Origin of the sequence: Streptomyces sp. NPDC089424 (assembly GCF_044749345.1) — a bacterium.
Lineage (GTDB): Bacteria > Actinomycetota > Actinomycetes > Streptomycetales > Streptomycetaceae > Streptomyces.
On sequence record NZ_JBIVHU010000008.1, the window covers coordinates 115,344 to 171,350 of the forward strand.

General features: G+C 72.2%; 52 protein-coding genes and 1 pseudogene (1 of these 53 cut by a window edge). 40 read left to right on the forward strand and 13 right to left on the reverse strand.

Annotation, left to right across the window (positions count from 1 at the left end; genetic code table 11):
* Positions 1 to 115 precede the first annotated feature (115 nt).
* On the forward strand, positions 116 to 811 hold the full coding sequence (locus ACIP2X_RS29645) for a GntR family transcriptional regulator (protein ID WP_401678543.1): 696 nt from the start codon (positions 116 to 118) through the stop codon (positions 809 to 811).
* A gap of 179 nt (positions 812 to 990) precedes the next feature.
* Here the strand turns inward: ACIP2X_RS29645 and ACIP2X_RS29650 are convergent, their stop codons facing one another.
* On the reverse strand, positions 991 to 1,272 hold the full coding sequence (locus ACIP2X_RS29650) for an HPr family phosphocarrier protein (RefSeq protein WP_055697115.1): 282 nt from the start codon (positions 1,270 to 1,272) through the stop codon (positions 991 to 993).
* A 178-nt stretch (positions 1,273 to 1,450) separates the two neighbouring features.
* Between ACIP2X_RS29650 and ACIP2X_RS29655 the strand changes: the two genes are divergently transcribed.
* From ACIP2X_RS29655 to ACIP2X_RS29670, 4 genes are read left to right on the forward strand one after another with little or no spacing between them, the layout of a single operon-like run.
* Complete coding sequence (locus ACIP2X_RS29655; protein ID WP_401678546.1) at positions 1,451 to 4,387, forward strand: GNAT family N-acetyltransferase; 2,937 nt, start codon at positions 1,451 to 1,453, stop codon at positions 4,385 to 4,387.
* Positions 4,388 to 4,441: 54 nt separating this feature from the next.
* The gene (locus ACIP2X_RS29660; protein ID WP_401679231.1) at positions 4,442 to 5,038 is read left to right on the forward strand and encodes a DUF5998 family protein; all 597 of its coding nucleotides are present in this window, start codon (positions 4,442 to 4,444) and stop codon (positions 5,036 to 5,038) included.
* A complete protein-coding gene (locus ACIP2X_RS29665; protein ID WP_401678549.1) occupies positions 5,038 to 6,228 on the forward strand; it encodes an alkaline phosphatase family protein in 1,191 nt (396 codons plus the stop codon). The genes ACIP2X_RS29660 and ACIP2X_RS29665 overlap by 1 nt, the downstream gene beginning before the upstream one ends.
* Before the next feature lie 43 nt (positions 6,229 to 6,271).
* Positions 6,272 to 6,919, forward strand: a complete 648-nt coding sequence (locus tag ACIP2X_RS29670) for a thymidine kinase (RefSeq protein ID WP_401678552.1) — start codon at positions 6,272 to 6,274, stop codon at positions 6,917 to 6,919.
* On the opposite strand, the gene ACIP2X_RS29675 is transcribed toward ACIP2X_RS29670, so the two are convergent.
* On the reverse strand, positions 6,908 to 7,720 hold the full coding sequence (locus ACIP2X_RS29675) for a VOC family protein (protein WP_401678555.1): 813 nt from the start codon (positions 7,718 to 7,720) through the stop codon (positions 6,908 to 6,910). The genes ACIP2X_RS29670 and ACIP2X_RS29675 overlap by 12 nt on opposite strands.
* Positions 7,721 to 8,018: 298 nt before the next feature.
* On the opposite strand from ACIP2X_RS29675, the gene ACIP2X_RS29680 reads away from it, so the two are divergent.
* Complete coding sequence (locus ACIP2X_RS29680; protein ID WP_401678558.1) at positions 8,019 to 8,870, forward strand: sulfurtransferase; 852 nt, start codon at positions 8,019 to 8,021, stop codon at positions 8,868 to 8,870.
* Positions 8,871 to 8,973: 103 nt separating this feature from the next.
* Here the strand turns inward: ACIP2X_RS29680 and sepH are convergent, their stop codons facing one another.
* The gene (sepH, locus tag ACIP2X_RS29685; protein WP_401678561.1) at positions 8,974 to 10,014 is read right to left on the reverse strand and encodes a septation protein SepH; all 1,041 of its coding nucleotides are present in this window, start codon (positions 10,012 to 10,014) and stop codon (positions 8,974 to 8,976) included.
* Positions 10,015 to 10,484: 470 nt separating this feature from the next.
* Here sepH and ACIP2X_RS29690 point away from each other — a divergent pair, with 470 nt between their 5' ends.
* Positions 10,485 to 11,312 (forward strand): hypothetical protein, encoded by an 828-nt coding sequence (locus tag ACIP2X_RS29690; protein WP_401678564.1) that lies wholly within the window; start codon positions 10,485 to 10,487, stop codon positions 11,310 to 11,312.
* On the opposite strand, the gene ACIP2X_RS29695 is transcribed toward ACIP2X_RS29690, so the two are convergent.
* Entirely contained in the window at positions 11,236 to 12,564 is a 1,329-nt protein-coding gene (locus tag ACIP2X_RS29695; RefSeq protein WP_401678567.1) for a D-arabinono-1,4-lactone oxidase, read from the reverse strand. The two genes, ACIP2X_RS29690 and ACIP2X_RS29695, sit on opposite strands and share 77 nt — an antisense overlap.
* Positions 12,524 to 13,762 (reverse strand): MFS transporter, encoded by a 1,239-nt coding sequence (locus ACIP2X_RS29700; RefSeq protein WP_401678570.1) that lies wholly within the window; start codon positions 13,760 to 13,762, stop codon positions 12,524 to 12,526. The genes ACIP2X_RS29695 and ACIP2X_RS29700 overlap by 41 nt, the downstream gene beginning before the upstream one ends.
* A gap of 207 nt (positions 13,763 to 13,969) precedes the next feature.
* Between ACIP2X_RS29700 and ACIP2X_RS29705 the strand changes: the two genes are divergently transcribed.
* Both ACIP2X_RS29705 and ACIP2X_RS29710 read left to right on the forward strand, forming a co-directional pair.
* A complete protein-coding gene (locus ACIP2X_RS29705; RefSeq protein ID WP_401678572.1) occupies positions 13,970 to 15,097 on the forward strand; it encodes a ferrochelatase in 1,128 nt (375 codons plus the stop codon).
* Positions 15,098 to 15,105: 8 nt separating this feature from the next.
* Positions 15,106 to 15,921, forward strand: coding sequence for an inositol monophosphatase family protein (locus ACIP2X_RS29710; RefSeq protein WP_401678575.1), 816 nt, complete (start codon positions 15,106 to 15,108; stop codon positions 15,919 to 15,921).
* An 87-nt stretch (positions 15,922 to 16,008) separates the two neighbouring features.
* Here the strand turns inward: ACIP2X_RS29710 and ACIP2X_RS29715 are convergent, their stop codons facing one another.
* Complete coding sequence (locus ACIP2X_RS29715; RefSeq protein WP_365460207.1) at positions 16,009 to 16,182, reverse strand: hypothetical protein; 174 nt, start codon at positions 16,180 to 16,182, stop codon at positions 16,009 to 16,011.
* A 417-nt stretch (positions 16,183 to 16,599) separates the two neighbouring features.
* On the opposite strand from ACIP2X_RS29715, the gene ACIP2X_RS29720 reads away from it, so the two are divergent.
* From ACIP2X_RS29720 to ACIP2X_RS29735, 4 genes are all read left to right on the forward strand, one after another.
* Entirely contained in the window at positions 16,600 to 17,253 is a 654-nt protein-coding gene (locus ACIP2X_RS29720; protein ID WP_007385219.1) for a response regulator transcription factor, read from the forward strand.
* A gap of 6 nt (positions 17,254 to 17,259) precedes the next feature.
* Positions 17,260 to 18,492, forward strand: coding sequence for a sensor histidine kinase (locus tag ACIP2X_RS29725; protein ID WP_401678579.1), 1,233 nt, complete (start codon positions 17,260 to 17,262; stop codon positions 18,490 to 18,492).
* A gap of 390 nt (positions 18,493 to 18,882) precedes the next feature.
* On the forward strand, positions 18,883 to 19,179 hold the full coding sequence (locus ACIP2X_RS29730) for a DUF4193 domain-containing protein (RefSeq protein ID WP_003993510.1): 297 nt from the start codon (positions 18,883 to 18,885) through the stop codon (positions 19,177 to 19,179).
* A gap of 13 nt (positions 19,180 to 19,192) precedes the next feature.
* Positions 19,193 to 20,131 (forward strand): hypothetical protein, encoded by a 939-nt coding sequence (locus tag ACIP2X_RS29735; protein WP_401678582.1) that lies wholly within the window; start codon positions 19,193 to 19,195, stop codon positions 20,129 to 20,131.
* Between the two features lie 29 nt (positions 20,132 to 20,160).
* Here ACIP2X_RS29735 and ACIP2X_RS29740 read toward each other — a convergent pair whose 3' ends face one another.
* Positions 20,161 to 20,631, reverse strand: a complete 471-nt coding sequence (locus ACIP2X_RS29740; protein WP_401678585.1) for a DUF3093 domain-containing protein — start codon at positions 20,629 to 20,631, stop codon at positions 20,161 to 20,163.
* 58 nt (positions 20,632 to 20,689) lie between these two features.
* On the opposite strand from ACIP2X_RS29740, the gene ACIP2X_RS29745 reads away from it, so the two are divergent.
* The 7 genes from ACIP2X_RS29745 to ACIP2X_RS29775 all read left to right on the forward strand — a co-directional run bounded on the left by ACIP2X_RS29745 (position 20,690) and on the right by ACIP2X_RS29775 (position 27,286).
* Positions 20,690 to 21,274: a PaaI family thioesterase gene (locus tag ACIP2X_RS29745; RefSeq protein WP_401678588.1), complete on the forward strand. Its 585-nt coding sequence runs from the start codon at positions 20,690 to 20,692 to the stop codon at positions 21,272 to 21,274.
* Positions 21,271 to 21,822: a dUTP diphosphatase gene (dut, locus tag ACIP2X_RS29750; protein WP_401678591.1), complete on the forward strand. Its 552-nt coding sequence runs from the start codon at positions 21,271 to 21,273 to the stop codon at positions 21,820 to 21,822. The genes ACIP2X_RS29745 and dut overlap by 4 nt, the downstream gene beginning before the upstream one ends.
* Before the next feature lies 1 nt (position 21,823).
* Positions 21,824 to 22,588: a DUF3710 domain-containing protein gene (locus tag ACIP2X_RS29755; protein WP_401678594.1), complete on the forward strand. Its 765-nt coding sequence runs from the start codon at positions 21,824 to 21,826 to the stop codon at positions 22,586 to 22,588.
* A 184-nt stretch (positions 22,589 to 22,772) separates the two neighbouring features.
* Positions 22,773 to 25,313 (forward strand): ATP-binding protein, encoded by a 2,541-nt coding sequence (locus ACIP2X_RS29760; protein ID WP_401678597.1) that lies wholly within the window; start codon positions 22,773 to 22,775, stop codon positions 25,311 to 25,313.
* A complete protein-coding gene (locus ACIP2X_RS29765) occupies positions 25,307 to 26,020 on the forward strand; it encodes a response regulator (protein WP_401678600.1) in 714 nt (237 codons plus the stop codon). The genes ACIP2X_RS29760 and ACIP2X_RS29765 overlap by 7 nt, the downstream gene beginning before the upstream one ends.
* Before the next feature lie 123 nt (positions 26,021 to 26,143).
* Complete coding sequence (locus tag ACIP2X_RS29770) at positions 26,144 to 26,542, forward strand: OB-fold nucleic acid binding domain-containing protein (protein ID WP_365457928.1); 399 nt, start codon at positions 26,144 to 26,146, stop codon at positions 26,540 to 26,542.
* A 3-nt stretch (positions 26,543 to 26,545) separates the two neighbouring features.
* Positions 26,546 to 27,286: a DUF3159 domain-containing protein gene (locus tag ACIP2X_RS29775; RefSeq protein WP_401678603.1), complete on the forward strand. Its 741-nt coding sequence runs from the start codon at positions 26,546 to 26,548 to the stop codon at positions 27,284 to 27,286.
* 84 nt (positions 27,287 to 27,370) lie between these two features.
* Here ACIP2X_RS29775 and ACIP2X_RS29780 read toward each other — a convergent pair whose 3' ends face one another.
* Positions 27,371 to 28,048 (reverse strand): potassium channel family protein, encoded by a 678-nt coding sequence (locus tag ACIP2X_RS29780; protein ID WP_401678605.1) that lies wholly within the window; start codon positions 28,046 to 28,048, stop codon positions 27,371 to 27,373.
* Positions 28,048 to 28,719, reverse strand: a complete 672-nt coding sequence (locus ACIP2X_RS29785; protein ID WP_401678608.1) for an NAD-binding protein — start codon at positions 28,717 to 28,719, stop codon at positions 28,048 to 28,050. Before ACIP2X_RS29785 ends, ACIP2X_RS29780 begins: the two co-directional genes overlap by 1 nt.
* Positions 28,720 to 29,172: 453 nt before the next feature.
* Here ACIP2X_RS29785 and ACIP2X_RS29790 point away from each other — a divergent pair, with 453 nt between their 5' ends.
* From ACIP2X_RS29790 to ACIP2X_RS29805, 4 genes are all read left to right on the forward strand, one after another.
* Positions 29,173 to 31,233: an APC family permease gene (locus ACIP2X_RS29790; RefSeq protein ID WP_401678611.1), complete on the forward strand. Its 2,061-nt coding sequence runs from the start codon at positions 29,173 to 29,175 to the stop codon at positions 31,231 to 31,233.
* A gap of 179 nt (positions 31,234 to 31,412) precedes the next feature.
* Positions 31,413 to 32,753 (forward strand): class I SAM-dependent RNA methyltransferase, encoded by a 1,341-nt coding sequence (locus tag ACIP2X_RS29795; RefSeq protein ID WP_401678614.1) that lies wholly within the window; start codon positions 31,413 to 31,415, stop codon positions 32,751 to 32,753.
* 211 nt (positions 32,754 to 32,964) lie between these two features.
* Positions 32,965 to 33,804 carry an AraC family transcriptional regulator gene (locus tag ACIP2X_RS29800; protein ID WP_401678618.1) on the forward strand — a complete coding sequence of 280 codons (840 nt, stop codon included), beginning with the start codon at positions 32,965 to 32,967 and terminating at the stop codon, positions 33,802 to 33,804.
* 65 nt (positions 33,805 to 33,869) lie between these two features.
* Positions 33,870 to 34,451 (forward strand): dihydrofolate reductase family protein, encoded by a 582-nt coding sequence (locus ACIP2X_RS29805; protein ID WP_401678621.1) that lies wholly within the window; start codon positions 33,870 to 33,872, stop codon positions 34,449 to 34,451.
* 110 nt (positions 34,452 to 34,561) lie between these two features.
* On the opposite strand, the pseudogene ACIP2X_RS29810 reads toward ACIP2X_RS29805, so the two are convergent.
* Positions 34,562 to 34,958 (reverse strand): annotated as a pseudogene (locus ACIP2X_RS29810) (hypothetical protein).
* A gap of 138 nt (positions 34,959 to 35,096) precedes the next feature.
* Here ACIP2X_RS29810 and ACIP2X_RS29815 point away from each other — a divergent pair.
* Positions 35,097 to 36,011: an acetoacetate decarboxylase family protein gene (locus ACIP2X_RS29815; protein ID WP_401678624.1), complete on the forward strand. Its 915-nt coding sequence runs from the start codon at positions 35,097 to 35,099 to the stop codon at positions 36,009 to 36,011.
* 13 nt (positions 36,012 to 36,024) lie between these two features.
* Positions 36,025 to 37,629 carry a succinic semialdehyde dehydrogenase gene (locus tag ACIP2X_RS29820; RefSeq protein ID WP_401678627.1) on the forward strand — a complete coding sequence of 535 codons (1,605 nt, stop codon included), beginning with the start codon at positions 36,025 to 36,027 and terminating at the stop codon, positions 37,627 to 37,629.
* 1,042 nt (positions 37,630 to 38,671) lie between these two features.
* On the opposite strand, the gene ACIP2X_RS29825 is transcribed toward ACIP2X_RS29820, so the two are convergent.
* Positions 38,672 to 39,916, reverse strand: a complete 1,245-nt coding sequence (locus ACIP2X_RS29825; RefSeq protein WP_401678630.1) for an NADH:flavin oxidoreductase/NADH oxidase family protein — start codon at positions 39,914 to 39,916, stop codon at positions 38,672 to 38,674.
* Between the two features lie 95 nt (positions 39,917 to 40,011).
* Here ACIP2X_RS29825 and ACIP2X_RS29830 point away from each other — a divergent pair, with 95 nt between their 5' ends.
* Complete coding sequence (locus ACIP2X_RS29830) at positions 40,012 to 40,638, forward strand: TetR/AcrR family transcriptional regulator (protein ID WP_401678633.1); 627 nt, start codon at positions 40,012 to 40,014, stop codon at positions 40,636 to 40,638.
* A gap of 33 nt (positions 40,639 to 40,671) precedes the next feature.
* Here ACIP2X_RS29830 and ACIP2X_RS29835 read toward each other — a convergent pair whose 3' ends face one another.
* The gene (locus ACIP2X_RS29835) at positions 40,672 to 41,622 is read right to left on the reverse strand and encodes a LysR family transcriptional regulator (RefSeq protein ID WP_401678636.1); all 951 of its coding nucleotides are present in this window, start codon (positions 41,620 to 41,622) and stop codon (positions 40,672 to 40,674) included.
* Positions 41,623 to 41,773: 151 nt separating this feature from the next.
* On the opposite strand from ACIP2X_RS29835, the gene ACIP2X_RS29840 reads away from it, so the two are divergent.
* The 7 genes from ACIP2X_RS29840 (at position 41,774) to ACIP2X_RS29870 (ending at position 49,233) form a co-directional block, all read left to right on the forward strand.
* Positions 41,774 to 42,901, forward strand: a complete 1,128-nt coding sequence (locus ACIP2X_RS29840) for a tartrate dehydrogenase (RefSeq protein WP_401678639.1) — start codon at positions 41,774 to 41,776, stop codon at positions 42,899 to 42,901.
* Positions 42,902 to 43,290: 389 nt separating this feature from the next.
* Entirely contained in the window at positions 43,291 to 44,562 is a 1,272-nt protein-coding gene (locus ACIP2X_RS29845; RefSeq protein WP_401678642.1) for an MFS transporter, read from the forward strand.
* A 40-nt stretch (positions 44,563 to 44,602) separates the two neighbouring features.
* The gene (locus ACIP2X_RS29850) at positions 44,603 to 45,580 is read left to right on the forward strand and encodes a phosphoglycerate dehydrogenase (RefSeq protein WP_401678645.1); all 978 of its coding nucleotides are present in this window, start codon (positions 44,603 to 44,605) and stop codon (positions 45,578 to 45,580) included.
* 118 nt (positions 45,581 to 45,698) lie between these two features.
* Positions 45,699 to 47,084, forward strand: a complete 1,386-nt coding sequence (locus ACIP2X_RS29855; protein WP_401678648.1) for an acyclic terpene utilization AtuA family protein — start codon at positions 45,699 to 45,701, stop codon at positions 47,082 to 47,084.
* Positions 47,081 to 47,413: a DUF4387 family protein gene (locus tag ACIP2X_RS29860; protein ID WP_401678652.1), complete on the forward strand. Its 333-nt coding sequence runs from the start codon at positions 47,081 to 47,083 to the stop codon at positions 47,411 to 47,413. Before ACIP2X_RS29855 ends, ACIP2X_RS29860 begins: the two co-directional genes overlap by 4 nt.
* A gap of 28 nt (positions 47,414 to 47,441) precedes the next feature.
* Entirely contained in the window at positions 47,442 to 47,765 is a 324-nt protein-coding gene (locus tag ACIP2X_RS29865; protein ID WP_401678655.1) for a hypothetical protein, read from the forward strand.
* A gap of 193 nt (positions 47,766 to 47,958) precedes the next feature.
* Positions 47,959 to 49,233, forward strand: a complete 1,275-nt coding sequence (locus ACIP2X_RS29870) for an APC family permease (protein WP_401678658.1) — start codon at positions 47,959 to 47,961, stop codon at positions 49,231 to 49,233.
* 293 nt (positions 49,234 to 49,526) lie between these two features.
* Here ACIP2X_RS29870 and ACIP2X_RS29875 read toward each other — a convergent pair whose 3' ends face one another.
* A complete protein-coding gene (locus ACIP2X_RS29875) occupies positions 49,527 to 50,018 on the reverse strand; it encodes a MarR family transcriptional regulator (RefSeq protein ID WP_401678661.1) in 492 nt (163 codons plus the stop codon).
* 150 nt (positions 50,019 to 50,168) lie between these two features.
* On the opposite strand from ACIP2X_RS29875, the gene ACIP2X_RS29880 reads away from it, so the two are divergent.
* From ACIP2X_RS29880 to ACIP2X_RS29905, 6 genes are all read left to right on the forward strand, one after another.
* Positions 50,169 to 51,329 (forward strand): PP2C family protein-serine/threonine phosphatase, encoded by a 1,161-nt coding sequence (locus tag ACIP2X_RS29880; protein WP_401679234.1) that lies wholly within the window; start codon positions 50,169 to 50,171, stop codon positions 51,327 to 51,329.
* Positions 51,330 to 51,474: 145 nt separating this feature from the next.
* Positions 51,475 to 52,374: an STAS domain-containing protein gene (locus ACIP2X_RS29885; protein ID WP_401679237.1), complete on the forward strand. Its 900-nt coding sequence runs from the start codon at positions 51,475 to 51,477 to the stop codon at positions 52,372 to 52,374.
* On the forward strand, positions 52,371 to 52,760 hold the full coding sequence (locus ACIP2X_RS29890; RefSeq protein WP_401678664.1) for an STAS domain-containing protein: 390 nt from the start codon (positions 52,371 to 52,373) through the stop codon (positions 52,758 to 52,760). Before ACIP2X_RS29885 ends, ACIP2X_RS29890 begins: the two co-directional genes overlap by 4 nt.
* Positions 52,757 to 53,206 (forward strand): ATP-binding protein, encoded by a 450-nt coding sequence (locus ACIP2X_RS29895; protein WP_401678667.1) that lies wholly within the window; start codon positions 52,757 to 52,759, stop codon positions 53,204 to 53,206. The genes ACIP2X_RS29890 and ACIP2X_RS29895 overlap by 4 nt, the downstream gene beginning before the upstream one ends.
* Positions 53,203 to 54,270, forward strand: coding sequence for a SpoIIE family protein phosphatase (locus ACIP2X_RS29900; protein WP_401678670.1), 1,068 nt, complete (start codon positions 53,203 to 53,205; stop codon positions 54,268 to 54,270). The genes ACIP2X_RS29895 and ACIP2X_RS29900 overlap by 4 nt, the downstream gene beginning before the upstream one ends.
* Positions 54,254 to 56,007, forward strand: the 5' portion of a protein-coding gene (locus tag ACIP2X_RS29905; RefSeq protein WP_401678673.1) for a SpoIIE family protein phosphatase. The gene runs 79 nt beyond the window's last position; the window shows 1,754 of its 1,833 coding nt (coding positions 1-1,754); it begins with the start codon at positions 54,254 to 54,256; its stop codon lies off the right edge, out of view. Before ACIP2X_RS29900 ends, ACIP2X_RS29905 begins: the two co-directional genes overlap by 17 nt.

Consider the following 56,007-nt stretch of genomic DNA (forward strand, 5'->3'; position numbering starts at 1 on the left):
CCAAAAAATATGCATGGATTCCGGCCCGCCATCGGAAATTCCGGCTCATTGCAATAGAGTCGCGGAACACACGTCAGTCGTCGGCGTTTCACGGGGATTAAGGCGGAGGTCGGTCATGCGTGTTCCGGCGCATTCGGTGTGCACGGCCATCCGGGACGACATCGTCGCGGGTGTCTACGAGCGTGGCGGCCGGCTCACCGAGGAACTCCTCGCGCGCCGCTACGGGGTCTCGCGCGTCCCCGTCCGCGAGGCCCTGCGCACGCTGGAGGCCGAGGGCTTCGTGGTGACCCGGCGGCACGCGGGCGCGTGCGTGGCGGAGCCCACCGAGCAGGAGGCCGCCGACCTGCTGGAGATGCGCCTGCTGCTGGAGCCGCTCGGTGCCGCGCGGGCCGCGCAGCGGCGTACCGAGGCCCATCTGAAGGTGTTGCGTGGCCTGGTCCGGCTGGGCCAGGACCGGGCCAGGCGGGGCGGCAGCGAGGATCTGCGCTCCCTGGGCGGCTGGTTCCACGAGACGCTCGCCCAGGCCTCCGGCAGCCCCGCGCTGATCGCGATGCTGACCCAGCTAAGGCACAAGATCGCCTGGATGTACTCCGTGGAGGCGCCGCTCAGCCCCGTCGAGTCCTGGTCGGAGCACGGCGCGATCGTGGACGCGGTGGCGCGCGGCGACGGTGAACGGGCGCGCGCGGTCACGGCGCTGCACGCCGAGCGCGCGACCGGCGCGCACCGGCTCCGATTTCCTGGCGTCGGAGACCGCGGGGACCGTGTGAGGACTTCGCAACATGCCGTAAACATGTCGGGCCTGCGGCATTAACACGAGCGCCGTATACAAAGAAGTGATATTCGGCGGCGGTGCAATTTCCGCTGTCCTTTTCGGCATGCCCTGAATTCGGGCGATCCGTGGTGCGAAAAACCGACCGGGTGCGCCGGAGAACGGCGAAGCCGCGCCGCCCGGAAAGAGGCGACGCGGCTTCGGAAATGCCGTGGGCGGGCTCAGACGGTCTCGGGGAGTTCCTCGAGGCCCTCCGCGACCAGCTTGGCCAGGCGGTCGAGCGCGGCGTCCGCGCCCTCGGCGTCGGAGGCCAGGACGACCTCCTCGCCACCCTGGGCGCCCAGACCCAGGACCGCCAGCATGGAGGCCGCGTTGACGGGGTTGCCGTCCGCCTTGGCGATCGTCACCGGGACGCCTGCGGCCGTGGCGGCTCGGACGAAGATGGATGCGGGGCGGGCGTGGAGACCCTCGGCCCAGCCGACGTTGACGCGGCGCTCAGCCATGTGATGCTGCCCTTCAGGTGTTCAGGGTTGTCTAGACCAGTTTCCCATATCGTGGAGCATGCCCCGACGGGCCCTGCGTCCCGCCCCGGGCGGCGCCGGAACGCGGCCTCGCTCCGGCTCGTGTCCCTCCACAGACTGCCTCGCGCCGTTGTCGTACGCGAGCCGTACTCTGGGCCCCATGCAGAGCCCGTCGGACCGGCACGAGTACCCCGCCCACTGGGAGGCCGACGTGGTGCTGCGCGACGGCGGCACCGCACGCATCCGGCCCATCACCGTCGACGACGCCGAGCGTCTGGTCAGCTTCTACGAGCAGGTCTCGGACGAGTCGAAGTACTACCGCTTCTTCGCGCCCTACCCGCGGCTGTCCGCGAAGGACGTCCACCGCTTCACGCACCACGACTTCGTGGACAGGGTGGGACTCGCGGCGACCATCGGCGGCGAGTTCATCGCCACCGTACGCTACGACCGCATCGGCGCCGACGGCATGGCCGCGTCCGCGCCCGCCGACGAGGCCGAGGTCGCCTTCCTGGTGCAGGACGCCCACCAGGGGCGCGGCGTCGCCTCCACCCTGCTGGAGCACATCGGCGCCGTCGCCCGCGAGCGCGGCATCCGGCGCTTCGCCGCCGAGGTGCTGCCCGCCAACAACAAGATGATCAAGGTGTTCACGGATGCCGGGTACACCCAGAAGCGCAGCTTCGAGGACGGCGTCGTACGCCTGGAGTTCGACCTCGAACCCACCGACCGCTCGCTCGCGGTGCAGCGCGCGCGGGAGCAGCGCGCCGAGGGGCGGTCGGTACGGCGGCTGCTGACGCCCGGTTCGATCGCCGTCGTCGGCGCCGGGCGCACGCCCGGGGGAGTGGGCCGCAGCGTGCTCGGCAACCTCCGGGCGGCCGGGTTCACCGGCCGCCTGTACGCCGTGAACAGGGCGCTGCCCGACGGGTGGAAGGAACTCGACGGGGTGCCGGCCCACCGGTCGGTGCGGGACATCGAGGAGACCGTCGACCTCGCGGTGGTGGCGGTGCCGGCGGAGCACGTCCCGGACGTGGTCGCGGAGTGCGGCGAGCACGGCGTGCAGGGGCTCGTCGTGATCTCCGCCGGGTACGCCGAGAGCGGGCCTGACGGACGCGAGCGCCAGCGTGAACTCGTGCGGCAGGCACGCGCGTACGGCATGCGGATCATCGGCCCGAACACCTTCGGGATCATCAACACCTCCCCGGCGGTGCGGCTCAACGCCTCGCTGGCCCCCGAGATGCCGCGGCCCGGGCGGATCGGGCTGTTCGCACAGTCCGGGGCGATCGGCATCGCCCTGCTGTCCCGGCTGCACCGGCGCGGTGGCGGGGTCACCGGGGACACGGGCGTGTCGACCTTCCTGTCCTCCGGCAACCGTGCCGACGTGTCCGGCAACGACGCCCTCCAGTACTGGTACGACGATCCGGACACCGACGTCGTCCTCATGTACCTGGAGTCCATCGGCAACCCGCGCAAGTTCACCCGGCTCGCGCGGCGGACCGCGGCGGCGAAACCGCTGGTCGTGGTCCAGGGCGCGCGGCACGGGGGCGCGGCGCCGCAGGGACACGCGGTACGGGCCACCCGGCTGCCGCACGCCACGGTGTCCGCGCTGCTGCGGCAGGCCGGGGTGATCCGGGTGGACACGATCACCGAACTGGTGGACGCCGGGCTGCTCCTCGCGCGCCAGCCGCTGCCGGCGGGGCCACGGGTGGCGATCCTCGGGAACTCCGAGTCGCTGGGGCTGCTGACGTACGACGCCTGCCTGGCCGAGGGGCTGCGACCGCAGGCGCCGCGTGACCTCACGACCGCCGCCTCGCCCGAGGACTTCCGGGCGGGGCTCGCGCGGGCGCTGGCCGACGAGACGTGCGACGCCGTCGTGGTGACCGCGATACCGATGGTGGGGGAGGGCAGGGCAGGGGACGCGGCGCTGGCCGAGGCCCTGCGCTCGGGCGCCGCGGCGGTGCCCTCCAAGCCGGTGCTGGTCGTCCACGTGGAGCTGGGCGGTCTCGCGGACGCGCTGTCGGCGGCGGCGAGCACGGCACCGCAGGCGGCACCGGCGAGCGAGGACACCGGCGCCGGCACGAGCCGGCCGGACGCCCTGGAGGAAGGCCCCGCCCGGTCACGGACACCGTGGCCCCCGCGCGCGGCTACGCCTCCGGAGCCCCCGAGGCCCCCGGGGCGACGAACGGCGCAGACCCCCGACGGCCAGGAGGCCGCGACCCCCACCCCCCTCCCCGTCGGCTCCCACCTCATCCCCGCCTACCCCGCCGCCGAGCGGGCCGTCCGCGCCCTCGCCCAGGCCGTCCAGTACGGGCAGTGGCGACGCGAGGCCGCCGACCCCGGGAAGGTGCCGGAGTACGACGACATCGACGAGAAGGGCGCGGCGGAGCTGATCGGAGGGCTGCTCGCGCGCGGGCAGGGCCTCACGCTCGGCATGGAGGAAACCTGCGAGCTGCTGCGCCGGTACGGCATCCATGTGCACCGCGCCCGCCCCGCCCCGACCCCGGACGACGCCGCCCAGGCCGCCCGCGCCCTCGGCTACCCCGTCGCGCTCAAGGCCACCGCCCCGCACCTGCGCCACCGCGCCGACCTCGGCGGTGTCCGGCTCGACCTCGCGGACGAGGAGCAACTGCGGCGGGCGTACACAGAGTTGGCAGAGCTGTTCGGGAAGCCGGAGGAGCTGCGGCCGGTCGTGCAGCGGATGGCGCCACGCGGAGTGGACACCGTCGTACGCGCCGTGATCGACCCGGCCGCCGGCGCCGTGCTCTCCTTCGGGCTCGCCGGGGCCGCCTCCCAGCTGCTCGGCGACACCGCGCACCGGCTGGTCCCGGTCACCGACCGTGAGGCGACCTCGCTGATCCGCTCGATCCGGACCGCCCCGCTCCTCTTCGGCTGGCGCGGCTCCACCCCCGTCGACACCCCCGCCCTCGAACAGCTGCTCCTGCGGGTGTCCCGCCTGGTCGACGACCACCCGGAGGTGGTGGCGGTCACCCTCGAACCGGTCGTCGTCGCCCCCCACGGCCTCAGCGTCCTCAGCGCCTCGGTCCGCCTGGCCCCACCCCCCGTCCGCGACGACCTGGGCCCGCGAACCCTGCCCACCTACTGAGCCCGGGGCCCGCACCACCCGAGCGGTGCCTCGCAGTCAGTGGGCCCCCGTAGGATGGACGGCATGGCCAAGACCAGTACGACGACCCAGGGGCTGCGAGCGGCGATCGAGCGCAGCGGCTACTACCCGGCTCTCGTGGCCGAGGCGGTGGAGGCCGCCGTGGGCGGCGAGCCCATCCGGTCGTACCTGGTCCACCAGGAGACGACGTTCGACCAGAACGAGGTGCGCCGGCACGTCACCGTGCTCGTCCTGACCGACCACCGCTTCGTCGTCAGCCACACCGACGAGCAGGCCGCCGACAGCACCTCGCCGACGCCCTACGCCACGACGTCCACGGAGTCGGTCAAGCTCGACCGGATCTCCTCGGTCGTGGTCAGCCGCGTCGTCGCGAACCCCGAGTCGTACACCCCGGGCACCCTCCCGCGCGAGGTGGTGCTCACCATCGGCTGGGGCGCCGTCGCCCGCATCGACCTGGAGCCCGCCGCCTGCGGCGACCCCAACTGCGAGGCCGACCACGGCTACACGGGCAGCTCGACGGCGGACGACCTCAGCCTGCGCGTCAGTGAGGCCGGGGACGGCCCGGAGACGGTCCGCCAGGCCCTCGTCTTCGCGCAGGCCGTCTCCGAGGCGACCGCGGACCCCACACGCTGATGGCACAGCCCGCCGCCTGGGACCACCCCGAGCCCCTCGCCGTCGACTCCGCCCCGCGCCCCGAGTACGGCACGGGCTCGCTCGCCGACCTGCTGCCCACCCTGGCCGCCGGCATGGGCGTACCCGACATGACCGCGGCGATCACCGAGCTCACCCCCGTCGACCGGGCCTGCGTGTTCCTGATCGACGGGCTCGGCTGGGAGCAGGTGAAGGCGCACCCGCAGGAGGCGCCCTTCCTGACCTCGCTCCTTCCCTCCTCGCGCGGCGGTACGGGCCGCCCCCTCACCGCCGGCTATCCGGCGACGACCGCGACCTCGCTGGCCTCGGTCGGCACCGGACTCCCGCCCGGCGCGCACGGCCTGCCCGGGTACACGGCGCGCAACCCGGACACCGGCGAGCTGATGAACCAGCTGCGCTGGCACCCCTGGACACCGCCGGCCGCCTGGCAGCCCTACCCCACCGTCTTCGAGCTCGCGGACCGCGCCGGAGTGCACGCCGCGCAGGTCTCGTCGCCCGCCTTCCAGAACACCCCGCTGACCAAGGTCGCGCTCAGCGGCGGAACGTTCCACGGGCGGCTGACCGGCGAGGAGCGCATGGACCTCGCCGCCGAGCAACTCGCGGCCGGCGACCGCAGCCTGGTCTACACGTACTACGCCGAACTCGACGGAGCAGGCCACCGCTACGGCGTCGCCTCGGACACCTGGGTCGGCCAGCTCATGTACGTCGACCGCCTCGTCCAGCGCCTGGCCGAGCAACTGCCCCCGCGCAGCGCGCTCTACGTCACCGCCGACCACGGCATGGTCGACGTGCCCTTCGACGAGCGGCACCGCATCGACTTTGACGAGGACTGGGAGCTGAGCGCGGGCGTCGCCCTGCTCGGCGGCGAGGGCCGCGCCCGCCACGTCTACGCGGTCCCGGGCGCCGCGAACGACGTACTGACCTGCTGGCGCGAGGTGCTCGGCGAGCAGTTCTGGGTGGCCTCACGGGACGAGGCGATCGCGGCCGGCTGGTTCGGGCCGCACATCGACGAGCGGGTGTACGCGCGCATCGGCGACGTGATCGCGGCCGCGCGCGACGACGTCCTGCTCATCGCCTCCCAGCGGGAGCCCAAGGAGTCCCTGATGGTGGGCAACCACGGCTCGATGACCCCCGCCGAGCAGCTGGTGCCGCTGCTCGAAGTGCGTTCCTGACCCCCACCCCGCCGACCTCCCGCCGAAAGGTGCTCAACTTCCCATGCCCGAGCTGGTGTTCTTCTCCGGAACGATGGACTGCGGGAAGTCGACGCTGGCTCTCCAGATCGAGCACAACCGTTCCGCGCGGGGCCTGCAGGGCGTGATCTTCACCCGCGACGACCGCGCCGGCGAGGGCAAGCTGTCCTCCCGGCTCGGCCTGGTCACGGACGCGGTCGAGGTCGCCGACGGCATGGACCTGTACGCGTACCTCGTCGACCAGCTCTCGCAGGGCGGTCGCGCGGACTACGTCATCGCGGACGAGGCGCAGTTCCTGGCGCCGGAGCAGATCGACCAACTCGCGCGCGTGGTCGACGACCTGGGCCTGGACGTCTACGCCTTCGGGATCACGACCGACTTCCGCACCAAGCTCTTCCCCGGCTCGCAGCGGCTCGTGGAGCTGGCCGACCGGGTCGAGGTGCTCCAGGTCGAGGCGCTGTGCTGGTGCGGGGCGCGCGCCACGCACAATGCCCGCACGGTCGGCGGCCAGATGGTCGTCGAGGGCGCCCAGGTGGTCGTCGGCGACGTCAACCAGGCGGACACCGTCGGCTACGAGGTGCTGTGCCGCCGGCACCACCGGCGCCGTATGACGGCGGCCTCCGCGCACGCGGCGGCGCTGTCGCCGGACGTGCTGCCGGTGTCACCCGCCTGAGGGCCCGCTCTGGATCAGCGCGAACCGCGCGCCCTCCGGATCGGCCACCGTGGCCACGCGCCCGTGGGCGCTCTCACGCGCCGGTCCGAGGACGTGCCCGCCCAGTCCGGCGACATGGTGCAGCGCCTCGTCCGTGTCGTCGACCTCGAAGTACGTCAGCCAGTGCGGGCCCCGGTCACGGGGCACCGACATGCCCAGTCCATGCACGCCGGCGACCGGGCGCCCGTCGAGCCGCAGGGTGAGGTAGTCGACGTCGGCGGAGACCACCGGCTCCTGCACATGGCCGAAGACGCTGCCGTAGAACTTGGCGACCCGCTCCGACTCGAACGTCAGCAACTCGTGCCAGGCCGGTGTCCCCGGCAACCCCGCGACGCCGGTGCCCTGATGGGCCGCCGCCTGCCAGACACCGAAGACGGCGCCCGAGGGGTCCGCGCAGATGGCGAGCCGCCCGGCGTCCTCCGCGTCGAGGGGGCCCACGCCGACCGTGCCACCGCACAGGCGAATCGTCTCGGCGGTCCGGTCGACGTCGTCGGAGGCCAGGTACGGCGTCCAGGCGACGGGGAGATGCCGGTCCGGCGGCAGTCTGCCGATGCCCGCCACCTCACGGCCGTCGAGCAGGGCCCGCACATAGGGGCCGAGCTGCTGGGGCCCGGGCCGGAACTCCCAGCCGAACAAGGTGCCGTAGAACTCCTCGGTCGCCGCCAGGCCGTGCACCATCAGGCTCACCCAGCAAGGTGCTCCGGGCCTGTACCGGGCGTGCTCCCCGCCCGCGCGGTCGGCCGGCCCCCGTGCCTCGGTCATCGTCACTCTCCCCTCGGCCCCCTCGCGGTGGCCGTGTCGCTTCCGCCCTCGGACCCCCGTGCCCGATGCTCGCACCGCCGTCGTCGTCCCGCTCTCCGGGCGCGCCGCCGCATTCCGCTGCCCGCCCGGCAGTTGCCCGGTGCGCGGTTGCTTGTTCGGTTCCGCCGGATTGCTCTCGGATGTCGCTCGGCTCTACGGGTTGTGCCCGATCCCGTACGCCTGGTGATCGAGCGTGCCCGGCCGAGCACAGTAGCCGTAGCTGGACGATGCGGCCACCCTGTGCGCAAGGATGGTGACCATGAACGCCATCATCACCGCATCCGAACTCGCCGGCGACCTGGCGGGTGGCCACCCGCCCGTCCTGCTCGACGTCCGCTGGCAGCTCAGCGTGGCCAAGGCGGCCGGTGAGCCGCCGTTCGACGGCCGCGCCGAGTACGCCGCCGGGCACATTCCGGGCGCCGTCTACGTCGACTTGGACCGTGAGCTGGCCTCCGCGGCCGGCGCGCACGGGCGTCATCCGCTGCCGGACCTCGCGGAGTTCGGCGCCGCGATGCGCCGCGCGGGAGTGTCCGCCGGTCGCCGGGTCGTCGTGTACGACGGCGGCCAGGGCTGGGCCGCGGCCCGCGCCTGGTGGCTGTTGCGCTGGACGGGCCACCCGGACGTCCGAGTCCTCGACGGGGGGTTGCCGGCGTGGGAGGGCGCGCTCTCGCGGGAGGAGCCGGTGCCGGCGGAGGGCGACTTCCGTCCCGAGCCCGGCGCGCGGGGGCACCTCGACGCGGACGGGGCGGCGGCATTGGCCCGTTCGGGTGTACTGCTCGACGCGCGGGCGGCGGAGCGGTACCGGGGCGACGTGGAGCCGATCGACCGGGTGGGCGGGCACATCCCCGGGGCGGTGTCGGCGCCCACGAACGAGAACGTGGGGGCGGACGGCCGCTTCCTGCCCGCCGGGGAACTCCGGGCGCGCTTCGAGGCGCTGGGGGCGCACGACGGGGAGCAGGTCGGCGTGTACTGCGGCTCCGGCGTCTCCGGAGCGCATGAGGTGCTGGCGCTGGCCGTGGCGGGGATCCCGGCCGCGCTGTACGTGGGCTCGTGGTCGGAGTGGTCGTCGGACCCGTCGCGACCGGTGGCGGTCGGTCCGGATCCCCAGTGACCCGGGCCCGGGCGGGGCGCGCCGCTCTCCCGAGCAGGCAGAGGGCCCGCCCCTGATCGATCAGGGGCGGGCCCTCGTGGCGACGACGGCCGTGCCGCCGGTACTACTCCTGCTTCTTGCGTCGCGTCCCGAACACGATCTCGTCCCAGCTCGGGACCGCCGCTCTGCGCCCGGGGCGGACGCCGTCCGCCTCAGCCTGCCGGTCGGTGGCGCCGACCAGGCGGTCACGGTGGCTGCCCACGGAGCGTGGCATGAGGACGTCCGCGTAGGCGGAACCGGCCGAGGCCGCGGGCGCCGGGGGCTCCTCCGCCTCGGGTTCGGGGGCGGGCTCCTCCACCGGTTCGGGCGCGGGACGCTCCGGGACCACCAGGTCGCCCCGGAAGCTCGGCACCGCCTCCAGGAGGCTGGTCAGCGAGTCCCGCTCGGCCACGCCCTCCTCGACCGGATCGACCGCGGGCGGCGGCAGGCTCGGCCGCTCCCGCTCCCGCTCCAGGGGACGGTCCACCGTCCGCTCGCGCGGCAGCCGTGCGATGCGCGGCACGAAGGGAAAGCTGGGCTCGGGCGTGCCGAGGTCGTCGGCCTCGCCGATCAGAGAACGGGCCTCGTCGTCGACGGCCTGGACGAGCCGCCGGGGCGGGTCGTACGTCCAGCTCGCCGAGTGCGGTTCGCCCGCGACGACATAGACCAGCAGCACTTCCCAGGTGCCGTCGTCACGGCGCCAGGAGTCCCACTGCACGGTGTCCTTCTCGGCGCCGCGCAGCACCAACCGCTCCTGCACGGCCTCGCCGAGCAAGGGACCGGAGTTCTCGCCGGGGCGTCGGACCGGGGTCTTGCGGGCCCGCTCGGCCATGAACGCGCGCTCGGCCAGCACGGGGCCCTCGAAGCGACGTACGCGATCGACGGGGATGCCCGCCATCTGGGCGACCTCTTCCGCGGTCGCGCCCGCACGTATCCGCGCCTGGATGTCTCGGGGGCGGAGATGGCTCTCCACCTCGATCTCGATCTGGCCGAGGCGGGGACGGTCGCCGCGCACGGCGGCGCGGAGCCGTTCGTCGATCGGAAGCGTGTACTCCGTGCTGTCCGCAGCCTTCAGCACCAGCCGTGTGCCGTCATTGGAGACGGCCACGACACGCAGTTCGGGCATGGGGACCTCCCGGGTGGTGCCTGCCGACGTCACGTGCGTCGCTGCTTCCGCTAGTCGAGTGTGGCCTGCCCGGGTGCAGCCTGCCACAACCTTGCCGAGTTGCCCGGCGTGTCGGGCACAGGGCCCCCGACGCCGTTATGGCACGGTTACCTATTCGCAACGCTAAGTGACCAACTCCGTCACCCTGTGCAACTTGCCCCCTCCCGGCGGTCCACCGAGGTCGCGGACGCCCAGGCGGGAGACCGGACCCAGGGCTCGCAACAGTACTCCATTTGGACCACGTGCGTGGATTGGCGCGCCGCTCAACTTCTCCCGAGGGACGGTACTTGGCCGCCGCTGACGGATTTTCCTGATCACGTACGTGGCGTACTTCACGGAATCAACGGATACGGAACTACCGCTTTCGGCCGTACGTCCCCCTCTCGTACCCCCAGTCGATCAAGTACGGGAAAGGCAGGCAAGGCACCGGAATGCGTGAAAGGCCCGAAGTCGTCCAGGAGTCGAGCACCGGGGAGGAGAAGGAACGACGGCGGATCGACCTGAGCGTGCCCCAGGTGGCGGGCGGCGCCGTGGCCGCCGTGGTGGCCGCCAAACTCGCCTCGTACTTCGGGGTGTACGGCACCATCCTCGGTGCCGGGCTCGTCAGCGTCGTCGCCACCTGCGGCGGTTCGCTGTTCCAGCACTTCTTCACCCGAACCGGCGAGCAGCTCCGTGACACCCGGGTGCCGGCCCCCACGGCGGAGCAAGCCCCGCGTGCGCCGGGCGAGTTCTCCGCGGGCACGGTCCACCGCGCGCGGGTCAGAGGCCCCAAGCGCCCCCTGCTGGCGGCCGCCCTGGTCTTCGGCGTCACGATGGCGGGCATCACCACGTTCGAACTGGCCTCCGGCAGCAGCTTCAGCGGCAAGGGCGACACGACGGTCGGCGACGCCCTCTCCCGCCAAGGCGGCTCGTCCCCGGACTCCGGGGACCCCGAGACCCCCGAGGGCTCCGGCGGTTCCGGCGACTCCGACTCCGGTTCCGTCGGGGGCGGTTTCACACCGGCGCCTTCCACGACTCCCGGCACCCCGGAGGGTGCCACTCCGTCCGACGGCGCCTCCTCGGGCGGTGACAACGGCGGTACGGCGGGGGATGCGACGGCCGAGCCCGGCCCGGGCGGGAGCGAAGAGGGCGAACAGGGCACCGGCGAGGAGCCGGCGGCGACCCCCACGCCCAGCGCGCCCGCTACGGACCCAGCACCCTCCGCAAGTAGTCGTTCTGGAAGCGGCGATCCGGATCCAGCCGATCCCGCAGCGCCGTGAACTCCCCGAAGCGCGGATAGACCCCGGCGAAGTACTCCGCGTCCCGCGTGTGCACCTTGCCCCAGTGCGGCCGCCCCTCGTACGCGGTGAAGATCCGTTCCGCGGCCGTGAAGTACGCCTGATGGGGGGTGCCCTGGAACATGTGGACGGCGATGTAGGCGGTGTCCCGGCCCGACGCCGTGGACAGCGTGATGTCGTCGGCCGGGGCGGTGCGCACCTCGACGGGGAAGCTCACCCGCAGCCGGGACCGGTCGACCGTCGCCTTCAGCTCGCGCAGCGCCTCCACGACCGCCTCGCGCGGGAGGGCGTACTCCATCTCCACGAACCGCACCCGGCGCGGGGAGGTGAAGACCTTGTACGGGATGTCCGTGTAGGTGCGGGCGGAGAGGGCCTTGCTGGAGATCCGGGCGATCGCCGGAATGCTCGCCGGCGCGGCGCGGCCGACCCAGTTGGCCACCTGGAAGACCCCGTTGGAGAGGAACTCGTCCTCGAACCAGCCCTTGACCGGCCCCACCGGGCGCTCCGGCCCGGCGCTGCGGTTGTTGCGCTTGGTGTTGGTGTTTCCGGTGTGCGGGAACCAGTAGAACTCGAAGTGCTCGTTCTCGGCCCAGAGTTCGTCGAACGAGCTGGTGACCCGGTCGAAGGTCATCGGCTCCTCGCGCGCGGTGAGCAGGAAGAGCGGCTCGACGGCGAAGGTGATCGCGGTGACGATGCCGAGGGCGCCGAGGCCGATCCGGGCGGCCGCGAAGAGAGCCCGCTCCTCCTCGGTCCCCGTGTCGGAGCAGGTGAGCACCGAGCCGTCGGCGGTGACCATCTCCAGGCCCCGGATCTGGGCGGCGATGGAGGCGGAGTCGCGGCCGGTGCCGTGCGTGCCGGTACTGGTGGCCCCGGAGACCGTCTGCTCCATGATGTCGCCCATGTTCGTCAGCGACAGCCCCTCCCGCGCGAGGGCCAGGTTGAGCCTCTTGAGCGGGGTGCCGGCCTCGACCGTGACGGTGCCTGCCTCCCGGTCGATGTCGCGGATGCCGGTCAACAGTTGAGGGCGGATCAACACACCGTCCGTCGCCGCTATGGACGTGAAGGAGTGCCCGCTGCCGACGGCCTTGACCGTGAGGCCTTCCTCCGCCGCCCGCCGTACCGCCTCGGTCAGCTCCTCCACGGAGGCGGGCGTGACCGCCCGTGCCGGGCGGGCGGCGACAGTGCCGCCCCAGTTACGCCACGTGCCGTTCTTCCCGTTCGCCGTGCTGCTCAACGGTGCCTCCCCGACCCGGAGCCGGCCGCTTGAGCCGGCGGTACCCGAGGAAACCGACCGCGACCGCGACGGCTCCGGACACCGCCGGAACCCCGTACCCGGCGCGCGCACCGGCGGCGTCGATCACCCAGCCGGCCACGGAGGAGCCGAGCGCGACCCCCACCGCGAGCCCGGTGCTCACCCAGGTCATGCCCTCGGTCAGTTGCGCGCGTGGTACGTGCTCCTCGATCAGGGACATCGTCGTGATCATCGTGGGAGCGATGGACAGGCCCGCGACGAAGAGCGCCACGGCCAGAAACGGCAAGTTTCCGACCAGTAGGAGGGGGATCATACTCACGCCCATCGCACACACACCCAGCAGCCACCGAGGTTCGGGCGCTCTCTTGAAGTGCACGAGCCCGAAAACGGCACCCGCCACGCAGGAGCCCAGCGCGTAGACGGCGAGGACCACGCTGGCCGCCGCCTTGTGGCCCTGCTCGTCGGCGAAGGCCACCGTGACCACGTCCACGGAACCGAAGATCGCGCCGGTGGCGGCGAAGGTGCTCACCAGGACCTGCAGGCCGGGGGAGCGCAGTGCGGAGCCACCGCCGCGCCGCTCGCGCGGGTGCGGGGCGGGCTCCGTGGCCCGTTGCGCGGTCAGCCAGAACACACCGGCCGCCAGGAAGCAGGCCGCCAGCAGCGGGCCCGCCTCCGGGAACCACGCGGTGGACAGGCCGATGGAGAAGATCGGCCCGAAGATGAAGCAGATCTCGTCCACCACGGACTCGAAGGAGTACGCGGTGTGCAGCTGCGGCGTACCCCGGTACAGCGCCGCCCAGCGGGCCCTGATCATCGCGCCGACGCTGGGCACGCACCCGATGCCCACGCACGACACGAACAGCACCCAGTCCGGCCACCCGTAGTGCGCGGCGAGCAGCAGCACGGCCGCCGCGCACAGCGCCAGCAGGGTCGCCGGACGCAGCACCCGCCGCTGTCCGTACTGGTCGACCAGACGCGAGACCTGGGGGCCCGCCGCCGCCGCCGACAGCGCGATGGTGGCCGACAGGGCGCCCGCCAGCCCGTACCGCCCGGTGAGCTGGGAGATCATCGTGACCACGCCGATGCCCATCATCGACAGCGGCATCCGGCCGAGGAACCCCGCGGCGGAGAAGCCCTTGGAGCCGGGTGCGGCGAACAGGGCGCGGTAGGGGCTGGGCACTGGGTCTCCGGGCGGTTCGGAAGGGGCGGCGAGGGGCCGGAACCGCCGCATGCGCGCGCGGCACGGCTCGTACCGGTGGGGTAAGGCGCGAAGTCGGCGGATACAGCTTACGAGTGCGGTGACCCCGATGCACCCACGGGTATGGCTCCGTGCGCGTGCGGCACCGCCGTTGCGGCAGTGTCGGTGCCGGGTGGCAGGATCGGAGGCATGCCAGACGCGCTCGATGCCACCCCCTACGACGCCCTGCTCCTGCTCTCCTTCGGCGGCCCGGAAGGGCCGGACGACGTGGTCCCGTTCATGGAGAACGTGACGCGCGGGCGCGGCATCCCCAAGGAACGCCTCAAGGAGGTCGGCGGGCACTACTTCCTCTTCGGCGGGGTCAGCCCGATCAACGACCAGAACCGCGCCCTGCTGGACGCCCTGCGCAAGGACTTCGCGGACCACGGCCTTCAGCTCCCGGTCTACTGGGGAAACCGCAACTGGGCGCCGTACCTCACGGACACCCTGCGCGACATGGTCCGCGACGGCCGCCGCCGCATCCTGGTCCTCGCCACCAGCGCCTACGCCTCGTACTCGGGCTGCCGGCAGTACCGCGAGAACCTCGCCGACGCGCTGGCCGCCCTTCAGGACGAGGGCCTGGAACTGCCGAAGATCGACAAGCTGCGGCACTACTTCAACCACCCCGGCTTCGTGGAGCCCATGGTGGAGGGCGTGCTCCGGTCCCTGGCCTCCCTGCCCGAGGACGTGCGCGACGGCGCGCACCTCGCCTTCACCACCCACTCCATCCCTCTCTCGGCCGCCGACACCTCCGGCCCGGTCGAGGAGCACGGGGACGGCGGGGCCTACGTCCGGCAGCACCTTGACGTCGCCGGGCTGATCGCCGACGCCGTACGCGAGCGCACCGGTGTCGACCACCCCTGGCAGCTCGTCTACCAGTCGCGCTCCGGCGCCCCGCACATCCCGTGGCTGGAGCCGGACATCTGCGACCACCTCGAGGAGCGGCACGCGGCGGGCGTCCCGGCCGTCGTGATGGCCCCCATCGGCTTCGTCTCCGACCACATGGAGGTCCTCTACGACCTCGACACGGAGGCCAAGGCCAAGGCCGAGGAGCTGGGTCTGCCGGTGCGCCGCTCGGCCACCGTGGGCGCCGACCCGAGGTTCGCCGCCGCGATCCGTGACCTCGTCCGGGAGCGGGCCGCCGCCGAGCGTGGCCAGGAGGTCACGCCGTGCGCCCTGGGCGCGCTGGGCGCGAGCCACGACCTCTGCCCGGTGGGTTGCTGCCCCGCCCGCGCACCGCGTCCCGCCGCCGCGGGCGCCGACAGCCCCTACGCATGAGGAGCGACGTGACCGACGCCCACCACCTCGAACTGCTGGCGCTCGCCCAGGAAGCCGCACGCCGCGCCGGAGAGCTGCTGCGCGACGGCCGCCCGGCCGATCTCGCGGTGGCGGCCACCAAGTCAAGCCCGATCGACGTGGTGACCGAGATGGACATCGCGGCGGAGAAGCTGATCACCGATCTGATCTCCACCCGCCGGCCCGACGACGGGTTCCTCGGCGAGGAGGGCGCATCCAGCGAGGGCAGCAGCGGCGTCCGCTGGGTGATCGACCCGCTGGACGGCACGGTGAACTACCTCTACGGGCTTCCCACCTGGGCCGTCTCCATCGCGGCGGAGCAGCACGGCGAGACAGTGGTCGGGGTGGTCGCGGCGCCGATGCGCGGGGAGACGTACCACGCGGTACGCGGCGCCGGGGCCTGGGCCACGGGGGCCTGGGAGGGCGCACGCGAGCTCGCCTGCCGGCCGTCCGCGCCCCTGGAGCAGGCGCTGGTGTCCACCGGCTTCAACTACGTCACCACCGTCCGCGCCCACCAGGCCGAGGTCGCCCAGCGGCTGATCCCGCTGGTCCGGGACATCCGGCGCGGCGGTTCCGCCGCCGTGGACCTGTGCGACGTCGCCGCGGGCCGCCTCGACGGCTACTACGAGCGGGGACTCAACGCGTGGGACTACGCGGCCGGTGACCTGATCGCCCGGGAGGCGGGCGCCCTGACCGGGGGACGCCCCTCGGAGCGCCTTTCACCCGATCTGACGGTCGCGGGGACCCCCGGCGTCTTCGAGCCCCTCCAGCGGCTCCTGGAGGATTTCGGCGCCTGGCACGACTGACGCCTTCGGCCGCGAGACCTCTCCCGCACGCCACAGCACAGCGGGCCCCCGGCGCTGGACTCGCCGGGGGCCCGCTGTCGTGCTGGGTCAGACGCTGGTCGCGCCTACTTCCACACCGTGCTCGGCCGCGAGGCGGCGCAGGTCGTCGAGCTCGCCCTGCTCCACGTCGACGAGGAAGTCGTCGCCCTCGTCACGCGCCCGCGTCAGATCGGACTCGGTAGCCCTTATGCGCTGCAGAAGTCCTGCGGTGAATGCGTCCATGCTGCGCCCCCTCGTCCTGGGTCGTGGGTCGATGGCACGGGGGTGTGCCGTTCGGAAGGGGCGATCACGGCTCCCATGAGTGCCCAGCGCTGCCCTGCCGGGCGGCGACGGTGCCGGACACCCACGCCCACTCTGCGGAAGCGGACCGCGGCGTACCGCATGGTGCTGCGGCACAAGCAGAGCGTGATCGCGGGGTGTAAACCGTCCTCCCCCCAGTCCCTCCCGCAGAAACCTCAACCGGAAGAGGAAATCTCGCATTCCCGGATCCGGCCCCCGGTTCTCGCGACGCCGGCGGACTCCTCGCCTTACTGCCGACTTATGGCCGAAAAGGGCAGGATGGAGGTCCACACACCCCCGAAGCCCCCTGCTCGCGTGCGCCCGCCGGCGTCCCGTGGGCGGACACAGGAAGGACAAGCCGTGCGCGTACTCGTCGTCGAGGACGAGCAGCTGCTCGCCGATGCGGTGGCCACCGGACTGCGCCGGGAGGCCATGGCCGTCGACGTCGTGTACGACGGTGCGGCCGCCCTGGAACGCATCGGCGTCAACGACTACGACGTGGTCGTCCTCGACCGCGACCTCCCGCTGGTGCACGGCGACGACGTCTGCCGCAAGATCGTCGAGCTCGGCATGCCCACGCGGGTGCTGATGCTCACGGCGTCGGGCGACGTAAGCGACCGGGTCGAGGGCCTGGAGATCGGCGCCGACGACTACCTTCCGAAGCCCTTCGCCTTCAGCGAGCTGACGGCACGGGTGCGTGCGCTGGGCCGCCGGACCAGCGTGCCGCTGCCGCCGGTCCTGGAGCGCGCCGGGATCAAGCTCGACCCGAACCGCCGCGAGGTCTTCCGGGACGGCAAGGAGGTGCAGCTCGCGCCGAAGGAGTTCGCCGTGCTGGAGGTCCTGATGCGCAGCGAGGGCGCGGTCGTCTCGGCCGAGCAGCTCCTGGAGAAGGCCTGGGACGAGAACACCGACCCGTTCACCAACGTGGTGCGCGTGACCGTCATGACCCTGCGCCGCAAGCTGGGCGAGCCGCCGGTCATCGTGACCGTGCCCGGCTCCGGCTACCGGATCTGACCCGCGGTGGCCGCGCACCCCGCGCCTCCCCAGGCGCCTCCGAAGCCGACCTGGGACCCCAGGAAGGCAGCCCCTCCGTTCCCGCTGCTGCGGCCGACGATCCGGATACGGCTCACGCTGCTCTACGGCGGCATGTTCCTCATCGCCGGGATCATGCTGCTGTCGATCATCTACCTGTTCGCCGCCAACGCCATGAACGTCGGCAGCGATCTGCCGTTCAAGATCCTCTCCGGGCAGGTGGCCAGCGAGACCTGCAACTTCCCGGCCTCGCCGAGCGCGTCCGAGCTCAACCAGGCCATGAACGCCTGCGTCAACGAGCAGCGCCAGCACGCCCTGGACAATCTGCTCAGCCGCTCCCTGCTCGCCCTCCTCGGCCTCGCCGTGATCGCCTTCGCCTTCGGCTACGCGATGGCCGGCCGCGTCCTGTCGCCCCTGGGCCGGATCACCCGCACCGCCCGCGCGGTCGCCGGTTCGGACCTGTCCCGGCGGATCGAGCTGGACGGCCCGGACGACGAGCTCAAGGAGCTGGCCGACACCTTCGACGACATGCTGGAGCGGCTGCAGCGGGCCTTCACCGCCCAGCAGCGCTTCGTCGGCAACGCCTCCCACGAGCTGAGAACGCCGCTCGCGATCAACCGCACGCTGCTGGAGGTGCACCTGTCGGACCCGGGGGCGCCCGTGGAGCTCCAGCAGCTCGGCAAGACGCTGCTGGCCACCAACGAGCGCAGCGAGCAGCTCGTGGAGGGCCTGCTGCTGCTCGCCCGCAGCGACAACCAGGTCGTCGAGCGCGGGCCCGTGGACCTCGCCGAGGTGGCCTCGCAGGCCATGGACCAGGTGCACGCGGAGGCGGACGCCAAGGGCGTGCAGATGCGCGGCACCCGCGAGCCCGCGGTCGTCCAGGGCAACGGCGTCCTGCTGGAGCGGATCGCCCTGAACCTCGTGCAGAACGCCGTGCGGTACAACGTCCCCGAGGGCGGCTGGGTGGAGGTCACCACCGAGATCCAGCACGGCCAGGCCGTCATGGTCGTCGCGAACACCGGGCCGGTGGTGCCGGCGTACGAGGTGGAGAATCTGTTCGAGCCCTTCCGCAGGCTCCGCACGGAGCGCACGGGCAGCGACAAGGGCGTCGGTCTCGGCCTGTCCATCGTGCGGTCCGTGGCCCGGGCGCACGGCGGGCACATCGCGGCACGGCCCCGAGAGGGGGGCGGTCTCGTGATGCGCGTCACGTTCCCGATCTGAGAATCTGGGACACACCCGAGGATGTTCGCTTTGCGCGGAATTTTTGGGGCACTCGTCCGAGGGTTGCTTGTGTGATCGATCACAAAGGCGATTTTCCGGCCATCTACTCAGCGTGATCATGATGGTCCCGTAAAGCCCGGAAAATCCGGGTTTTCCAGGGCCTTGATCACGGGAAGTACACGGTGGGACCCCTTTGAAGTGCGACATTCGGACCGTGTACGGTCCCGATCGCCATCCAAGCCGATCACTCGTGAGGAGTCCGGTTGGGTGTCGATTGAGTAACAGACCTTGATGTGAGGCAAAATCTCCGCCTCGGGTCGGGCACAAGTCCGGCCTCTCACGCGTTACGTGCGCTGGAGACACCGCAGACACCCGGAGGGGGAGAGCGACATGGCAACCGACTACGACACCCCACGCAAGACCGACGACGACGTCGACTCGGACAGCTTGGAAGAACTGAAGGCCCGGCGGAACGACAAGTCCGCCTCGGCCGTCGACGTCGACGAGTTCGAGGCCGCAGAGGGGCTGGAGCTCCCCGGCGCAGACCTCTCGAACGAAGAACTGGCGGTCCGCGTACTGCCCAAGCAGCAGGACGAGTTCACCTGCATGAGCTGCTTCCTGGTGCACCACCGCAGCCAGCTGGCCAGGGAGAAGAACGGTCAGCCGATCTGCCGCGACTGCGACTGAGGCGGGGTCGGCCGTGACTGGCTCGACCCCACCTCGGAAGCGCCGCTTCCCCTGGGGAGCGGACTCAGGGCCGTCCGACGGCCCTCACGGCGCGCGTGACGACGAGCGAGGCTCTTCCGGTACGGGGCAGTTCCCCGCCGGGTCGGCCTCGCTCGAACCCGCCGGTGACCGGGCTGACCTCCCGGTACCGGCGCAGGGTCCCGCACCCGTCGCCCGGCGGCGGGCGGCGGTGATCCGGGACAGAGCCCGGGACCTGGCGAGGGAAGGCGCCCGCAAGGGCGGCCGGCACGCCAGGGCCGGCCTCGGGTACCTCGCCGACCGGCTCATCGAGATCGCCCCGCGGATCCCCGTACGGGACCTCGCGACGCTGCGCGGGCAGTTCCCGGGCCTCGGTCCCGAGCAGCTCGCCGACAAGCTCGTGGCGGGCGCGGCGAACGCCTCGGCGACGGTCGGAGCGGGCGTGGGAGCGGCCGCGATGCTGCCCATTCCGCCCGCGATGCCCACGGAACTGGCCGCGGAGATCACCGGGGTCGCGGCGATCGAGCTGAAGCTGATCGCGGAGCTCCACGAGGTCTACGGCGTCCGGCCGCCCGGCAACCTCAAGGACCGCAGCGGCGCCTACCTCAGATCGTGGTCCGAGGAGCGCGGCATCGACCCCATGAAGCCGAACACGGTCAACGCCGCTCTCGGCGGGCAGATGAAGCGCGAGCTGCGCCAGCAGATCATGAAGCGCATGGTGCGCAACCTGCCGAACCTGATGCCGTTCATGGTGGGCGCCGCGGTCGGCGCGGTCATGAACCGGCGCGACACCAAGAAACTCGCCGCCCGGATCCGGGCGGACCTGCGCAAGACGCAGGTGCCCTGGGACCACCTGACGGAGCTGCCGCCCCTGGAGCGGCCCGCGGACGCGTTGCCGATGGAGAACGGCCGCTACGGCGAGCTCGGGCACTGAGCGGCCCGTGACGGGCCGCCTCGGCCGGGCTACGCGGCGGCGGCCGCTTCCCGCGCCACCCTGATCGCCTCCGCCAGCCGCTGCGGCTCACGCGTCGACAGGTACAGGTACGGCGTGGGGTCGGCGGGGTCGCTGACCTCGACGCGCAGGGCTGTCGGCACGTAGGCGCGCAGCAGCATGAAGGCACGGGTGTCGGCCTTGTGCGTCCGCCAGGCCCGGGCCTCCTCCGGGTCGAGGATCTCGCTCTCGCCGAGCGCCGTGACCGGGATCTTCGCCTCGCCCGCGATCAGGGCGCCGCCCACCACGCGGATGCGGACCGACCCGTACGAACTCGCCGCGACCGCCGCGGTCGCCGTGCCGCCGACGAGGCCGCCCAGCATCGGCAGCGTGCCGAAGGGGAGCAGGATCAGGGCCAGCGAGGCCCCGGCCAGGAAGCTGATCAGCCACCAGGAGCGGGGCGCGGTGAGGCGTTCTTCGTAAGGGGCGGCGGAGAGCTGCATGACGTCAAGCTTGGCACGGTGTCCGCGCGCCGCCGACGCGCGGGTAAGGTCTGCGGCTGTGAGTGGTACATCCCCAGCTCTGACGCCTCCCGCCGACGCCACGAAGCCCGTGCGGCACGCCGACGCACCCGCCCCCGGTGTGCTGCTGGGCGCGCACTACGGCCAGTGCTTCGGCTGCGGTGGCGAGCAGCCGCACGGGCTGCACCTGGAGGCGCGGGCCGGCGAAGGGGTGTCGATCACCGCGGAGTTCACCGTCCGGCCCGAACACCAGGGCGCTCCCGGCCTCGCGCACGGAGGGGTGCTCGCCACGGCCCTGGACGAGACGCTCGGCTCGCTGAACTGGCTGCTGCGCACCGTCGCCGTGACGGGCCGGCTGGAGACCGACTTCGTGCGGCCGGTGCCGGTGGGCACCACGCTGCACCTCGCCGCGGAGGTGACCGCCGTGGCCGGACGGAAGATCTACTCCTCGGCCACCGGACGCATAGGCGCCCCGGACGGCCCGGTCGCCGTCCGCGCCGACGCCCTCTTCGTCGAGGTCAAGGTCGATCACTTCATCGACCACGGCCGCGAGGCGGAGATCCAGGCCGCCATGAACGACCCCGACCAGATCAGGCGCGCCCGTGCCTTCGAGGTGAACCCGTGACCAGCGACCCCGTGAACGTGCTGATCCGGCGCGTCGACGCGGACGTACCGCTTCCGACGTACGCGCACCCCGGTGACGCGGGAGCCGATCTGCGGACCACCGAGGCGTGCGAACTGGCGCCCGGCGAGCGGGCCGTGCTGCCCACCGGGGTGTCTGTCGCCCTGCCTGAGGGGTACGCGGCCTTCGTGCACCCACGTTCCGGTCTGGCCGCCCGCTGCGGTGTCGCCCTGGTGAATGCCCCGGGGACGGTTGATGCCGGGTACCGTGGGGAGATCAAGGTGATCGTGGTGAATCTCGACCCGCGCGAGAGCGTGCGGTTCGAGCGCTTCGACCGGATTGCCCAACTGGTCGTCCAGCAGGTCGAGAGGGTCCGCTTCCAGGAGGTCGCGGAGCTTCCCGACTCGGTGCGGGCCGAGGGGGGCTTCGGGTCCACCGGCGGTCATGCCGCGGTGGGCGACGAGAGCGGCACAAACGGTCATGCCGCCGTCGGCGGCAAGGCGGGTGGGAATCGATACGCTTCGGTCGTATCCGACCGGGAAGGACAGTGACGTGTTCGGACGTCGCAACAAGAAGGGTGCCGCCGAGGACGCGGCCGGCGAGGCCGAGCAGGTCGTCGACAGCGTCGACACTGAGGCGGACGAAGAGGTCGGGCGCGAGCGGGTACGGCTGGAGCCGGAGCCGCGCCCCGACGGACCGTGGGACAGCACCGAGGTGCGGAACCCGGCCGAGGGCCGGGTCGACCTGGGCGGACTGCTCGTGCCGGGAGTCGAGGGCATGGAGCTGCGGGTGGAGGTCGCCGGTGACGCGATCGTCGCGGCGACCGTGGTCCTGCGCGACAGCGCCGTCCAGCTCCAGGCCTTCGCCGCTCCCAAGCGCGAGGGCATCTGGGGCGAGGTGCGCGAGGAGATCGCCGGCGGCATCACGCAGCAGGGCGGCATCGTCGACGAGGTCGAGGGCCCGCTCGGCTGGGAGCTGCGGGCCCAGGTGCCGGTGCAGCTGCCGGACGGCACGGGCGGCTTCCAGGTCGTCCGGTTCGTCGGTGTGGACGGCCCGCGCTGGTTCCTGCGCGGTGTGATCTCCGGCCAGGGCGCCGTGCAGCCGCAGGCGGCCGGGCTGCTGGAGAACATCTTCCGGGACACGGTCGTGGTCCGCGGCGAGGGCCCGATGGCCCCCCGCGACCCCATCGTCCTCAAGCTGCCGAACGACGCGCAGATGGTCCCCGAGGGCGTCCAGCAGGACGACCAGGGCAGCTCGCGCTTCTCCGGCGGCATGGGACAGCTCCAGCGCGGACCGGAGATCACCGAGGTCCGCTGAGCCGGTACGACAGAGCGAGGGCCGCATCCCGACGGGGTGCGGCCCTCGGTCTTCGGTGCGTTCTTCGGTGCGTCAGAGTTCCGTCAAAGGCGTCCCCTCGCGCTCTCTGTGTCCGTTTTGCCCTGAACGTTGGCCGTAAGGTCGTCGCTGCGTACGCAGTTTGCAAAAGACGGACAATGAGGCCATGGCACGCGGCAAGCTTCGGATCTACCTCGGCGCGGCACCGGGAGTGGGCAAGACGTACGCCATGCTGTCCGAGGCCCATCGCCGGCTGGAGCGCGGCACGGACTGCGTGGTGGCCTTCGTCGAGCACCACGACCGGCCCAGAACCGAGGTGATGCTGCACGGTCTGGAGCAGGTCCCGCGCAGGCGGCTGGAGTACCGCGGCGGGACCTTCACGGAGATGGACGTGGACGCCGTCCTGGCCCGGCACCCGCAGGTCGCACTGGTGGACGAACTCGCGCACACCAACGTCCCGGGCTCACGCAACGCCAAGCGCTGGCAGGACGTCGCGGAACTGCTCGCGGCGGGCATCGACGTGGTGTCGACCGTCAACATCCAGCACCTGGAATCGCTGGGTGACGTGGTCGAGTCGATCACCGGGGTGCGGCAGCAGGAGACGGTGCCCGACGAGGTGGTGCGGCGGGCGGACCAGATCGAACTCGTCGACATGTCGCCACAGGCGCTGCGCCGCCGGATGGCGCACGGGAACGTCTACCAGCCCGACAAGGTGGACGCGGCGCTGTCGAACTACTTCCGGCCGGGGAACCTGACCGCGCTGCGGGAGCTGGCCCTGCTGTGGGTGGCGGACCGGGTCGACGAGTATCTGAAGCAGTACCGCAGTGAGCACCGGGTCTCGAAGATCTGGGGCTCGCGGGAGCGGATCGTGGTCGGTCTGACGGGCGGTCCCGAGGGACGGACCCTGATCCGGCGGGCGGCGCGGCTGGCCGAGAAGGGCGCAGGCGGCGAGGTGCTCGCCGTGTACATAGCGCGCAGCGACGGGCTGACGGCGGCCTCGCCGAAGGAGCTGGCGGTGCAGCGCACGCTCGTGGAGGACCTCGGCGGAACGTTCCACCATGTCGTCGGGGACGACATACCGGCCGCGCTGCTGGACTTCGCGCGCGGGGTGAACGCCACGCAGATCGTGCTGGGTTCCTCGCGGCGCAAGGCCTGGCAGTACGTGTTCGGGCCGGGCGTCGGCGCGACCGTGGCCCGGGACTCCGGCCCCGACCTGGACGTGCACATCGTGACGCACGGCGAGGCGGGCAAGGGGCGGGGACTTCCCGTCGCCCGGGGCGCGCGGCTGGGACGGGCCAGGATCATCTGGGGCTGGGCCGTGGGCCTCGCCGGTCCGGCGATCCTCGCGGTGGTGCTGAACGCCGTCGATCTCGGCCTCGCCAACAACGTGCTGCTCTTCCTGGCACTGACGGTGGCGGCGGCGCTGCTCGGCGGGCTGTTCCCGGCCCTCGCCGCGGCGGCCTTCGGATCGTTCCTGCTGAACTACTTCTTCACTCCGCCCCTGCACCGGCTGACCATCTCCGACACCCGGAACATCGTCGCGTTGGTGATCTTCGTGGCGGTCGCGGTGTCGGTGGCCTCCGTGGTGGACCTCGCGGCACGGCGCACGCACCAGGCGGCCCGGCTGCGGGCGGAGTCGGAGATCCTGTCCTTCCTCGCGGGCAACGTGCTGCGCGGCGAGACCAGCCTGGAGGCCCTGCTGGAGCGGGTGCGCGAGACCTTCGGGATGGAATCGGCCGCGCTGCTGGAGCGCGAGAGCGACGTCGACCCATGGACCTGCGTGGGCCGGGTCGGCGTCGGCGAGCCGCCGGCCCGCCCGGAGGACGCGGACGTGGACATGCCGGTCGGGGACCACCTGGCGCTGGCACTGACCGGGCGGGTGCTGCCGGCCGAGGACCGCCGGGTGCTGGCCGCGTTCGCCGCCCAGGCCGTGGTCGTGCTGGACCGCCGCCGGCTCCAGCAGGAGGCCGAGCAGGCCCGCGCGCTGGCCGAGGGCAACCGGATCCGCACGGCGCTGCTGGCCGCCGTCAGCCACGACCTGCGCACCCCCCTGGCCGGGATCAAGGCGTCCGTCTCCAGCCTGCGCTCGGACGACGTGGCGTGGTCCGAGGAGGACCGGGCGGAACTCCTCGAAGGCATCGAGGCGGGTGCCGACCGGCTCGACCACCTGGTGGGCAACCTGCTCGACATGTCCCGCCTGCAGACCGGCACTGTCACGCCGATCGTCCGCGAGACCGACCTCGACGAGGTCGTGCCGATGGCGCTGGGCGGCGTACCCGAGGACAGCGTGACCCTGGACGTGCCGGAGACCCTGCCCATGGTCCGGGTCGACGCCGGGCTGCTGGAGCGCGCGGTGGCCAACGTCGTCGAGAACGCGGTCAAGTACAGCCCCGACGGCACGCCGGTGCTGGTCTCCGCCAGCGCCCTCGCCGACCGCGTCGAGGTGCGCGTCGTGGACCGCGGCCCCGGGGTCCCGGACGACGAGAAGGAACGCATCTTCGAGCCGTTCCAGCGCTTCGGCGACGCCCCGCGCGGCGCCGGGGTCGGCCTCGGCCTCGCGGTCGCCCGCGGCTTCACGGAGGCGATGGGCGGCACCCTGAACGCCGAGGACACCCCCGGCGGCGGCCTCACCATGGTCCTCACCCTGCGCGCGGGGGCGCGTCCCGAGTCCCTCTCCGTACCCTCAGAAAGGCAGGCCTCATGGTGAGTTCCACTGGGGGTGCTCCCCAGACCCCCAGAGTGCTCGTGGTCGACGACGAGCCGCAGATCGTGCGCGCCCTGGTGATCAACCTCAAGGCGCGCAAGTACGAGGTCGACGCGGCCCACGACGGGGCGTCCGCCCTCCAGCTCGCCGCCGCCCGCCACCCCGACGTCGTGGTCCTCGACCTGGGGCTGCCCGACATGGACGGCGTCGAGGTGATCAAGGGACTGCGTGGCTGGACCCGGGTGCCGATCATCGTGCTGTCCGCGCGGCACTCCTCCGACGAGAAGGTCGAGGCGCTCGACGCCGGGGCGGACGACTACGTCACGAAGCCGTTCGGCATGGACGAGCTGCTCGCCCGGCTGCGGGCCGCCGTGCGGCGTGCCGAGCCCACCGGGGCCGGTGAGGACGAGGTGGTCGTGGAGACCGACGAGTTCACCGTCGACCTCGCCGCGAAGAAGGTCAACCGCGACGGCCGGGACGTGCGGCTGACGCCCACCGAGTGGCATCTGCTGGAGGTGCTGGTGCGCAACGCCGGCCGGCTGGTCAGCCAGAAGCAGCTGCTCCAGGAGGTGTGGGGGCCGTCGTACGGGACGGAGACGAACTATCTGCGGGTCTACATGGCGCAGCTGCGGCGGAAGCTGGAGGCCGACCCGTCGCATCCCAGGCACTTCATCACCGAGCCCGGGATGGGCTACCGCTTCGAGAAATGAGCCGGGGCGCGCGTCGCGGCACGATCCCGGCACGAGTCGGGGCCGTGCGCTCGGTTCGGGCGGTGGGACCGGGGTAGGTGACTGGGGGTACGTTGCTGTCAGTCACCCCGGTAGGCTTCAGACATGAGTGCTGTTCCTCGTTCCGACAAGCCGGTGGGCCGGTTCCGGCGCATGCTCGACCGGCTCTCCTCCTCGCAGGAGGACCTGGAGTCCGAGGAGCTGCGGGAGGACACCGAGACCGCGGGCTGTACGCGCATCGGCGACTGTCACGACCGGCAGATCGTCACCGTTACTGGTACCTTGCGCACGGTCACGCTGCGTCCGCGCGCGGGAGTCCCGGCCCTGGAGGCCGAGCTGTTCGACGGTTCCGCCGCACTGGACGTGGTGTGGCTCGGCCGGCGCTCCATCGTCGGAATAGAACCGGGACGCAAGCTGATCGCATCGGGCCGGATCTCGATGAGCCGGGGCCGCCGGGTGCTGTTCAACCCCAAGTACGAACTGAGACCCCTCGGACGGGAGTAGCCGGTGACGTCGCTCGACAAGCCGACTGAACACACCGAAGACACGGAGCACGAAGCCAGGGCAGTGACGGAGGCCGCGCTGTTCGAGGCCTTCGGCGGCGTGCGAGGCATGGTCGAGACGGTGCTGCCGGGCCTCCTCTTCGTGACCATCTTCACGATCAACAAGGACCTGCACCTGTCGGCGCTGGCCGCCCTCGGTGTGTCCGTGCTGCTCGTGGTGGTCCGCCTGGCGACGAGGGACACCGTCAAGCACGCCTTCAGCGGTGTCTTCGGCGTGGCCTTCGGTGTCGTCTTCGCGATGATGACCGGCAACGCCAAGGACTTCTACCTGCCCGGCATGCTGTACACGCTGGGCCTGGCGCTCGCGTACATCATCACGACGCTGGCCGGTGTGCCGCTGATCGGACTGATGCTCGGCCCGGTCTTCAAGGAGAACCTCTCCTGGCGCACCCGGAACCCGGGCCGCAAGAAGGCGTACGCCAAGGCCAGCTGGGCATGGGGTCTGATCCTGCTCGCCAAGTGCGCGATCCTCTTCCCGCTGTACTGGTGGGCCGACACCACGCAGCTCGGCTGGGTGCTGGTGGCGCTGAAGATCCCGCCCTTCCTGCTGGCGGTATGGCTGACCTGGGTCTTCCTGGCGAAGGCGCCGCCGCCCATCGATGTCTTCGCCGAGATGGAGGCGGAGGAGAAGCGCCGTGAGGCGGAGGAGGAGCGGCGCGGGGCCGAGGCACGGTCCGGCGAGTAGGCCTCCGGCGGCAGCTGGGAATTCAACGAGTGAGGGCGCCCCGCGAGTCGCGGGGCGCCCTCGTCGCCGTGGTGAGCCGGGCGGCTAGTCCACCGGGGGTTCGCGGCGGACCGACAGCAGGTCCTCCAACTGCTCCTCGCGGGCCTGTGCGGCCACGAAGAGCAGTTCGTCGCCCGCCTCCAGGGAGTCCTCCCGGGAAGGGGTGAGGACGCGGGTGCCGCGGATGATGGTGACCAGCGACGTGTCCTCGGGCCACTCGACGTCGCCGACCTGGGTGCCGGCCAGGGCCGACTCCTCGGGCAGCGTCAGCTCGACGAGGTTGGCGTCACCGTGGCTGAAGCGCAGCAGGCGGACCAGGTCGCCGACGCTGACCGCCTCCTCGACCAGGGCGGACATGAGGCGGGGCGTGGAGACGGCGACGTCGACTCCCCAGGACTCGTTGAACAGCCACTCGTTCTTCGGGTTGTTGACGCGGGCGACGACGCGCGGGACGCCGTACTCCGTCTTGGCGAGCAGCGAGACGACCAGGTTCACCTTGTCGTCGCCCGTCGCGGCGATCACGACGTTGCAGCGCTGGAGCGCCGCCTCGTCCAGGGACGTGATCTCGCAGGCGTCGGCGAGCAGCCACTCGGCCTGCGGGACGCGCTCGACCGAGATGGCGGTCGGCGCCTTGTCGACGAGCAGGACCTCGTGGCCGTTCTCCAGCAGCTCACCGGCGATCGACCGGCCGACCGCGCCGGCTCCGGCAATGGCGACGCGCATCAGTGACCGCCCTCCACTTCGGGGCCCTCGGCGAACGACGCCTCGACCTTCTCGACATCGTCGCTGCGCATCATCACGTGCACGAGGTCGCCCTCCTGCAGCACGGTCTGCGACGTGGGCAGTATGGCCTCGCCGAGCCGGGTGAGGAACGCCACGCGGACGCCGGTCTCCTCCTGCAGCTTGCTGATCTTGTGGCCGACCCAGGCGCTGGAGGCGTGCACCTCGGCGAGCTGGACGCCGCCGGTGGGATCGCGCCACAGCGGCTCGGAACCGGACGGCAGCAGGCGCCGCAGCATCTGGTCCGCGGTCCAGCGGACCGTGGCGACCGTCGGGATGCCGAGGCGCTGGTAGACCTCGGCGCGGCGGGGGTCGTAGATACGGGCGGCGACGTTCTCGACACCGAACATCTCGCGGGCCACCCGGGCGGCGATGATGTTGGAGTTGTCGCCGCTGGAGACCGCGGCGAAGGCGCCGGCCTCCTCGATGCCGGCCTCGCGCAGGGTGTCCTGGTCGAAGCCGACGCCGGTGACCCTGCGGCCGCCGAACGAGGAGCCCAGTCGTCGGAAGGCGGTGGGGTCCTGGTCGATCACGGCGACCGTGTGCCCCTGTTGCTCCAGGGTCTGGGCGAGAGCGGAACCCACTCTGCCGCAGCCCATGATGACGATGTGCACGACCGTCCTTCCGAGGTCAGGGATGTTGACTTGGCTTGAAACAGGGTCTCAGACCGCCGACCAAGCTACACACGCGCGGTCCGCGGCGGGGACCCCTGTGCACGGTTCGCGCCGATCAGCGCCCTCTGATGCTCCAGACGCTGAGAACGGTGAGGATGCCGAGGACGACCAGCGAGGCGAGGGCACCGATGAGCTCTGCGGTCGCGGGCATGGGACCTCCGGGGGAGAGGGGCAGGGAGCGGGGCATGGGGGGGCAGGCATGGAGGGGGTACATTCGGGAAGACCGTACGAAAAGATGGTCGAAACGGTCGTACGGAAAGGTTTTGTCATATAGACATGTGGGCGGTCTCGTCGGCCGGATCCGTGCCCTGACCTGCCGGGTATTTCACCCGGGGGGCAGATGCGGGGAGGCCGGTAGGCGGCCTCCTGTTCGAAGGCTTACGATCCTCTGTTGTGTCCAAACTGACCGACGTGCCCAAACGGATCCTGATCGGGCGCGCACTGCGCAGTGATCGGCTGGGCGAAACGCTCCTGCCGAAGCGCGTCGCACTCCCCGTCTTCGCTTCCGACCCGCTCTCCTCCGTGGCCTACGCGCCAGGCGAGGTGCTGCTCGTCCTGTCCATCGCGGGTTTGTCGGCCTATCACTTCAGTCCCTGGATCGCCGCCGCGGTCGTCGTACTGATGTTCACGGTCGTGGCCTCCTACCGGCAGAACGTCCACGCCTACCCGAGCGGTGGCGGTGACTACGAGGTCGCGACCACCAACCTCGGCCCCAAGGCCGGTCTCACCGTCGCCAGCGCCCTGCTCGTCGACTACGTCCTGACCGTCGCGGTCTCCATCTCCTCCGGCATCGAGAACCTCGGCTCGGCCATTCCGTTCGTCGTCGAGCACAAGGTGTTCTGCGCCACGGCCGTGATCGTGCTGCTGACCCTGATGAACCTGCGGGGGGTCAAGGAGTCCGGCAAGCTCTTCGCGATTCCGACGTACGTCTTCGTCACGGGCGTGTTCATCATGATCGCCTGGGGCTCCTTCCGCGGCCTGGTGCTGGGCGACACGATGCGGGCCCCGACGGCCGACTTCGAGATCAAGCCCGAGCACCAGGGCCTCGCGGGCTTCGCGCTCGTCTTCCTGTTGCTGCGGGCCTTCTCCTCCGGCTGCGCCGCGCTCACCGGCGTGGAGGCGATCTCCAACGGCGTCCCCGCCTTTCGCAAGCCCAAGTCGCGCAACGCGGCCACCACGCTGGCGCTGATGGGCCTGCTGGCCGTCACCATGTTCTGCGGCATCATCGGCCTCGCCATGGCCTCCAACGTGCGGATGGCCGAGAACCCGTCCCACGACCTGCTCGTCAACGGCGTGCCGGTCGGCTCCGACTACGTCCAGAACCCGGTGATCTCGCAGGTCGCCGAGGCCGTGTTCGGCAAGGGCAGCTTCCTGTTCATCGTGCTGGCCGCGGCCACCGCCCTGGTGCTGTTCCTTGCGGCGAACACGGCGTACAACGGCTTCCCGGTGCTCGGCTCGATCCTCGCCCAGGACCGTTACCTCCCGCGCCAGCTGCACACGCGCGGGGACCGTCTCGCCTTCTCCAACGGCATCGTGCTGCTGGCCGGCGCCGCCGCGCTGCTGGTCTGGGTCTACGGCGCCGACTCCACGCGTCTGATCCAGCTGTACATCGTCGGGGTGTTCGTCTCCTTCACGCTCAGCCAGATCGGCATGGTCCGGCACTGGAACCGCCACCTGGCCACCGAGACCGACCTCGCCAAGCGCCGTCACATGGTCCGCTCCCGGGCGATCAACACCTTCGGCGCCTTCTTCACCGGACTCGTCCTGGTCGTCGTCCTGGTCACCAAGTTCACCCACGGCGCCTGGGTCGCGCTGCTCGGCATGGTGATCTTCTACGCGACCATGACCGCGATCCGCCGCCACTACGACCACGTGGCCAAGGAACTCGCCGCCCCCGACGGTCCCAGCGACGACAGCGTCCGGCCGGCGCGGATCCACTCCGTGGTGCTGATCTCCAAGATCCACCGCCCGGCGCTGCGGGCCCTGGCCTACGCCAAGCTGCTGCGCGCGGACACCTTGGAGGCGCTCAGCGTCAACGTCGACCCGGCGGACACCAAGGCGCTGCGCGACGAGTGGGAGCGGCGGGGCATCACCGTGCCGCTGAAGGTGCTGGACTCGCCGTACCGCGAGGTCACGCGGCCCGTCATCGAGTACGTGAAGAGCCTGCGGCGGGAGTCGCCGAGGGACGTGGTCTCCGTGATCATCCCCGAGTACGTGGTCGGGCATTGGTACGAGCACCTGCTGCACAACCAGAGCGCACTGCGCCTCAAGGGCCGGCTGCTGTTCACACCGGGCGTGATGGTGACGTCGGTGCCCTACCAGCTGGAGTCCTCGGAGGTCGCGAAGAAGCGGGCCGGCAAGCGCCAGGACTGGAACGCGCCGGGTGCGGTGCGGCGGGGACCGGCGCAGGACCACAGCAAGGAGCAGGCGAAGGAGCCCAGCGGCAGGGAGTGAGCCCGGCTTCTTCGGTTGCGAGCGGTTCGTTCAGCGGGGCTGTGGGCGGGCGTCGGTGCAGGGGTGGCGTGGGCGGGCTTCGGAGCCAGGGTCGTGTCGGATTCGGTGTCTCCGGGAGCACGTAGACTGGTGGGCTGTTGTCCGGTCGTACCCCCTCTCGTATCTGGAGCGCCCCCGCCATGCAGGCAGAACCGAAGAAACCGCAGGTGGGGTCGCTCGTCGGCGAGGAGTACGAGGTCGAGGTCGGCCCCGTCGCCCACGGCGGGCACTGCATCGCCCGCACCGAGGCGGGGCAGGTGCTGTTCGTCCGGCACACGCTGCCCGGGGAGCGGGTCGTCGCCCGGGTGACCGAGGGCGAGGAGGGCGCGCGGTTCCTGCGGGCGGACGCGGTGGAGGTGCTCACGGCGTCCAAGGACCGGATCGAGGCGCCCTGCCCCTACGCCGGCCCCGGCCGGTGCGGTGGTTGCGACTGGCAGCACGCCAAGCCGGGAGCGCAGCGGCGGCTGAAGGGCGAGGTCGTCGCCGAGCAGTTGCAGCGGCTCGCCGGACTCACGCCGGAGGAGGCGGGCTGGGACGGCACGGTGCTGCCGGCCGAGGGCGACAAGCTGCCGGCCGGTCAGGTGCCGCAGTGGCGGACGCGCGTGCAGTACGCGGTGGACGCCACGGGGCTCGCCGGTCTGCGCCGGCACCGCTCGCACGAGGTGGAGCCGATCGACCACTGCATGATCGCGGCCGAGGGGGTCAGCGAACTGGGTGTCGAGAAGCGTGAGTGGCCCGGGATGGCGTCGATCGAGGCGATCGCCGCGACGGGGTCGCAGGACCGGCAGGTGATCCTGACGCCGCGACCGGGAGCGCGGCTGCCGATCGTGGAGCTGGACCGGCCGGTGTCGGTGATGCGGGTCGAGGAGAAGGACGGCGGCGTGCACCGCGTCCACGGCCGGCCCTTCGTCCGGGAGCGGGCGGACGACCGCACGTACCGGGTGGGTTCGGGCGGCTTCTGGCAGGTGCACCCCAAGGCCGCGGACACCCTGGTCAAGGCCGTCATGCAGGGACTGCTGCCCCGCAAGGGCGACATGGCGCTCGACCTGTACTGCGGGGTCGGCCTGTTCGCCGGTGCGCTCGCCGACCGGGTGGGCGACAAGGGCGCGGTCCTCGGCATCGAGTCCGGCAAGCGGGCGGTGGAGGACGCGCGGCACAACCTCGCGGACTTCGACCGCGTGCGGGTCGAGCAGGGCAAGGTCGAGTCCGTCCTGCCGCGCACGGGCATCACGGAGGTCGACCTCATCGTCCTGGACCCGCCGCGCGCCGGCGCGGGACGCAGGACGGTGGAGCATCTGACGTCCCTGGGGGCACGGCGCATCGCGTACGTGGCATGCGATCCGGCGGCGCTGGCTCGGGACATCGGGTACTTCCGGGACGGGGGGTACCGGGTGCGGACGCTGCGGGCGTTCGATCTGTTTCCGATGACGCATCATGTGGAGTGCGTGGCGATTCTGGAGCCCGCGGCCAAGGGTGCCTGAGCTGCAGTTTTGCGTGGCGCTTCATGTGAGGTGCGGGCGATGTCCTGACGCGGGAACGACGTGCATGGCGCTCGCTCTGATGGGGCGTCAGGCAGGCAGTCGACTGTGCACCGGTCTGGACGAGTCGACTCTGGCGACGAACAGCCCTCCCTCGCTCACTCAGCACGCCTGACCCACGCAAAGGTCACCGGCAGGACGCAATGCTGTGCCCATGGAGTACGTGTCCAGAGTGCCGCGACCGCCGTTGGACGGGCTGATCGACGACCTCTACTACCTGGAGGGTACGTCGCCGTACGCCCGGCTGATGCTGCCGCCGATGCCGTCGGCGCTGCTCATCGTCAACCTCGGGGCGCAGTTCCGCATCCGCGGCGGCACCGACATCGAGACGGCCGGATACGCCGACGGGTGCGTGGTCACCATGCCCACCCGCGCGCTGGAGTTCGGCTACCCGCTGCGGACCCGGTCCGTCGGCGTGCACTTCAAGCCGTGGGGGCTGGCGTCGTTCCTGCCGATGCCCGCGGCCGAGCTGTGCGACCGGCCGGTGACGGTCGAGCAGGTTTGGGGCCGGCCCGCCGTTGCTGAGCTGCGAGACCGGCTGGCCACGGCGGACGGACCGCACGAGATGCTGACGCTGCTGGAGGAGGAGCTGATGCGACGCCTGCGCGAGACCACCGGTCTGGGGCTGGTCCGCCACACCAGCAGCATCATCGCGGCGACCAGCGGGTCGGTGGCGATCGGCGATCTGAGCGTGGCAGCCGGTGTCAGCAGCACTCATCTGGCACGCCGGTTCAAGGAGCTCATCGGCGTCACGCCGAAGCGGCTGGCCCGCACCTGCCGCTTCGCCGCCACCGTGTTTGCGATCGACCCGGCCGGGCCGATCGACTGGGGCGATCTCGCCAGTGGCGCAGGCTACTTCGACCAGGCCCACTTCGGCCACGAGTTCCGGGAGTTCACCGGGCTCACGCCCACCCGGTACGTCGAGGTCCGGCGGCGGTTCCTGCGCGAACACCCCGGCCACGTGCTGGACAGCTGGCCGCTGCCGGCCGATTGATTTCTTACAAGAGCGACAGCCGGCGACACGCTAATTTGGGGCACCCCAGAGCGGAGGAGGGCCCCGTGGGCAAAGTGGTCATGTACAGCTCGGTGTCGGTGGACGGCTTCGTCGCGGACGAGAACGACCAGCCCGGACCGCTGTTCGACTGGCTGTCCAGTGGTGACGTTCCGTTGGACGAGAGCGGCGTCCTGAAGGTGTCGCAGACGTCCTACGACTACACCCGGCCGTACTGGGACCGGATCGGGGTGACGGTCGTCGGCCGCCACGTCTTCGACCTGACGGACGGCTGGGAAGGCAAGCCCCCGAGCGGGATCGACCATGTGGTCGTCGTGACGCACCGGCCGGCGCCCGAGGGCTGGGACCCCGAGGCGCCGTTCCACTTCGTCGACGGCGTCGAGGCGGCCGTGGCCAAGGCGCAGGAGCTTGCGGGTGACCGCACGGTCGAGGTCGCCGCCGGCGACGTCGGTGGCCAGGTGCTTGCCGCGGGTCTGGTCGACGAGGTGCGCATGGACGTCGTACCCGTGGTGTTCGGGTCCGGCAAGCGCTACTTCGGGTCGGTCGACGCGCAACATCTGTTGGAGGATCCTGACGTGGTGATTCCGGGCAACCGGGTGCTTCACCTGCGCTATCAGGTCCGCCGTTGACGGTCTGAGCGACTCCACATCACTTCTTGCCGGTTTCCGTCGTATCGGGCCGGTCCATGACGCGACAGCCCGCAGGTGACGGTATCCCGGGATCTTCCTGGAGGTGCATGTCATCGGCCGGCGCGGATCATCACGGTGAGGACGGGCGAGGCCGGTGACGGCCGGCTCTGTCCGATGTCGCGTACCCCCACTCCTTGTGGAGCGCGTGACGAAGGGCTCGTCGCGTGTGGGGAGGAGCCCGTCGTGGATGCGGCGGGTCGTACCGGTGCTCTCCACGCCGGCCGGACGCCGATCTCGGACAGCGGCGAATCCCGGCTCGGTGCCGTGTCGGTCCAGCCGTTCGCCGAACGCGGTGACCGCATGGTTCGGCAGGTGGAGGAGCGGAGCGCACACGTCGGCGTACACGCCGAGAAGGTCGCCGCGGGCGGTGTCGAGGGTGGTGAAGGTGCGCAGTGGGATGCCGGGCGCCGTCATGCGGCCATCCTTCGGGCGGCGGCGTACGGGCATTCAGAGGATGGCGAGTTGGCCGGTTGGGCGGCGCCGGGCGCGCCGATGGTGGCTCGCGAGAGCGGGTTGTTGACGGTGCTTACATTGGAGGGTACGGTCATGTGATCAGTGTCAACATGTGAGCCAGGAGTCGTGTCGATGCCCTCGTCCCAGCAGGAAACAGTCAAGGTCGGCCTGGGCGGCCGTACCGTCATGGTCCCCAAGGGGGGTTTGTACGACCGCTATCGGATGGACACCGATCTGGACGAAGTCGCCCGTGATCCACGCGTCAGCGGGGTGGACTTCTTCCGGCGGCTGCCCAAGTCCAAGGTCGACTCCCCGATCGGTGCCACCCTCACCCCGAACTTCTACTACCGCATCGCGACCGCCCGCGTCACGATGCTGGCCCGCTCCCGTGCGATCCGTTCCCGGCTGCCCGAGGAACTGGCGCCGCTGGAGGTCGCGCCGGGGCTCGGGCTGATCTCGGTGATGTTCTTCCGCTACGACGTGTGCGACATCGACTTCTACACCGAGGCGGCCGTCGGGATCGCGGTGAAGCCGGCCCGGCACGGCAGGCTCGGCTTCTTCGACCTCGTCGCCGCCCTGAAGAACGAGCACCTCGACTCGTACGTGCTGTCCCTGCCGGTGAGCACGGAGATCGCCCAGGTGCGCGGCCACGACGGGTACGGCTTCCCCAAGTGGGTCACCGGCCTCGACGTCGACATCGACGCGCACCGGACGACCGCACGTGTCGCCAACGACGCCGGCGGCACCGACCTGGCGCTCTCGGCCTCCACGCCCGCCCAGACCGCCTACCCGAGCGGCAGGCGGGTCTCGACGCTCACCTCGTACACCTCGATCGACGACGCGTGGCACGCGACCCTGAGTCAGACCAACGTGCTGTCGGCCGGCGCCGAGCGGGTCCCGCGGCGGCTCGGGCTCCAGGTGGGGGAGGGGCGCATGGCCGACGACCTGCGTTCCCTCGCCCCGGTCAGGACGATCCAGTTCGACGTCGTCACCGAAGGGCAGCTCGCCCTGCACATGCCGGTCCCGACCTCGGTCCCCAGCCGGTAGCGAGGAGCCCGCCATGGCAACCGGACACGCCACCCTTCCCCCCTCTCCCGCCGACCGCGGCGTCGCGCTGCCCGCCTCGCTCACCCCGGCCCTGACCGGTCGGCTGGCCGCGCGCGTCGTCGCGTCGCCCGACGCCGCCCGGGTCACCACCCACGCCCCCTACACCGGTGCTCCGTTGGCCGACCTGCCGGTCTCCACGCCGGGAGACGTCGAGGACGCGTTCGCGCGCGCTCGCGTCGCCCAGCAGGCCTGGGCCGCCATGCCGCTGAGCCGGCGCAAGAAGATCCTTTTGCGCTTCCACGACCTCGTTCTCGCCCGCCGGGACGAGGCGCTGGACCTGATGCAGGCCGAGAACGGCAAGACCCGCCGTGACGCCGTCCTGGAGGTGGTCGACATCGCGATCACCTCGCGGTACTACGCGCGCAACGCCGCCAAGTACCTGGCGCCCAGGCGCCGTCGCGGCGCGATCCCGGTGCTGACCCACACCACCGAACTGCGGCACCCCAAGGGCGTCGTCACGGTCATCTCACCCTGGAACTACCCCCTGAGCATGGCCGCCGGCGACGCCGTCGCGGCGCTGATGGCCGGCAACGCGGTGGTGCAGAAGCCCGACACCCAGACCGCGTTGACCGCGCTGTGGTCCCTCGACCTGATGCACGAGGCCGGTCTGCCGGCCGGAGTGTGGCAGATGGTGGTGGGGCGGGGCAGTTCCCTCGGCGGCGCGCTGATGGACAACGCCGACTACGTGATGTTCACCGGCTCCACCGCCAGTGGACGCGGGATCGCGAGCGACGCCGGTCGGCGCCTCATCGGCGCGTCCCTCGAACTCGGCGGCAAGAACGCCATGATCGTCCTGGACGACGCGGACGTCGAGAAGGCGGCCGACGGCGCCGTCGCCGCGTGCTTCCCGTCGGCCGGCCAGCTCTGCGTCTCCATCGAGCGGCTGTACGTGGCCGAGTCGATCCGGGACCGGTTCGTCGACGCGTTCGTCGCCCGCACCGAGCGGCTCAGGATCGGCGCCGCCTACGACTACAGCGTCGACGTCGGCAGCCTCACCACCACCGCCCAACTGGCGACCGTCACCGCGCACGTCGACGACGCCGTCGCCAAGGGGGCGACCGTGCTCGCGGGCGGGAGGGCGCGACCGGACCTCGGCCCGCTGTTCTACGAGCCGACCATCCTCACCGATGTCACCCCTGACATGACGCTGTACGCCGACGAGACCTTCGGACCCGTCGTCTCGGTCCACTCCTACCGCAGTGTCGACGACGCGGTCGCCCAGGCCAACTCCACGCCGTACGGCCTCAACGCCAGTGTCTGGTCGGGCAACGGAGCCCGCGGGCGGGCCGTCGCGGCCCGCGTGCACGCCGGCACCGTCAACGTGAACGAGGCGTTCGCCGCCGCGTGGGGCAGCATCGACGCGCCGATGGGTGGCATGGGCGACTCGGGCCTCGGCCGCCGTCACGGAGCCGAGGGCATCCTCAAGTACACGGAGCCCCAGACCGTTGCCCACCAGCGCGTCCAGGGGTTCAGCCCGCCGGCCGGTATCGCGCCCGAGACCTGGGCCGCGCTGCTGACGGGCGCGATGAAGTTCCTCAAGGCGGCCGGCGTCCGCTGACCCGCCGAAGGCTGGACGGCGCGGTTCCTGTGGAGCCGCGCCGTTCGCGTTGCCGCCCGCCGATCGTGAGGCTCCCGCCGGGTGGGGGTCGGGTGGGGGAGGACGCGGCTCGGCATCGGCCCGGCCACGGTCCCCGTGATGAGCCGCGCGGCGAGGGAGCGAAAGCCTCCGGCGGACGGCGTCAACGAGGTGGGGGGGGGCTTTGGTAGGCGCGGTCAGTGAGGCGGGGGGCTTCCGTGGCCGCGGTCGGTGGGGCGGCGGCCTCGGCGATCGCGGTCCGTGCATGGGGAGGACCGGGCGGGCGTGGCCGGTGAAGCGGGACGCTCGGGCGTGCGCGGTGAGAGAGGCGGGAGCGCTGGCGTGCGTGGTCGGAGTGGCGGGACGATCGGGCGTGCGTGGTCGGCGAGGCGGGAGGACCTGGCGTGCTGGCCGGCGAAGCGCAATCCCCCGCGATCGTGGTCTGTGGGGCGGGTGTTTGGGCGGGTGTGGCCTGTGAGGTGGGTGGTTCGGGTGGGTGTGGCTGGTGAAGCGGGAGGCCGAGGCGTGCTGGCCGGGGAAGTGTGAGCCGTCGCGATCGTGGTCTGTGGGGCGGGTGTTTGGGCGGGCGTGGCCTGTGAGGCGGGTGGTTCGGGTGGGTGTGGCTGGTGAAGCGGGAGGCCGAGGCGTGCTGGCCGGGGAAGCGTGAGCCCTCGCGATCGTGATCAGTGGGGCGGGAGTTTGGGCGGGCGTGGCCCGTGAGGCGGGTGGTTCGGTGGGCGTGGCTGGTGAAGCGGGAGGCCGAGACGTGCTGGGCAGGGAAGCGTGAGCCCTCGCGATCTCGGTCCGTGCAGCGGGAGGCCCGCGCGGGCGGAGCCGCTGAAGCGGGGGTCCCGGGCGGGCGGGACCCGTGACGTGCGGGTTCCGGGCGGGCGGGACCCGTGGCGTGCGGGTTCCGGGCGGGCGGGACCCGTGGCGTGAGGGTTTCGGTGGTGGTGGGTGGTGATGTGGGAGGCCCCAGGTGGTCGCGGTGGCGACCGTGCCTGGGGCCTCCCCCTTGGTACGTCTACGCGGCGCTCTGCGATGCGGACAGCCAGGCGCGGTAGCGGCGCAGGGCCCGTCGCTGCCTGCGTCGCTCGGAGAGGAGGGCCAACGCCGGATGGGTGCCGGGCGTGGGGCGGCTTCCGCGGGCGATGCGGCGCATCTGGTGGCGGACCTGCGCCATGCCGGCGGCCGAGGCGAGCGCCTTGTCGGACCAGGTCACCGGCCGGAGCTGCCCGTCGGCCTCGCGGCCCTCGCGCCAGCGGTCGGGCAGGTCCGGCGTGACGGCGAGGGCGGTGCCCATCCCGACGAGCGCGACGCCGCTGTCCAGGACCTTCCGCGCGGTGTCGCGCCGGGTGATGCCGCCGGTGAGCATCAGCGGCAGCGGGCTGGTCGCGACCAGGTCCTTCGCCAGGTCGAGGAAGTACGCCTCGCGGGCCTGGGTGCGCGCGTCAGCGGGGCGGCCCGACATCGCCGGGCTCTCGTAGCTGCCGCCGGACAGTTCGACCAGGTCGACGCCGAGCGGGGCGAGCATCTCGATCACCTGGCGTGCGTCGTCGGCGTCGAACCCGCCGCGCTGGAAATCGGCGGAGTTGAGCTTCACCGCGACCGCGAAGGCCGGGGAGACGGCGGCGCGGACCGCGCGGACGACGTCGAGGAGCATCCGGGCCCGGTTCTCCAGCGAACCGCCCCATCGGTCGGTGCGCTTGTTGACCAGGGGGGACAGGAACTGCGACAGCAGGTAGCCGTGTGCGGCGTGGACCTCCACACCGTCGAAGCCCGCCTGTTCGGCGCGCCGTGCGGTGACCGCGTACCGGGTCACGGTGGCCTGGATCTGCTCGGGCGTCATGGCGACGGGGCGGCCGAATCGGCTGCTGTGCCTGCCGAGGTCGACGGCGACGGCGGACGGGCCCCACACGACTCCGGGCATGTCCGAACCGATCTGGCGGCCGGGGTGGTTGATCTGCATCCAGATCGCTCCACCGCCGGACTTGCCGGCCCTGGCCCACTCGGCGAACGGTTCGAGCGGGGCCGCCTCGTCGAGCACCACGCCGGCCGGGCCGGTCAGCGCCTCGGCATGGACCATGACGTTGCCGGTGATCAGCAGTCCGGTGCCACCGGCGGCCCAGCGCCGGTAGAGCCCGAACAGTTCCTTGTCCGGGAGCTGGCCGTCGCCGGCCATGTTCTCCTCCATGGCCGCCTTGGCGATCCGGTTCCTCAGTACGTGCCCGGAACGCAGGGACAGTGGCGAGAACAGCTCGCTGGTCATCCGAGTTCCCCTCTCGATCTCGATCGCTTAAGATGTGTGCAGCGTTCACATTAGGGCAACGATGTAAGCGTCGTAAACATGAGGGAGCGTGACCTATGTCGCAAGCGAGCGGCACGTATCACCACGGCGATCTGCGCGCCGCCTGTCTGCGTGCCGCGCGGGAACTGCTGGAGGAGGACGGCAGCGCCGGACTGTCCCTGCGGGCGGTGGCGCGGCGGGCCGGCGTGTCGGCGACGGCTCCCTACCGCCACTACGCGGACCGCGACGCGCTGGTCTCCGCGGTCGCCGCGCAGGGCTACCGCGAACTCGCCGAACATCTGGCCTCGGCGCATCCCGCGCCCGTCACCCCTGACGAACTCGCCGCGGTCGCCGTCGCCTACGTCCGTTTCGCACTGGACCGGCCGGCGTTGTTCCGGGTGATGTTCGCGGAGCCCTGCGATCCCGACAGCGAGGAACGGGTCAGCGCGACCGCCGCCATCTCGGAATACGTGCGCGGCATCGTCCGCGGCGCCTTCCCCGGCGCCGATCCGGACGTCCTCTCCACCACGGTGTGGGCGCTCGTCCACGGCCTGGCGTTCCTGCATCTCGACGGCAAGTTCGACGCCTCCCGCCCCGAGGCGGTCGCCGACCGGGTGCGCGCCACGGTGCGCGCGCTGTTCGCAGTACCGGCGGCGGCGTCCCCTGCCGGCACGGCTGTGCCGGGTGAACGGGCGCAGGCGTAGCGGATCGCGGGAGGGCGTGGTCCCCCGGCGCTGCTACTCCTCTTGTCGATGCCGGAGCCGGCGGGGGAGGCGGGCGGCGAGGAAGTCGACGATCCGGCTGACCCGCCGCGGGATGTGCGCGTCGTCCTCGATCAGCGCGTAGATGTCCGCCGTCGGCGTGGGCACCCCGGGAAGCACCTGGACGAGTTCGCCGCGCTCCAGATGCGGTCCCACATGCCACTCCGAGCGCATGACGATGCCCCGGCCCTCCAGCGCCCAACCGGTCACCACGTCACCGTCGTTGCTGGAGAGGCTGCCGTGGACGCGGATGTGCCGCGTACCGGTGGTGTCCCCGAACCGCCAGAGGGCGTAGTCGCTCTCGTTCTCGCGCAGCACGATGCAGTCGTGCTCGGCGAGGTCCTCGACGGTGGCCGGCGTGCCGTGCCTGGCGAGGTAGGACGGCGCCGCGCAGGGCACCCGCCGGTTCTCGGCGAGACGGCGCATACGCAGCGACGAGTCCGGTGGGGCCCCCACGTGCACGGCCACGTCGAACTCGCGCCGATGGGGCCGCAGCGGCAGGTCCGAGGTCTGGAGCCGGACGTGGAGGTCCGGGTGGGCCTCCGCGAACTCGCCGAGCAGCGGGGCGATGTGGGCCCGCCCGAGCCCGAGTGTGGCCTCGACGGTCAGCGAGCCGCGCAGCCCTCCCGACCGGTCGGTGAGCGAGTCCTCCAGCTCCCGCACCTGGTCGAGGATGGTCGACACCCGCGCCGCGTACAGCTCGCCCTCCGACGTCAGCACCAGGCGGCGGGCGCCGCGCTGCACGAGCCGTACGTCGAGCCGTCGCTCCAGCGCGCTGAGGCGCTTGCTGACGACGGGCAGGGAGCAGCCCAGTTCCCGTGACGCGGCCGTGAGGGTCTCGCTCGACGCGACGACCTGGAAGAACTCCAGGTCGTCCAGAGGGGAGCGGCCGGCGCCCGGCCGCCCGGGACGACGGAGGCTTTCCATGACGGAAAGCCTACCTTGACGGTCGGTGCCTTGTTGCGGGCATCGCGGCTGGCCAGGGTGGTCGGCAGGGCGCAACGGGGCCCGTGCGTCGTGGCCGGGCGCGCGGCCCCGGTGGCCGCGTCCACCGTGACCGTGCCGAGGAGTGAGTTTCGTGTCGCAGAGCTATCGCATCGCAGCGATCCCGGGCGACGGGATCGGCCACGAGGTCGTACCGGAGGGCCTCAGGAGCCTCCGGGCGGCCGCCGACGCGTACGGATTCACCCTCGACGTCACCGAGTTCGACTTCGCAGGCGCCGACTACTGGAAGCGCCACGGCGCCATGCTCCCCGAGAACTGGCGCGACATCCTCGGTGGCTTCGACGCGCTCTACTTCGGCGCCGTCGGATGGCCCGACGTCGTCCCGGACCACGTCTCGCTGTGGGGCAGCCTGCTGCAGTTCCGGCGCGGCTTCGACCAGTACGTCAACCTGCGCCCCGTCCGGCAGTTGCGCGGCGTCCGCAGCCCCCTGCGCGATCACGGCCCCGGCGACATCGACTTCTACGTGGTGCGCGAGAACACCGAGGGCGAGTACTCCAGCATCGGCGGCCGGATCTTCGAGGGCACCGACCGCGAGACGGTCCTCCAGGAGACCGTCATGACCCGCACCGGCGTCGACCGCGTCCTGCGCTACGCCTTCGAACTCGCCGCCGGCCGCCCTCGAAAGCACCTCACCTGGGCGACCAAGAGCAACGGCATCTCGATCTCCATGCCCTACTGGGACGAGCGGGCCGCCGCGATGGCCGAGCGGTATCCGCACGTGAGCGCGGACAAGGACCACATCGACATCCTGGCCGCCAAGTTCGTGCTCCAGCCCGACCGGTACGACGTGGTCGTCGCCAGCAACCTCTTCGGCGACATCCTCTCCGACCTCGGTCCCGCCTGCACCGGCACCATCGGCATCGCCCCCAGCGCCAACATCAACCCCGAACGCGCCTACCCCAGCCTGTTCGAGCCCGTGCACGGTTCGGCGCCGGACATCGCGGGCCGCGGCATCGCCAACCCCGTCGGCCAGATCTGGAGCGGCGCGATGATGCTCGACCACCTCGGCGAGACGCGGGCCGCGGCCGCCGTCGTCGCGGCCGTCGAGACCGTCCTCGACGAGCAGCCCGGCGTGCTCACCCCCGACCTCGGTGGCACGGGCACCACCGCCGGACTCGGCAAGGCCGTCGCCGCCGAGATCACGGCGGGCGCGAGCCGGGCCCCCGACCGGCCGGCCGGAAGGGCCGCGGCCACGCCCTGACCGCGGCAGTACGCCATGGCCAGGGCAGTACGCCCTGACCGCGGCAGTACGCCATGGCCAGGGCAGTACGCCATGACCGTGGCAGTACGTCATGACCATGGCGGTCGCCGACCGCTCCGGCGACCGCCTCGCCACCCGGCCACGCGGCGACCGCCGTACGGCCCGTGCCGATGAGGCCGCCTCCGCCGGCGCGTCGGCCCTCGTAGCGCCTGGCACCGCGTCCCCCGCGTCGTCGTCCGGGCGCGGTCGTCACCGCCCGGGCCCCTCCCGCCGCCCGCGCGCCCGCCGGCGACCTGCCCCACCTGCTCCAAGTGAACGCCCCGCAAGTCCGCACCCCGCACCTCATCCGACAGCCGCCGACCCGGCGGCGGCGCGAAGGGACGACCCGCATGACGACGACGTCGGCAGGGCAGCGCTCACGTACCCGCACCATCACCTTCCTCGTCGCGCTCGCGGTCTTCGCGCAGGAGTCGACCTGGAACTTCTACGAGTCCCAGGTCCCGCCCCTCCTGCGGGAGCACGTCGGCAGCGCGGCCGTCGTGGGGGTGCTGATGGGCATGGACAATCTGCTGGGCATCTTCATCCAGCCCTGGATCGGCAACCGTTCGGACCGCACCCGCACCGCCTGGGGCCGCCGTATCCCGTATCTGGTCGTCGGCATGCCGATCGCCGCCGCGCTGTTCGTGACCATCCCGCACACCGCGGCGTCCCTGCCGCTGCTGATCGCGGTGATGTTCACCTACGCGCTGGTCGCCAACACCTTCAAACCCGTCGCCGAGGCCCTGGTGCCCGACTTCATCGCGCCCGAGCGGCGCAGCCGCGCCAACGCGGCCGTCAAGATCGCGTCGAGTCTGACCGCCATCGTCGCCGCCCTGATCAGCATCTTCCTCGTCGACGACCATCCGCACATCGCCTTCGCGATCCCCGCCGCCATCATGCTGGTGTCGATCGTGGTGCTCGGCGTCACCGTCCGGGACAGCCGGTCCCCGGCCTACCAGGAGGTGGTCGCCGAGACGCGCGAAGAGCCTCCCGGCAGCCGGGCCCCACGGGTTCGCGACACCTTCGTCGAGATCGTCAAGGACCGGGACCGCAGCAGGCTGCTCCTGCTCGCCGCGATCCTCGTCTTCGGGAGCGCCTGGGCCGCCTCGCGGTCGCTGGTCACCCCGTACGGCATGGAGGCACTCGACCTGTCCCGTGGCGACGCGGGCGGTCTCACCCTCCCCAGCGGCGTCGCCTTCATCGTGGCCGCCTACCCGGCGGCGGTGCTCGCCGAGCGCTGGGGACGGCTGCGCGCCATGGCGGTCGGCATGTCCGTCTTCGCCGGCGCCATGCTGCTGGGGACCCTCGTGCAGACACCGGCGGCCGTCGTCGTCGCCCTGTGCGTGGCCGCCGCCGGCGCGAGCAGCTTCCTGGTCAACGCCGTCGTGGTCCTGTGGAACCTCGCGCCGTCGGCGAGGGTCTTCGGGACGTACGCGGGTTTGTACACCGTCAGTTGGGCGGGCGGCGGCTTCCTCGGACCGGCCCTGATCGGGGGGATGGTCGACCTCAACGGCTGGTCCCTGATGCTCGTCGACATCGCCGTCGTCGCCGTCCTGGCCATCGTCCTCATCAGCCGGATCGGCCTGATGCGGCGGCGCACCGTCCTGTCCCCCGCGAAGTGACGGGCCGCCACGCAGCGGCACAGCCAGAAACGAGGACCGCGTGCCCCGCATCCTGATCACCACGGACTATCTGCGCCCCGGCGACGAGGTCGACACCCACCTCCGCTCCCTCGGCCACACCACCGTCCACGCGCCCCTGGTCGGCAGGCGCGACCCCGAGGAACTGGTCGCCGCACTCGACGGCGTCGACGCCGCCCTCGTCGCGAACGAGCCGCTCACCGCCGACGTCCTCGCCCGCGCGCCCCGACTGCGCGTGGTCGTGCGGACCGGTGTCGGCCACGACTCCATCGACATCGCCGCCGCGGGCCGGCACGGGATCACGGTGAGCAACCTGCCCGGCGTCAACGCCAACGCCGTCGCCGAGTACACCCTCGGCCTGCTGCTGTCGGCCGCGCGGCGCCTCGTGCAGAGCGCGACCGCCGTCGCCGCCGGCCACTGGCCCCGGCAGGACGGCCGCGAACTGCGGGGCGCCACCCTCGGCCTGCTCGGGTACGGCGCATCGGCACGCGCCGTCGTACCGCTGGCGCGGGCGTTCGGGATGCGGGTGCTGTGCACCACGGGCGTCCCCGAGGACCTGCGGACCGATCCGGCGGTCACCTTCGTCGCACTGGACGAACTGCTGCGCTCCTGCGACTACCTCTCCGTGCACACCGCGCTGACCGACCGGACCCGAGGCCTCCTGGACGCCGCCGCGTTCCGCCGGATGAAGCCCACGGCGATCCTGGTCAACACGGCCCGTGGCGGCGTCGTGGACGAGGCCGACCTCGCCGCGGCGGTACGCGCGGGGGAGATCGCCGGGGCGGCGCTCGACGTGGTGTGCGACGAACCGCTGCCCGCCGACAGCCCGTTGCGCGGCGTCGACGGCATCGTCGTCCACTCCCATCTCGCGGGCCAGACCGCCGAGGCCCGCGCGGCCACCGGGAGGGAAGGAGCGGCCGAACTGGTGGCGGCACTCGCCGGGCGGCCCCGCCACGCGGTGAACGCCCACCTCCTGCCGGGCGCGGGCCGCAGCGCGTGAGCACGCCGGCCCCGTACCCCTGGAACGCGTGCCCCTGAAACCCGTGTCCCTGAAGCCCGTACCCCTGAAACCCGTACCCCTGAAACCCGTACCCCTGGAAGGGAAGAGGAACAAGAACATGGACAAGGAACAACCCGTGCGGTCCGTCCGGGTCCTGGCGCCCACCGGCATGCTGGGCGCCGGGTTCCCCGAGGCGACCGTCGAGCGGGGCCTCCGGCTCGGCGCCGACGTCATCTCCGTCGACGCGGGCAGCACCGACTCCGGGCCGTACTACCTCGGCGCGTCCCGGCCCAAGACCACCCGCGCCGCCGTCGCGCGCGACCTGCGCATCCTGTTGAAGGCCGCCGCGGGCGCCGGTATCCCGCTGATCGTCGGCTCGTGCGGGACCAGCGGCACCGACAGCGGCGTCGACTGGATCGCGGACATCGTCGCCGGCATCCAGCACGACGAGGGCCTGGACCTGCCGGTGGCCCGCATCTACAGCGAGCAGAACGCCGAGGACCTCAAGAGGCGGCTGGCCGCGGGACGCATCCGTCCGCTGCGCCCCGCCGCCGAATTGCAGGCGGAGACCCTGGACAACTGCACCCGCATCGTCGGCGTGATGGGGCACGAACCGATCGTCGCCGCCCTGGAGGCCGGTGCCCGGGTCGTGCTCGCCGGCCGGGCCACGGACACCGCCATCGCCGCCGCCTACCCCCTGATGAAGGGCATGCCGGCCGGCCCCACCTGGCACGCCTCGAAGATCATTGAGTGCGGTGGGCAGTGCACCACCGACCCGCGCCTGGGAGGAGTGCTGGCCACCATCGACGCGGGCGGCTTCACCGTCGAGCCGCTGGACCCCGCGGCGGCCTGCACCCCGATCCTGGTCGCCGCCCACATGCTGTACGAGACCGCGAACCCCTTCGAGATGCGCGAGCCCGACGGGACACTGGACGTCCGCGAGGCCACGTACACCGCGCTGGACGACGTCACCGTCCGGGTCGAGGGCTCGCGGTTCCATGTCGCCGACCAGCACACCGTCAAGCTGGAGGGTGCGCGGATCACCGGGTACGAGACCATGTCGTTCACCGCGATCCGCGACCCCCACATCCTCGCGCGCATCGACGACTGGGCCGCGCTGCTGAGGACGACGCTCAGGGAACGGGTGGAGCAGACGATCGGCCTGAGCGAGGACAAGTACGCTTTCGACGTCCGCCTCTACGGCCACAACGCCGTCCTCGGCGACCTCGAACCGGCGACGGGCGCTCCGCGCGAGGTCGGCGTGATGCTTCTGGTCAACGCCCCCGACCAGGCCACCGCCACCGCCGTGGCGAAGATCGCCAACCCGCTGATGCTGCACCTGCCGACGCCCGACATGCACCACCTGCCGAGCCTCGCGTTCGCCACCTCGCCCGCCGAGACCGAGCGCGGCCCGGCGTACGAGTTCGTCCTCAACCACGCCGTCGACACCACCGGACCCACCGACCTGTTCCGTATCGAGTGCGAAGAGGCCCCCGCGTCATGACCGACACCACCGCGACCACCCTCGCCGATCTGGCCCTGGAGATCCGCTCGAAGAACGCCGGCCCCTTCTGGGTCACGATGGAACTCTTCCTGCGTGACGCGGACGCCTACCGGGTCGCCGCCGACGAGACGTTCCTCGACGAGCGGGTCGTCGCCCGGCTCTACGGAGTCGACGAGAGCGAGATCCAGATGTTCCGCATCCCCTCGCTGAACGTCGTGAAGATCTCCTTCCCCCGGCCGGTGAGCCAGGCGTCCCTGTTCGACCGCGACATCCACTCGGGTCAGCACCATGTGCCGCTGGCGATGCTGCCCGTGCCGGTGACCCGGTAGGAGGGCGGGCCCGGCGACAATGGCCGGCGTGAGCGCTGACAGGTCTCGCGAGACGACCCCCGACGGGCATCACGTGGTCATCGGGGGGCGGCGATGGCGGGCCACCGATCCGTCCGTTCCCGAGGAGACGGCGGCCCGGCTCCGTCACCACCTCATGGCGGCCCGCCGTGCGGTGCGGGCGGCCCTTGCGGCGGGCGACGCGGAGGCGGAACGAGCGGCACGCGCACGCGTCGACGGCGCGAAAGTGGCGCTCGGTGAACGCGGTACGCCGTGGTGGGAGCAGTCCGAGGCCGTGCGCCGGCGGCGATGGGAGCGGGGGCTGGCCGCGCTGGACGACGACACGACGTCGTGAGGCGCGGGCGGCCGTCGCAACTGCCCGTCCGCCTCCACGGCCACAACGCCGTGGGCGAAACCGTCGGACCTTGCCCTCAGCCTCGATCCCGCGTGCCCGCCGGACGGCGTCCGTGCTGTTCATGGCGTCGCAACCCTGCTCGCGTATCGTCGCCCCGAATCGGGCGGCCCGTGGCCGGGATGAGGGAGTGGTCTTGAGCGAGACGTCGAACGGCGCCCGTACGCCGGACGAGCTGGACCGTCGGCTGGGCGTGCCGGACGCCGTGGTGATCGGGCTGGGCTCGATGATCGGCGCAGGGATCTTCGCCGCGCTCGCCCCCGCCGCGCAGGCCGCCGGCTCCGGGCTGCTGCTCGGTCTCGCGCTCGCCGCGGTGGTCGCCTACTGCAACGCCACCTCCTCGGCCCGGCTCGCCGCCCGCTACCCCGCCTCGGGCGGCACCTACGTCTACGGCCGGGAGCGGCTCGGCGACTTCTGGGGCTACCTGGCCGGCTGGGCCTTCGTGGTAGGCAAGACCGCCTCCTGCGCGGCGATGGCCCTGACCGTCGGCGCCTACGTCTGGCCGGGCCAGGCCCACGCGGTGGCCGTCGCGGCGGTCGTGGCGCTCACCGCCGTGAACTACGCCGGGGTGCAGAAGTCCGCCTGGCTGACCCGCGTGATCGTCGCCGTGGCGCTGGCGGTGCTCGCCGCGGTCGTGGTGGCCGCCCTCACCTCCGGCGCGGCCGACGCGGACCGGCTCGCGCTCGGCGACGACGCGACGTTCGGCGGCGTACTGCAGGCGGCGGGCCTGCTGTTCTTCGCGTTCGCCGGGTACGCCCGGATCGCCACCCTCGGGGAGGAGGTCCGCGACCCGCGGCGCACGATCCCCCGGGCCGTCCCGCTCGCGCTCGGTATCACCCTGTGCGTCTACGCCCTGGTCGCCGTGGCGGCCCTGACCGTCCTCGGCCCGGCCGGCCTCGCGGGCGCGGCGGCCCCGTTGTCGGACGCCGCCCGGGCGGCCGGCGCGGACTGGCTGGCGCCGCTCGTCCGGGTCGGCGCCGCGGTCGCCGCGCTCGGCTCGTTGCTTGCCCTGATCCTCGGCGTCTCGCGCACCACGCTCGCGATGGCCCGCGACCGGCACCTTCCGCACGTCCTCGCCACGGTCCACCCGAGGTTCAAGGTGCCGCACCACGCCGAACTCGCCGTCGGGGCCGTGGTGGCGGTGGTCGCCGCGACGGCGGACGTCCGCGGGGCCATCGGGTTCTCGTCGTTCGGCGTCCTCGCCTACTACGCCGTCGCCAACGCGTCGGCCTGGACCCTCGCCCCGGACGAGGGCCGCCCCCACCCCGCGATCCCCGTGGTCGGGCTGGCCGGCTGCCTCGTGCTGGCGTTCGCCCTGCCGCTCTCCTCGGTGATCTCCGGAGCCGCGGTGCTGGCCGTGGGCGCGGTGGCGTACGCGGTGCGCGCGGCCGTCCGGCAGCGCACCACCTGAGGAAACTCCCTCCGGCGCCGGGTTTCCGCGGCGTCCTGGCCCCGCCTCGCGGAATCGGGCATTCATTCGAGACCTTGACCACAGTTGCGCAGGTCGCCGTCGCTCGGGGTACCCGATACGAAACGGCAGCTCAGCCAACAGTTGCCGTTTGACAACTATGGCGTGAGGCAAGAAAGTAACCGTGTCGTGACGGGGCACGGGGAAGGGTCAAGGATGTGTTCCGGTGAACGGAGGGCGCCCGGTGCCGGGCGTCGGCGCGACGGGGCGCGACGGTCGTCGACGGATCGGCGGGCTCAGGCGGTCCGGCCGCGCGGGACGCCGGCGTCCTCGTCGTGTATCCGCGCCGCGGCCGCGTCGCAGAACGCCTCCAGTCCCTGCACCAGCGCGATCCGGTGGGCCGCGGGCATCTGGTCCAGCACCGCCTGCAAGGCCCGTTCCCGGCGCGTGCGCAGATCGGACAGGAAGGAACGCCCCCGGCCGCTGAGATACAGCCGTACCTCCCGCCGGTCCGTCGGGCTGACCACGCGCTCGACGAATCCGGCCGCCTGCAGCCGGTCGCACAGGCGGCTGGTGGACGGCGGGGTGGAGGCCAGCGAGTCGGCGAGGGTGCGCAGATTGATGCCCTCGTGGTGTTCGAGGATGAGCATCACGCGCAGCTGGGAGGCGGACGCGGGCGCGGTGGAGGCCCGGCCCCACAGGACCTCCAGCAACTCCGCGGCCGTGGCCGTCACGCGCGCGGCGACCTCGTGCGGCTCGGGGCGGGGGCGGAAGGCAGTCACAGTCACACTCTCGCAGCTACTGGGATGTCCGTCAGCGTACTAGGCGCGGCAACCGGCCGGAGATGCCCGTGAGGACCGGGCGGGCGGCCCGGGCGGCTCCGGCGCCCACATGAGGACCGTACGCATTCGGCGAAGGATTGGTGTGTTGTGAACATCGTGAACAGATTTGTGGCCGCTGAGCGCGCGTTGCGCACGGCGGCACCCCATGAGTTGCTCGATGCCGTCCGGCGCGTACTGGTCGAGCAGTCCACGGCGCAGTCCGTCGAGCTCTACATGGCCGACTACGGCCTGACGGTGCTGCAGCCGGTGTCCGTGCTGCCGCACACCCTGGAGCCGGTGTCGGTCCACAACAGCCCCGCGGGCCGGGCCTTCGGGGCGCAGGAGCCCTTCCTGGAGGACGTGCGGGACGGGGCCGTCCGCGTGCATCTGCCGGTCACCGTCCGCGGCGACCGGCTCGGCGTGCTGTCGGTGACGCTGTCGGACGGCGGCCAGGTCAAGGAGTGCCTGGGCGAACTGACGGAGATCGCGGAGGTGCTCGGGCACGAGGTGGTCGTGGCCGAGCGGGACACCGACGTCTACCTCCAGGCCCGCCGCAGGGACCGGCTCACGCTCGCCGCCGAGATGCAGTGGCAGCTGCTGCCCGGCCGCTCCTGCGCCCGCCGCGAGTACGAGCTGGGCGCCCAGCTGGAGCCCGCCTACGCGATCTTCGGGGACAACTTCGACTGGTCCGCGACGGCCGACCGGCTGACCTTGTACGTCACCAACGGCATGGGCGAGGGCATAGAGGCCTCGCTGCTGACGAACCTCGCGATCAACGCGCTGCGCAACGCGCGACGGGCCGGCATCCCCATCGCCGACCAGGCCGCGCTCGCCGACCAGGCGGTCTACGCCCACTACCGGGGCCGCAGCTATCTCTCCGTGCTGATGCTCGACTTCGAGCTCGCCACCGGCCGCGCCCGCGCGGTGGACGCCGGCTCCCCGCAGCTGCTGCGGTTGCGCGACGGCACGGTCGAACGGATCACCTTCGAGGCCCAGCTCCCGCTCGGCATGTTCGAGGAGACCGACTACGTGGCGCAGGAGTTCCGGGCCGAGCCGGGCGACCGCCTCATCTTCGTCAGCGACGGGGTCTACGACGTGGCCTCGCCGGGCGGGGAGGTGTACGGGGACGCCGCGCTCGCGCGGGCGATCCTGGCTACCCGCCTGCTTCCCGCGGCCGAGGTGCCGCGCGCCGTACTCCGCGAGCTGACCGGCCACCGGGGCCGGCCGGCACCGGACGACGACGCCCTCGTGGTGTGTCTCGACTGGCACGGACGATGACCACAGGCACACCGAGGCGCCGTCCGGGGTAGAGGGATCGCGTGTTGTTCGTCCCGCGCCGCCGGGGCTAATGTTTGTCATACGGCAATAAATGGCTGAAGCTGAGCCGCTCGCAAGGCCGCAGGAGCCTGTGGAGAAGGAGACGATGCAGGTGCAGGAGCACGACGCGGCGAACGAGTCGGCCGCACGGCAGGTAGCCGCCTTCCTCGACCGTTCCCGGGAGCAGATCGCCCAGCGCTGGGCCGACGCCGCCCTGTTCCGCACGGTCTTCACCGTCTCGCGCGACGAGGCGGTGGAGGCCGGCAAGGCCGTGGTCGACGCCCTTTCCACGGTCGCCGGGTCCGGCCGGCTGGAGGACATCGCGGCGCCCGGTTTCGAGGGCGTGCGCGACCAGTTGGGGCGGATGGCCTCCTCCCGGGCCCGAACCGGACTGAACCCGGCGCAGATCGCCGACGAGGTCGCCGCGTTGCGCGAACCGGCGGTCTCCCTGCTGCGCGAGGGCTTCGCCGACCCGGCCGACCGGCACGCGGACGGCGCCGTCCTGGCGCTGACCCTGCTGATGGGTACGCTGCGGCTGGTGGTGATGGAGCGGGCGCTCAGCGCGGGCGAGGAGCTGATCGAACGCCAGCGGCAGCAACTGCTGGAAGTGGCCACCCCGGTGGTGAAGTTGTGGGAGGGGACCGTCGCCGTGCCGCTGATCGGCACCCTGGACAGCGCGCGCAGCCAGGTCGTGATGGAGAACCTGCTGGACGCGATCGTCGCCCAGCGCGCCCGCTTCGCCATCCTCGACATCACCGGCGTGCCCACCGTCGACTCGCTCGTCGCGCAGCACCTGATGAAGACGGTGGCCGCCGCCCGGCTCATGGGCGCCGAGTGCATCGTCTCCGGCATCCGCCCCGCCATCGCGCAGACCATCGTCCACCTCGGTATCGACCTCGGCTCGGTGCTCACCCGCGCCACCCTCGCCGACGCGCTGGCCCACGCCATCGCCCAGCAGGACGCCGAGGTCTCGGCCCGCGCGGCGGCGGGAGCGAGCCCGCGGTGAACTCCTTTCCCGACCCCGCTGCCCCGGTGCCCGTACTGACACTGGGGGACGTCCTGCTCGTCAGTCTCCAGGGCGAGTTGCACGACGGCATGGCCGAGCAGCTCCAGCAGGACATCGCACGGCGCATCGCGGACAGCGGGGTGACCGGAGTCGTCATCGACATCTCCGGCGTGGACATCGTGGACTCCTTCCTCGGCCGCATCCTCGCCGAGATCGCCTCCAGCGCCAGTCTGCTGGCCGCCCGTACGGTGCTGGCCGGCATGCGGCCCGCCGTGGCCATCACCCTGGTCGAACTGGGGCTCACGCTGCCCGGTCTGCACACCGCGCTGGACACCGAGCGCGCGCTCGAACTCCTCGGCCACGCGGCGAGCGGAGGGCACACATGACGTCGACCTCCCGCCGGGCCGCCACGACCACCCTGCCGATCGGCTCGGACGCCGACCTGGCCTGGGTGCGGCAGCAGGTGCGCCAGGTCGGGTCCGAACTCGGCTTCGGACTGGTGCAGTTGACCAAGCTGGTCACGGCCGCCAGCGAGCTGGCCCGCAACACGCTGGTGCACGGCGGCGGAGGACATGTGGAGATCACCCCGCTGGACAACGGACAGGAGCGGGGGCTGCGGCTGTCGTTCGTCGACGCCGGCCCCGGCATCCGGGACGTCGAGAGGGCAATGACCGACGGCTACACCACCGGCGGCGGCCTGGGCCTCGGCCTCAGCGGGGCCAAGCGCCTCGTCCACGAACTCTCCATCGACACCGCGCCCGGCCGCGGCACCACCGTCACCGTCGTCGCCTGGGGCTCCGTGCTCCCCTCCGCCCGGCCGGGGTCCGTATGAGCAGGGTGTGGGACATCCCCGTGCACGACTCCACCCGGGTCCGGGACGTGCGGGTCGCCGCCGAGGCGGCCGGCGCGCGGGCCGGGCTGGACCCGCACCGCATCGCGGTGGCCTCGCTCGTGGCCACCGAACTCGCCACGAACCTCGTCAAGCACGCGGACGGCGGCCGCATCGTGATCAACCTCGTCGAACGCCCCACCGTGGACGGGCCCGTGCCCTCGGTGCAGCTCGTCTCCCTCGACCACGGTCCCGGCATCACCGACGTCGAGGCCGCGCTGCGCGACGGCCACACCACCGCCACCACCTCACTCGGCGCGGGCCTCGGCACGTGCCGGCGGATATCCAGTGACTTCGACCTCCACAGCATCCGCGGCCGGGGCACCGTGGCGATGGCCCGCGTCGACCGGACGCCCGCGGCCCGGCACGCGGTGCCCGCGTCCGGCCCGCGCGTGGGCGGCGTCAACATCCCCCTCGCCCAGGCCGATCACTCCGGCGACGCCTGGAGCTGGGTCCGCACCCCGACACTGCTGACACTGATGCTGGCCGACGGGCTCGGGCACGGCGACAAGGCCGCCCAGGCCTCCGGTGCCGCCGTCGAGGAGCTGCGCCGCTCGGAGCACCTGCCGCCGGTGGAGATCCTGCGCCACCTCAACACCGCGCTGCGGCCCACCCGGGGCGCCGCCATCGCCATAGCGCAGCTGGACCTCGACACCGACCAGCTCCGCTTCGCCGGGATCGGCAACATCGGCGCCCGGCTGCACAACGGCGGCGACTGGCAGGCCCTCGTCTCGCACCCCGGCATCGTCGGCTCGCACTTCCCGGCCACCGTCCCCGAGCAGCGACTGGCCTGGCGGCCGGACAGCCTGCTCGTCCTGCACAGCGACGGACTGCCCAGCCGCTGGACCCCGCCCGGCGACCCCGGCCTCCCGCACCACGACCCGGCGGTGGTGGCCGCCGCCATCCTGCGCGACGCCAGCAGTGCCGCCCGCCCCCTACGCGACGACACCAGTGTGGCCGTACTGGCCCCCGACAGCCGGACCCGCGCCCATGACCGCCGCTCCTGACACCTGGACCATCAGCTCGGCGGCCGACGCCGCCCGGGCCCGCAGCGCCGTGGCCCGACTCACCGAGCACGCCCCGGCCCTCGACCGCGCCCGCCTCCTGACCGACCTCACCGCCCAGCTGCGGCGCTGTCTCGACGAGGGCGGCGCCGAACTCGTCCTCAGCACCCGGCACACCGACCGGCTCCAGATCGACGTGCACCCCACCGGCCGGCCCACCCACCGGCTCACCCTCACCTGCCCCCAGCGCCCCGCCGGGAAGGGCACCGACGGCGCCGACCTCGCGGACGCGCTGCTCACCGCCGACGAGGACGCGGGCCGCCTGGTGGACCAACTCGACGGCGTCCGCGGGGAACTGGACGAACTCCAGGGCAAACTCGCCGGACTCCGCCGCCAGCAGGGCGCCCTCCAGGAGAAACTCGACGAGAAGGAAGCCCTGGTCCGTTTCCATCGCGAGGAGCTGCACGAGACCAACCAGGGCGTGCTCGCCCTGCACGCCGAACTGGACGCCGCCGCCCTCGCCCAGCGGGAACTGCTCGACGCCGAACGGGCCGCGCGCGCCGAGGCCGAGAGCGCGCGCCGGCTGCTGACGTTCCTCGCCGACGCCAGCGCCGTCGTCACCGCCTCGCTCGACCACGACGCCATCCTGCGCCGCCTGCCCGAGCTGCTGGTCCCCGAATACGCCCTCGACGTCGACGTCTGGCTCTTCGAGGACGAGCAGGTGCCCAGGGGCGGCACGCGCCCCGCCGCCGCCGTGAGCGCCGCCCGCACCGGCCGCCCCCAGCACGCCGCGGACCACCCCGGCGGGCTGCCCGGCGTCGACGACCTGCCCCCCTCCGTGCTGGCGCCGGACCGGCCGCTGCTGTGCATCCCGCTCACCGCGCACCGCATGCTGGGCGTGCTCACGCTGACCGCGCCCGGCCCCCGCTTCGACCCGGACACCTCCGTCATGCTGGTCGAGCTGGCCCGCCGGATCGGCACCGCGCTGGACCACGCCCGCCGTTACGAACAGCACCGCGACATCGCCGAAGCCCTGCAACGCGCCCAGCTCACCGACCTGCCCGAGGTCGAGGGCCTCAGCCTGGCCGCCCGCTATCTGCCCGCCACGCGCGGACTCAACATCGGCGGCGACTGGTACGACGCCTTTCCGCAGCCCGACGGAAGCCTGCTCGCGGTGATAGGGGACGTCACGGGGCACGGGCTGCGCGCGGCCGTCATGATGGGCCAGTTGCGCACCGCGCTGCGCGCCTACGCCGTCGAGGGCGACGGCCCCGCCCGGATCCTGACGCGGCTGCACCACATGCTCCGCCACCAGCAGCCCGACCTCTACGCCACCGCGGTCGTCGCCCGCTTCCGGCCCGGCGACCCGGCCCTCGTCTGGGCCTCCGCCGGGCACCCGCCTCCCGTGGTGCGCGAACCAGGGGGCGCGGTACGGGTGCTGGACGCCAAGCCGGGCATCATGCTGGGCGTCCCCATCGCCTACGAGTACCAGGAGCACTCCGTCGACCTGCCTCGCGGCTCGACGCTCGCGCTGTACACCGACGGCCTCGTCGAGCGGCGTGCCCTCGGCATCGACCCGGGCATCGAACGGCTCACCGCGACGCTGGCCGCGCTCGCCGGGCCGGAGTTGGAGCGCGACCTGGACGCCTCCGCCGAGTCCCTGCTCACACCGATGCTGCACGACTCCGAACGCGACGACGACGTCTGCATGCTGCTGTGCCACACCACCGGCACGCCGTC

Coding starts and splice junctions, on each gene's coding strand:
- ACIP2X_RS29670 (WP_401678552.1), top strand. CDS start 6,272: ATGCCCGAGCTGGTGTTCTTCTCCGGAACGATGGACTGCGGGAAGTCG.
- ACIP2X_RS29690 (WP_401678564.1), top strand. CDS start 10,485: ATGCGTGAAAGGCCCGAAGTCGTCCAGGAGTCGAGCACCGGGGAGGAG.
- ACIP2X_RS29665 (WP_401678549.1), top strand. CDS start 5,038: ATGGCACAGCCCGCCGCCTGGGACCACCCCGAGCCCCTCGCCGTCGAC.
- ACIP2X_RS29770 (WP_365457928.1), top strand. CDS start 26,144: ATGAGTGCTGTTCCTCGTTCCGACAAGCCGGTGGGCCGGTTCCGGCGC.
- ACIP2X_RS29860 (WP_401678652.1), top strand. CDS start 47,081: ATGACCGACACCACCGCGACCACCCTCGCCGATCTGGCCCTGGAGATC.
- ACIP2X_RS29900 (WP_401678670.1), top strand. CDS start 53,203: ATGAGCAGGGTGTGGGACATCCCCGTGCACGACTCCACCCGGGTCCGG.
- ACIP2X_RS29795 (WP_401678614.1), top strand. CDS start 31,413: ATGCAGGCAGAACCGAAGAAACCGCAGGTGGGGTCGCTCGTCGGCGAG.
- ACIP2X_RS29835 (WP_401678636.1), bottom strand. CDS start 41,622: ATGGAAAGCCTCCGTCGTCCCGGGCGGCCGGGCGCCGGCCGCTCCCCT.
- ACIP2X_RS29780 (WP_401678605.1), bottom strand. CDS start 28,048: ATGCGCGTCGCCATTGCCGGAGCCGGCGCGGTCGGCCGGTCGATCGCC.
- ACIP2X_RS29645 (WP_401678543.1), top strand. CDS start 116: ATGCGTGTTCCGGCGCATTCGGTGTGCACGGCCATCCGGGACGACATC.
- ACIP2X_RS29855 (WP_401678648.1), top strand. CDS start 45,699: ATGGACAAGGAACAACCCGTGCGGTCCGTCCGGGTCCTGGCGCCCACC.
- ACIP2X_RS29800 (WP_401678618.1), top strand. CDS start 32,965: ATGGAGTACGTGTCCAGAGTGCCGCGACCGCCGTTGGACGGGCTGATC.
- ACIP2X_RS29825 (WP_401678630.1), bottom strand. CDS start 39,916: ATGACCAGCGAGCTGTTCTCGCCACTGTCCCTGCGTTCCGGGCACGTA.
- ACIP2X_RS29705 (WP_401678572.1), top strand. CDS start 13,970: ATGCCAGACGCGCTCGATGCCACCCCCTACGACGCCCTGCTCCTGCTC.
- ACIP2X_RS29760 (WP_401678597.1), top strand. CDS start 22,773: ATGGCACGCGGCAAGCTTCGGATCTACCTCGGCGCGGCACCGGGAGTG.
- ACIP2X_RS29730 (WP_003993510.1), top strand. CDS start 18,883: ATGGCAACCGACTACGACACCCCACGCAAGACCGACGACGACGTCGAC.
- ACIP2X_RS29675 (WP_401678555.1), bottom strand. CDS start 7,720: ATGACCGAGGCACGGGGGCCGGCCGACCGCGCGGGCGGGGAGCACGCC.
- ACIP2X_RS29830 (WP_401678633.1), top strand. CDS start 40,012: ATGTCGCAAGCGAGCGGCACGTATCACCACGGCGATCTGCGCGCCGCC.
- ACIP2X_RS29650 (WP_055697115.1), bottom strand. CDS start 1,272: ATGGCTGAGCGCCGCGTCAACGTCGGCTGGGCCGAGGGTCTCCACGCC.
- ACIP2X_RS29845 (WP_401678642.1), top strand. CDS start 43,291: ATGACGACGACGTCGGCAGGGCAGCGCTCACGTACCCGCACCATCACC.
- ACIP2X_RS29820 (WP_401678627.1), top strand. CDS start 36,025: ATGGCAACCGGACACGCCACCCTTCCCCCCTCTCCCGCCGACCGCGGC.
- ACIP2X_RS29885 (WP_401679237.1), top strand. CDS start 51,475: ATGCAGGTGCAGGAGCACGACGCGGCGAACGAGTCGGCCGCACGGCAG.
- ACIP2X_RS29740 (WP_401678585.1), bottom strand. CDS start 20,631: ATGCAGCTCTCCGCCGCCCCTTACGAAGAACGCCTCACCGCGCCCCGC.
- ACIP2X_RS29655 (WP_401678546.1), top strand. CDS start 1,451: ATGCAGAGCCCGTCGGACCGGCACGAGTACCCCGCCCACTGGGAGGCC.
- ACIP2X_RS29680 (WP_401678558.1), top strand. CDS start 8,019: ATGAACGCCATCATCACCGCATCCGAACTCGCCGGCGACCTGGCGGGT.
- sepH (WP_401678561.1), bottom strand. CDS start 10,014: ATGCCCGAACTGCGTGTCGTGGCCGTCTCCAATGACGGCACACGGCTG.
- ACIP2X_RS29660 (WP_401679231.1), top strand. CDS start 4,442: ATGGACGGCATGGCCAAGACCAGTACGACGACCCAGGGGCTGCGAGCG.
- ACIP2X_RS29815 (WP_401678624.1), top strand. CDS start 35,097: ATGCCCTCGTCCCAGCAGGAAACAGTCAAGGTCGGCCTGGGCGGCCGT.
- ACIP2X_RS29715 (WP_365460207.1), bottom strand. CDS start 16,182: ATGGACGCATTCACCGCAGGACTTCTGCAGCGCATAAGGGCTACCGAG.
- ACIP2X_RS29895 (WP_401678667.1), top strand. CDS start 52,757: ATGACGTCGACCTCCCGCCGGGCCGCCACGACCACCCTGCCGATCGGC.
- ACIP2X_RS29765 (WP_401678600.1), top strand. CDS start 25,307: ATGGTGAGTTCCACTGGGGGTGCTCCCCAGACCCCCAGAGTGCTCGTG.